The organism is Acidobacteriota bacterium, from assembly GCA_019347945.1.
Lineage (GTDB): Bacteria > Acidobacteriota > Thermoanaerobaculia > Gp7-AA8 > JAHWKK01 > JAHWKK01.
Map to the genome: position 1 here is coordinate 1 of JAHWKK010000017.1, position 57,671 is coordinate 57,671.

Here is a 57,671-nt window from a genome sequence, read left to right on the forward strand (position 1 = left end):
GCGCGGTGGTGCCCCTGCCGCACGGGGGCGGTGGTGGGTCTTCTGGGGGAGTGGGCGTGGGGGGTGTGTTTTATACTTTGAAAAACACTTCAAATCACGGGGGTTTTTGGCCAATTTTTGTTTTTTATTTACATTGTCCCCCCCCGACCCCGGTCTTTCAACTCGAGCGGGTGGCGAGCTTGCGGATCGTTTCGATCCAGCGTATCTGCGGGCGGGCGGGCGAGGGACCTCCAGAGCAAGTACAGTGAATCCAAGCGCAGCGCCCCTGCAATCTTCCCAGACTCGGCGCTCCGCTTGGTCTCCCTGTACTTTCATGAGAGATCCCTCGCCCCCCGCCCGACCGCACGCTCGGGATGACCGGGGAGTGCGGGGGCGGCGCGTGGGCTGATCACGGCGTCTGGAATCATCCGAGGCCTCCTCCAGCCTCCAACCTCCAACCTCCAACCCTCAGCTGCTCGAGGGATGGATGCCGAGTCGTTTCATCATCTCGTTGAGCGTGGACGGCTTGACCTGGAGGAGCTCGGCCGCGCGTTTCTGGACGCCACCGCTCATCTCGAGCGACTGCAGAATCATCGTTCTCTCGTAGCTCGAGACGGCGTCCTTGAGCGAGATCCCCTCGTTCGGAACGTGTGTCAGCGGACGGTCGGTCGCGTTGGGGTAGCGGAGGCTCTCGGGGAGGAGCTCGGCGGTGATGGTGCTGTTGGTTACGAGCACGACGGCGCGCTCGATCGTATTCTCGAGCTCGCGGACGTTGCCGGGCCACCAGTAGTCCATGAGGAGCTTCATCGCGTCCGGCGCGATCTCCGGCTGATCCTTCCTGTTCTCCTCGGAGTACTTGTTGAGGAAATGCGTCGTGAGGAGAGGGATGTCCTCCCGGCGCTGCCGCAGAGGAGGAAGCTGGATCGCAATGACGTTGAGTCGGAAGAAGAGATCCTGACGGAACTTGCCGTCGCTGATGAGCTGCTGAAGATCGGCGTTGCTGGCGGCGATGATCCGGACGTCGACCTTGATCGTCTCGACCGCTCCGAGTCTCATGAACTCCCGTTCCTGGATGACGCGGAGCAGTTTCGCCTGTGTCTCGAGGTTGATGTTGCCGATCTCGTCGAGAAAGATCGAGCCGCCGTCGGCGACCTCGAACAATCCGCGCTTCATCGCGACCGCGCCGGTGAACGAGCCTTTTTCGTGACCGAAGAGGTTCGATTCGAGCAGCTCCGGCGGCAGCGATCCGGAGTTGACCGTCACGAAGGCGTTCTTGGCTCGCGGGCTTCCGTGGTGAATGGCGCGCGCGACGAGCTCCTTTCCGGTTCCCGATTCGCCGGTGATCAGAATGTTCGATCGGGACGGAGCGGCCTGTCTGATGAGATCGAACAGGCGGCGCATCACGTCGCTTTTTCCGATGATGTTGTCGAACGAGTACTTTTCGGAGAGCTCGGCCTTCAGACGTTCATTCTCCGTTGCAAGGCGCCGCTGCTCGAGTGCCTTGTTGACGGTCAGCACCACCTCTTCGTTCTTGAACGGCTTCGGGATGTAGTGGTAGGCGCCGAGCTTCATCGCATCGATCGCGGTGTCGATCGAGGAGTAGGCAGTCACGATGATCACCGGTAGGGAGGGATGGGTGTCCTTGACCGAGCGGAGCGTTTCCATCCCCGACATGCCAGGAAGCATCATGTCGAGGATGATCAGATCGACCGGCTCGTCCTCGAGGTAGACGAGGCCTTCTTCACCGCTGGCGGCTGTGGAGACCTCGAAGCCCTCGCGGACGAGCACCGCCTCGAGGACATCTCTCATGACTTCTTCGTCGTCGATTACGAGAATCTTCATGCGATCCCGTTCAGGATATCTCCGCGGCCGTTTCGAGTGGGAGACGGACTTCGAACGTGGCTCCCTCTCCCTCACGGGATACGAGGCGGATCTCGCCTCCGCTCGCCTGAATGATCCGCTCGGTGATTGCCAGGCCGAGTCCGGTGCCTCCCTGACCGTGCTTGGTAGTGACGAGCGGTTTGAAGATCTCTCCACGAAGCTCAGGGGGAACTCCTGGCCCCTCGTCCCGGACCGTCAACAGGGCCTGGTCGCCGTCCCGGCGAAGGTCGATCTCGATCCTCCCCTTCCCCTTGAGTGCGTCGCGTGCGTTCAGTAGGAGGTTGGTGACGACCTGCTGCAGCTCGTACGGATTTGCACGAACCCGCAGCCCCGCCGGCATCGAAACGTCGAGCTCGATCTCGCCGGCGTTCGTGACCGATTCGTTCAGCTCGAGCGCCGAGCTGATGACCGTCGCGAGATCGACCGACTCCTGCTCGAGGCGGCGATTCGCGGCGAAATCGAGAAGGTTGTTGACCAGTCGAGACGCCCGGAAAGTCTGCTTCTCCATCTTCTTGAGCGTGCCGAAGCGCGGATCGTCCTCGTTGGTCTCGGCCAGGAGAAGCTGGGCGTACGAGGAGATGCCGGCGAGCGGTGTATTCACTTCGTGAGCGATGCCGGCCGCGAGAAGACCGAGCGATGCGAGCCGGTCCTTCTCCTGGAGCTCGCGCTCGAGGCGGGTGATCTCGGAGACATCGCCCATGACGAGGACGGATGCCCCGAGAGGGGCGTCGGAGGCTTCGAACGGGCTGCGCGAGATCGTGACGTTGCGCTCTTCGCCGCGCCGGTTCCGGAAGCTGATCTCGGTCATCCCGGGACTGCCGTCGAGGGTTTCCGGCGGAAGGATCTCGCCGATCCGGTCCACCGAGGATGGATCGGTCCCGGTCAGGTTCCAGAAAGCGCTGTTGGCGGTGAGGATCAACCCTTCGCGATCGATGACGGCGATCGCGGAGGGGGAGGACTCGATGATGTTCTCGCTGTACTCCTTGAGCGAGCGGATCTGATCGAGCTGGGCGCGAAGCCGTCCGTAGAGTCGGGCGTTCTCGATGGCGAGGGCGAGCGGCGGAATCAGCGAGTGGATCAGCCGGAGATCGTCGGTGGAAAGCCGTTCGTCGAGCCCCTTGGTTCCGCAGATGAGAAGGCCCTGGAGCTGCTGTCGATGACGGATCGCGAAGAGATAGCGGTATCCGGCGGCGACCATCCTCTTCGAGATCTCGCCGTCATCCGCGCTGCGAGGCCGTTCGAGGTGAATGACACGGCCGGCCGGCAGATCGGCCATCCGGTCGGCATTGATCCATTCCGGCAGCCGGTCGTCGTGATCGTAGAGGGTCAGATGGGAGCCTTCACGGATGTAGACGTTGACGCGCCGGATCTCGATCGCCGCAATCAGACGGTCGCGGATGATCTCGATCAGCTCGTTGAGGTCATGGAACGTCGCCAGCTCCTGCGTCAGCGACGACATCGCCCGCCGGTGCCGCCAGGTCCCGCGATAGACGAGCATTTCGATCAGCCCCTCGACGCGGTTCTTCATCGGTACGAGAACACCGGCGATCAGCAATCCGGAAGTGAACGCGATCAGATTTCTCTCGACCGAGTGCGACTCCTCAATGAGACTCGTGAGCAGGACATTCACGGTCGAAAATGCGATCACGCCGAAACCGAAGGTGATCGTATATGCGAGCGCCTCCTTGATCACGACCTCGACGTCCCAGAGCTTGTAGCGAAGGATCGAGACCGCGAATGCGAGTGGAATCAACGCCAGTGGAAGCGTCGCGATCGTCGAGTAGACCGAGTTCGTCCCCGTTCTGATGAAGGGAATCAGATAGAGGACGAGGAACGGGAGAAAGCCCGCGGCCATGCCGAACCAGATCCACTTGATCTGCTTTTTCTCTCCGACTCCGGGGGCGTTCCGATACGTCCAGGTAATCGCGATGAATGCGAGCGTGAAATAGACCGCGAAATGCAACATCTCCCAGCGATCGATCATGCGGAACGACGTTTCGGGATCGAGAACCGGAACGAGGTTCCCGAGAACGAGAAGATTCACGACCCAGAGCGCGAGGACGGCTGGTACTGCGTAGAGCGCTGCGATCAGCCGCTTGTCGGTGACGAGCGGTCGCGGGAAAAGAAGGAAGAAGTGAAGCATGACGGGAGGGAGAAAGATCCGTGCGAGCTCTTCCACCATCCACATCGCCTCGAACGTCAGGTTGGTCTTTCCCGCGGGAGAGTAGGTGAAGACGATGAATGAGAGGATCGTGACGATGTAGAAGAGCGTCGTCTCCTCTCCGCGGCCCTTCGTGTAGGTGAAAAGGCCGATGACGAGATAGAGGAAACCGATGAAGGTCAGGAAGAGGAACTGATAGTCGATCTTCAGCGGCGGCGGGCTGTAGGAGATGACGAATGTCTCGTCTCCGCGCGCCACGAGCAGCGAGGCCTCCTCGGAGCGTCGCATGGTTCGCCGGAGACCGTCGATGTCGCCGGGGGGAGTGCTGTTGATCAGCCAGATCTCGTCGCCCGGGAGGAGGCCCGCCCGCTCGGCCCGGCTTCCCGGGTCGACCGATCCGACCAGCAGTGTCTCCTTCTGCCAGGTGTAATCGAAGTCGAGACGCTCGAATGCATCGCGGTTCCGCTGGAACGACTGGAACGCACCGATGACCGCGATGATCGTCAGCATCACCAGCAGCGTTTTCGAAAGGACCGATCTGGCGTTCACGACGTATCGCGAGGCAGCAACCGGGGTGCCGCGCGCATTTACATTATAAGTCTATTGTTTTCAGGATGTCGTCCTCCCTGAGGCGCTGTTAGTGACCCATCCGATTCCATCGGATTGAACTTTGGCGACAGATTTCCGGATGGGGCGAGGCGAAAATACGGATTCATGGAGCGGCAATCCAACAGAGCTCCGAATGCGTCGTCGAGCTCGATTCGGTTTTTTGAGAGAATGCGCCGTCATGGAGAGAGAACCGAGAATCGGAGTGATCGGGGGGTCCGGGCTGTATGCAATGGAAGGTCTGGAGATCGTGGAGGAGCGGAACGTATCGACGCCTTTCGGCGCGCCCTCCGATCCGGTCACGATCGGGCGGATCGAGGGAACGGAGGTGGCGTTTCTGGCGCGGCACGGGAAGGGCCACCGGCGGTTGCCGGGGGAGATCAATTTCCGGGCGAACATCTTCGCGCTGAAAAAGTGCGGAGTCGAGACGATCCTCTCGGCTTCGGCGGTCGGGTCGATGAAGCTCGCCTACCGTCCCACCGACATCGTCTTTCCGCTCCAGTTCATCGACAGGACGCGGCACCGCGAGGATACGTTCTTCGGAGACGGAATCGTGGCGCACGTGAGCTTCGCCGATCCGATCTGTCACGACGTTGCGAGAGCTGCGTTCGAGGTGTCGCGCGAGCTCGGAGTGAGCTCGCACTTCGGCGGAACCTACCTCTGCATGGAAGGGCCGCAGTTCTCGACCCGGGCCGAGAGCAATCTCTACCGCAGCTGGGGCGTCGACGTGATCGGAATGACGAATCTCCAGGAAGCGAAGCTCGCCCGCGAAGCCGAGATCTGTTACGCGACGATGGCGTTGGTCACCGATTACGACTGCTGGCACGAGACGGAAGAGTCGGTCAACGTCGAGCAGGTGATCGAGTATCTCCACAAGAACGCGAAGACCGCCTGCGAGATCGTGAAAGCTGCGGTGAGGCGGATGGCGGAAAGAAAACGCGACTGCGAGTGCGCGGCCGCGCTGCGCTACGCGATCCTCACCCCGCCCGACGCGATGCCACCGGAGCGGGCGAAGGAGCTGGAGCCGATTCTGGGCCGATACCTGAAAAAATAGTTGCCGGTTGCCGGTTGCCGGTTGCCAGTTGCCAGTTGCTGGTTGCTGGTTGCTGGTTGCCAGTTGTCAGTGAACCAGTGGCCAGTTGCGAGTGACCAGTTGTTTGACCAGTGGCCAGTTGCCGGTTGCCGGTTACCGGAAAGGCAGTTCACTTGTGGCCAGGTTGATGTTGCCACTCTTGTCCAGGTTGATTGTTACCACCCTGGAGTGGCGGCAGGATCTGAGGAAAGCGAAAGAGAGGACCGAGGAAGAGCTCCTGTTTCCACTCAGCCCGCGCATGCGGGCGTCAGGTCTTAGCCCCCGGCTTCAGCCGGGGGACAGGCTGCGTTCAAAATAGGTGTCGAGCCCGCTTCAGCGGGCGACAGGTGCGTCCGAGAACCGTTCTGCGAGGTTTGAGGGACCATGTGGACGTCGTGGACGTCGTGGACGATGTGGACGTCGTGGACTGCGAAACGAAACTGAACGTCACGACGTCGGTCTTGGCAACTGGCAACTGGCAACTGGCAACTCGCAACCTCCAACCCACCTACCGGCAACCGACAACCGGCAACTCACTCGGGTAGCCAGGTCACCTTGCGAAACATGGCGAGCCGCGAGTCGAGGTCGTCGCGGGTGATCTCGCGGAGACGGTCGAGTCCGAACTTCTCGACGGTGTAGGAGGCCATGATCGAGCCGTAGACGATGGCCTGGCGCAGCTGGTCGTCGTTCACTTCCTTCGCCGCCGCCAGCCATCCCATCAACCCTCCGGCGAAGGAGTCGCCGGCGCCGGTCGGATCGAACACCTGCTCGAGCGGATACGCCGGAGCCGCGAAGATGTCGTCCCCGGTGGCCATGAGCGCGCCGTACTCCCCGCGCTTGATCACGATCCAGCGGGGCCCGCGCGAGAGGAGTTTGCGCGAAGCCTTCACCAGGTTCGGCTCGTCGGTCAGCTGGCGCGCTTCTCCCTCGTTGATCACCAGCAGGTCGACCTTCGCGATCACTTCCTCGAGACCGTCGCGCGCCGAGTCGATCCAGTAATTCATCGTGTCGAGCGCCACCAGCTTCGGGTCGCGGACCTGTTCGAGCACCTCGAGCTGGAGCTCGGGAGCGATATTGGCGAGGAAGACCATCTCGGAATCGCGGAAGCTTTCGGGTAGGTCCGGTCGGAAGTCGGCAAAGACGTTGAGCTGCGTTTCGCGGGTCTGGGCGACGTTGAGATCGAAGCCGTACTCTCCGCTCCAGAAGAATGTCCGTCCCCCGTCGATCCGGACGATTCCGGAGGTATCGATGTTGCGCCCCTCGAAGACCTTCATCTCCTCATTGCCGAAATCGTCGCCGATGACGGCCACGACCCGGACGGGGGCGAAGATCGATGCGGCGACCGAAAAATAGGTTGCTGCGCCTCCGATCGTCTTCTCCGACTTTCCGAAAGGCGATTCGATCGCATCGAACGCCACACTCCCAATGACGACTATCGACATCTGGATTCTCCCGGGCGCAGAGGTTTTCGCGCCGCGCGTTTCATACAGGATCGGGAAGCGGTGAATTCCGAACGCTAAACCGGTCGCACGCGCCCCTGTCGTCGAACCGAATCGCGAAGCCGCTCGACGAGAAGCTCGCTGAGAGCGATCGCGAATTTCGCGAGAAGGTCCGGCTTCGAGCGGAGATGCTCGACCAGCTCGGCTCGATCCCACACACGCACCTCGGAATCGTTGACGGCGCGAACCGACACGGTTCTCGGTGATTTGTCGATGAACGAGACCTCTCCGAGGACATCGCCCGGGCCGATCGTGGCGACGACATTCTCTTCGCCGTCGCGGACAGTGACGACTTCGAGGCGCCCGCTCTCGACCGAGAAGAGAGCGGAGTCCTTCTGCCCCTCGCGAATCAGAAAGCCATCCGACGCGATCGGGAGGACCGATCCCAGATCCTCGATCTGCGCTCTTTCGGCGGCATTCAGATACTTGAAAAGGGGGTGGTCCGATTCGTCCGGAAACATTCCGTCCATCGCGATTTCTCCGTTACCCGAGCCTCGGGCGAACGCTATCATACCGATCCGATGGACGGGCTCAGGAACCTTTTTCTCGTGGGAGCCGGCGGAGCCCTGGGGAGCATGCTTCGGTATCTGATCTCCACGCTGTTGGTGAAGGGAGCATATGGCGGGTTTCCGTGGAGGACTCTGGTCGTGAATCTGGCAGGGTCGATCGCGCTCGCCTGGCTGCTCCGAGGCGGTCTTCTTTCGGTGTCCGAACAGACGAGACTCTTCCTCGGAGTAGGGCTGCTCGGCGGATTCACGACTTACTCGACGTTCAACTACGAGGTCGTCGAGCTGGTCCGGCATGGTCACATGGGTCAGGCCGCAGCCTATGTCGCGACGACGGTCATCGTCGCGTTTGCCGCCGCGATGATCATCATCGAGTCGCCGGCCTGAGCGCGGCGGGCATGAATCGCGAAAAAGGATCTGCCGGAGGAAGAAGAGATGGCTGGAAGAACCACGGTCCTCGTTTCGGATGCCACCGGTTTCGTCGGTGGTCATCTGTACCATGCCCTCATTGCGACGGGGCGCGAGGTGCGCTGCGGCACGCGGGATCCCGAATCGGCGCGCGAGCACGATCCGGTTCCCGACTGGGTCGCATTCGACATACAGGACCCCGACTCGATGCGGCTCGCGATGAATGGTTGTGATGCCGCGTATCTTCTGCTTCCCGACGTCGGAAACGACGACGACGACCGTGCAATCGTGGCCGCCACGAACTTTCGCTCCGCCGCCGAGCAGGCGGGGATCACCCGGATTGTCTATCTCGGAGGCGTCGAGCCGAAGGGAGAGCCACCGAGACGCCTTCGGGCGCGGATCGAAATAGGCGAGCTGCTCCGCGCCGGCAATGTTCCCGTGGTCGAGCTCCGCGCGGCGCTGATCATCGGTGAGGGGAGCATCGGCTGGAAGGTCGTTCGAGACGTCGCGGCGCGTTTGCCGGCGCTGTCGCTGCCGAGCTGGATGGAGAACCGGTCGGCTCCGGTCTTCATCGACGACGTCGTGACGGCCCTGCTCGCTTCGATACTCGATGCGAGGATCGAAGCGAAGTGGTACGACCTGACGGGACCGCGGCTGGTGTCGCACCGGGAGCTCATCGAGAAGACGGCTGCGCAGATGGATCTCGATCCCGTGGTCGTCGAGTCCGCCGAGGGCGATCCGGAATCGGCCGCGTTCTGGGTCGCGCTGATCTCCGATGCGGATCCCGAGCTCACGCGGGAACTGGTCGAAAGCCTCCAGGCGGATCTCACTCCGAGCGGTGAAACGGTCTGGCACCGGCTCGATGACGTCGAACGTGTGCACATTGACGCCGCCATCGCGATGGCGCTTGCCGACGGTCGGGATCCGGGAAACCCGTGTGAGGAGCGGCGGAAGGCGCTGGTCGCGATCGGGAAGCGCTACGCGCAATGAAGAGCGGCACGCGAGGAGCGCACTAGAATCAGGAACCGATGAAAGAGAAACTCATCGTTGCGGTGGATCTGGCCGAGCGGGATGCGATTCTGGCGCTCTGCGACCAGCTCGCCGCTGAAGTCGGTCTGATCAAGGTGGGACTCCAGGCGTTCGTAGCGAATGGTCCGGAGCTCGTTACGGAGATCCGGTCGCGGGGAATCGAAGTCTTCCTCGATCTCAAGCTCCACGATATCCCCACGACGGTCGAGAAGGCGACGAGGGCTGCCAGGGAGCTCGATGTCAGAATGCTCACGATTCATTCATCGGGGGGCCGTGCGATGCTCGAAGCCGCCCGGCGCTCAGCGGGCGAGTCGACGCTGCTGCTCGGTGTGACGGTTCTGACGAGTCTCGACGACGCCGAGCTCGAGCGGATCGGATTTCGACACGATCCTGGCGACGCCGTGATCCGCCTTGCCGGCCTCTGCTTCGAGACCGGAGTGGACGGAGTGGTGGCGTCACCACACGAGATCGAGCCGATCCGCGCCCGCTACGGGGGGCTGACGATCGTGACTCCCGGCATCCGGATGAGCTCCGATGCTCCCGACGATCAGAAGCGCACGATGACCCCGGAAGAGGCGATTGCGCGGGGAGCGGATTACATCGTGGTCGGGCGCCCGATCACACGGAGCGATGATCCCGTCGCTGCGGCGCGACGAGTGATTGACTCGATGGAGCGTGGTGCATGACCCGGCAGGAAGTCGCGAAGGTCCTCGATCTGATCGCGCGCTACAAGAAGCTGCGCGGCGAGAACAAGTTCAAGGTTGGCGCCTATGAGCGGGCAGCGGACGCACTCGCACGCGCGGAAGGCGATCTCGAGGATCTCGTGCGCAGCGGAAAGCTGACGTCGATCGAAGGGATCGGGAAGGGGACTGGCTCGGTCATCGAGGAGATCGTCCGCGAGGGGCGGAGCCGGCTGCTCGAGGAGCTCCAGGCCGAGATTCCGGAGGGGGTCCTCGACCTGGCCGAGCTGCGGGGGGTCGGGTCGAAGAAAGCTCGGGAGTTGTGGCAGCGATACGGGATCAGTTCGATCGACGAGCTCGAGCAGGCGATTGCAGCGGGCACGGCGGAAGATCTGTCGGGTTTCGGAACGAAAACGGTCGGGAGAGTCGAGCAGAGCATTCGGCTGAGAAAAGAGGACGGATCGAAGGTGCTCCTCCCGATGGCGCTGGAGACCGCGGCGAGCCTCTCCGAGCGTCTGGAATCGATTGCGGGAGTGAAGGAGACGATCGTTTCGGGACAGGTCCGCCGGAGACACGAAACACCCGATTCGATCGACATCGTCGTCATCGGATCGCCGGTGAAGAGCGTCGCTTCGAGGATCGTCGAAGCGGACCTCCCCGTGGAGATCATCGGACGGAAGGGCGCGCTGATCGAAGGGCGCGCGCGTCCGGATCTCGAAGTGCGGCTTCACCTGGCCACGCCGTCGGCACGGGGCCGTACGCTTCTCACCTCGACCGGCCCGGAGGATCTCGTCGCCGGCATCGCGAAGCTGGCTCGCGAGCGGGGTGTCGTTCTGACGAAGGTCCGGGCGGCCGGCGAGGACGAGGTCTTCGAGCGGATCGGACTTCCCTGGATCCCTCCGGAGAGGAGGGACGCCGGCGTGGAAGCGGCTGCGGACGTACCTCTTGTGGATCGGGGAGACATTCGCGGCACCTTTCACGTCCATTCGACGTGGTCGGACGGGAAGAATTCGCTCGAGGAGATGGTGGGTGCCGCGCGGGACGCCGGGCTCGAGTACGTCGGGATCTCGGATCACTCGAAGACGGCCGCCTATGCCGGAGGGCTCGACGAGACCCGCGTGAAGATGCAGGCGGCCGAGCTTCGCAGAGTGCGAAAAGCGTTTCCGGACATCCGGGTGTTTCACGGAACGGAGTGCGACATACTGCCCGACGGGAGTCTCGATTTCGACGACGATACGCTGGCGGGATTCGACTTCGTGATCGGCTCGGTCCATTCGCAGTTCTCGATGAACCGGGCCGAGATGACGGACCGTATTCTGCGGGCGATGGACAATCCGTTCCTGACGATTCTCGGACACGTCAGCGGGAGGAAGCTGCTCATCCGCCCGGGCTACGAGGTCGAGTACGAGCGGATATTCGACAAGGCCGTGGAGCGGGACGTGATCATCGAGATCAACGGGCATCCGAGAAGGCTCGATCTCGACTGGCATCTGATGGCGCGGGCGATGGAGCTCGGCGTGCGGTTTTCGATCAATCCCGATGCGCATTCGGTTGGTGCGATCGATCACGTCGAGACCGGTGTCTGGAACGCACGGCGTGGCGGCGTTCCTCCCGAGCGGGTTTTCAACACCCTCGGTGTCGACGAGGTCGCACGACATCTCGAGGAGCGTCGGAAGCAGGCGATGAAAAAAACAAAATAAATTCCAGGACCGCGAACCGGAATTCGCGTTTTTCGTGACGCGTTCGGGCGAAAGAATGCCGGGAAAAGAGCTCGCAGTGGACGGAGAGATCGTGGCGTCGTTCGAACGCCGCCGCCGATCACGGAAGTATCGGATGATCGTCGAGCTGACGGAGGGAATCATCGCCAGCCATCCGCGTCTCTCCTACCGTCAGGCCCGATGCCTGATCGCGTGTGCGCGGCGCTCGATCCGAGAGCTCTCGCCGGCTTTCGCCGCCGAGTTCGAGCTCACGGTCGTCCCCGATCTCGAAGCGTGCATCCGGGAGCGGTGGCCGGACGAATGTTCGACACGTGCATCGAGCAGAATGCTGGTCAACTAGCGGGCGAATCGAGACGTCTGCAGACCGCGCTATCCAATCCTGGCCGTGTGAGCTGAGAGTATGATCGCGCGGGATGTTTTTGGTGGCCCCGATTCTGTTCCTGTGCCTTGCATGGGCGATCCATTGGATTTGGGGTCGCATCGGAGATGGGGTCCCCCGGAGAGTTACGATTTTCTTCCTGGCTCTGGTCTTTCTCTACGAGGGGGATGCGCTTCTAACGGACCGTCATGAGATCCCGGCTGGACTGGCATTCAAGGCATATCCATGGCGCGCCACCGGCCATGAGCCGGTGGAAGCCAACACAGGGATCGTGTTCACGCAGCTGGTTCCCTGGACGACGAGCGCCCGAAGCCAGATTCTCGATGGTGAGCTTCCGCTGTGGAATCGGACGGCTGGCGCAGGCACGCCGCTGGCTCACAATCAGCAGACGGCAATTTTCCACCCTTTCACGCTCGCTGGATTACTGCTCCCCGTCGGCGACGCATGGACCCTGACGGCTTCTCTGCGGCTGTTCTGGCTGTTGTTTTTCGTTTTCGTGCTGCTGCGACGCTGGTCGGTCAGTGCGCCGGCCGCGACCTTCGGAGCCGTGGCCTATGCGTTTTGCACCTTCAACGTAGTATGGCTGCTGTTTCCTCTGGGGCTTGCTGCAATGATGCTTCCCAGCGCGCTTGCCGCCACGGAAGAGCTAATACTGCACCGGACACCGGCAACCTTTCTCACTTTGACCTTTATGTTGAGCCTGCTGGGGCTGGCAGGTCACCCGGAAGTGGCACTGATGGCCGCGATCGTCGCGTCGCTCTACGCGCTGTATCGCGTTGGTCGCCATTGGACACGCCGCTCTGGTTCAGACCTCTTTTGTTTTGCCCTAGCTGGCGTGGCGGCAATGATGCTCACCTCTCCTGTATGGCTGCCTACCTTGACGTTGCTTCCGGAGACGCCGCGATACGCCGCATTCGAAGGCCTTCGAGAGCGGAGCCTTCAGGACAGGATCAGCGCTGATTGGCTGTTGCCCCTCGTTGCGCCCAACGTCCTCGGGACGGTTCCGTCGGCCACTTATCGCGCGCCGGTTCCTTCCGATGGCTCGATCCTGTCGGACTATGGTGAAGTGGCTTCAGGTTACGCCGGCGCGGGGACGTTGGCCTTCGCGCTCGTGTCGATTGTTTTTTCACGCCGTCCCTGCCGTCTGTTTCTCATCCTCTTGATGGCTGGTGCTTTCCTTACCCTTTACGAGGCTCCGGGATGGCACTGGATTTTGATGAAGATCCCGCTCGTCGGAATCGCCTTGCATCAGAGAGTCCGCTTCCTATGGGCGGCGGGGGTAGCGTTGCTCGCGGCACTGGCTCTGGACGACTATCTGAAGGGGCGGCTGAGCGCAGCGCAGCTGAGGTGGGGATTGATTGTGGCTACGTCGATGGTCGCGGGCATTCTGTTTTTTCGTCTGAAAGAATTCATGATCAGGAACGTCCTCCTGGAGCAGGTGGGATGGTTCGGGATGTCGCTGCTCTCCCTGACTCTGCTCATCGCGATGGCCGGCAGGTTGAAACCCATGGCATTCGTGCGCGCCGCCGTAATCGTGACATTCATCGAGATCGTCGTGCTCACATGGGGCTATAACCCAGCCGGGACCCCCATCTATCCTCGTACGCCTTCGGTGATGCGCATGAAACAACACGAGGGTCCGTCGCGGATCGCCGCCATGGAATGGTCATTCATACCGGACACGCCCGGCTACTACGGACTCGAAGATCTCAAGACCACCGATCCAATTCAGTTGACGCCCTACATGAAAGTTTTCCGTCACGCTCTGGATATCGCACCCGACAGCTATGACCAGATCATTGGAAGTCTGGATCATCCGCTTGTCGACTTTCTGAACGTGCGATACGTCTACAAGCCCCCGGGCGAACCCCTGGAAGTTGAGGGTTTTCGCCTGGTGTACCGCGGTGCCGACGGGGACGTATACGAAAACCGTCACGTTCAGGAACGCTATCAACTCCGGAGCAGCTTCATCATTCAGCCGGACTTCGCCGCGACGCTTAGTGCGCTGGATCGGATCGACACGAGGTCGGTGGCAGTCATCGATCACATACCGGAGAAGATCCTGTCGCAGGCCGGCCACGCGGGCGCTCAGCTCGATCCCGGGACTGAACTATCGCTGAAACCCGGAGGATCAGCGCGTCTGAAGGAGTATCGGAGCAATTCGTCCGCCATCGAGATCGACGCTCCCGACTGGAGCCTGCTCGTGACGAGCGACTCGGACTGGCCTGGTTGGAGAGCGCACTGGAATGGAGAGCGCATTCCGACGGTCCGAGTGAACGGCGCTTTCGTCGGGGTTCTGGTGCCTCCCGGGAAAGGGACGCTGAATCTCCGTTATCGGCCGAAATCCTTTGACCGCGCTCTGAATGTGTCCGGCCTCGCGGTCGTGCTTCTGACGATCGGTCTGCCCGCGTGGCAGATCTCAAGGGTCATCCGCCGGCGGTAGTCGATGCCCGGGAACTAGGGATGCGACGGCGGAGCGGGCTCCGCCGCCGGATATCTTCCGGATCGAAGAATCAGGCGCGGTATTCGTACGCGCGCCGGATGTAGCGCCGGTCGCGGTCGTAGTCGGCGCCGTAATCGGTGCGCAGACGGCGATCGAGGTCGTCGTTCCACGACGGGTAATCCTTGCGGTAGTTCTGTTGAGCCGCGTACCCGAACCGGAACGCCTGCTCGTGATTCTCGAAGGCGTCGTCGGTTCCGGCGGCCTGTTTCACCGTATCATCCGCATCCTGATCGAGATCCCGCGCCGAGTCGGAGCCGAAGTCGTGCTTGGTCTGCTCCCAGTCGTTTTTGAACGCCGCCTTGGTCCGGTCCCAGGCGCTGTCGTGCTCATCTCTGTACCATTCAGGTCTGTTCTTCATTTGCTTCTCCTTTCGTGATTGCCATTAGCGATCAATGGAGTGAGCAAATTACGATCCACTATTTCCGTCCGGTTGAGTCATCTGCGCGAATTGCGACGGGTTCGAGCCGCGGAAGGCGTCGGGTGGGCGGCCGGGAACGACCGGAAAGTCGGGTCGAATGATCGAAATCAGAACCGGTCGTCGCGCTCGTCGCGCTCGATCTCGGTCGCAACCGCCTCTTCAGTCACCACGATCTCCTCGGTGTTCTGGTCGGGCACCACCGGAGCAACTCGGGTCGAGGTGTTGGAGTCGCGGAAGGTGGTTCTCGTGCGGGAGACTGTGATTCCGCCATTCACGGTGGACGCGCTCAGCACGACCGCCTCCCGATCGGAGGATCCGACCGTCACCGGGATCTCGGAGTTGAACGAGCCGTTGACCTGATGAATGTCGGCGGCGAGCCGGGTCGTCTCGGGTACTTCGATCTTGATCGATCCGTTCACGCTGCTGAACTCGCCCCCGGGGAAGCTGCTGGTGTATACGGCGGTGATCCCGCCATTGACGGAATCGGCGTGCACGCGGGAGCTCGGAGTCTCGATCTCGATCCTTCCGTTGACGGTGCTGACGTCCTGAGCTGCCTCGATCCCCGTGGTGAGGATCTTCCCGTTGGTTGTCGACAGATCGAGCTCCATCGAAGACGGGATCGTGAACGTGTAGGTTCCGCCTCCGTTCTTGTGCCTCCAGGAGCGGCGTCCCCATTCCTCCCGGACGTTCAGAACGTCGCCGGCGATCTCCGTCAGAAGGAATTCGGCGGGGTCGATGTCCTCAGGAAGCTCGAGGCGTGCGCTGAGCGTCACGAGGGGAGTCGAATCCGCGACGACCTCGACTCGACCGTTGACTGTTCGGACGTCGATTTTGCGAAGCTCGGTCGCGTCGAACGTTCTCTCGAGGGTGACCGTCGTGGTGGGCTCGGGCTCCCAGCAGCCTGCAGCCGCCAGGCTGGAGGTGATAAGGAGGATGGCTGTGGCTCGGTGTTTCATCTCGTGAGTTGATACGGGACCGGTGGTCCGATGTTTCAGTTCGTTTCAGGTTATTTGGAATGAAGCCTTTCGGCGGGGGCGTTACCCGGCACATGACGGGATGGAAGGTTTTTTCGGTCGTCGCGTTCGCTGCGGGTGCCGCAGCATCGCTCATCGCCGCGCCCCAGCGCGGCACCCTCCTGGACGAGGTTCTCGCAAAGGTCGACGCGAAGCAGAAAAATGTGCGAGCGATCGAGGCTGATTTCGTCCAGACGAAGGAGTTGGACCTGCTCGCCGAGGCAGGCGTCTCGAGAGGGAGATTCGCTTACCAGGAGCCCAACCGGGTGGTCTGGGAGTACGAGTCTCCGGCGCGCGTCACGATGGTGATCGCGGACGGGAAGATGACGACCTACTACCCGGATCTGGGGAGAGCGGAGCGGATGGAGATCAAGCGGTTCGAGCAGCAGATCTTCCGCTACATGGCCGCCGGAACCGGAGCGCTCGACGAGCTGAAGGAGTACTTCAACCTCCGGTTCGTCGACGATGCCGCCAAGGGCTCGTATCTGCTCGAGCTGAGCCCCAAAACGAAGCTGATCGCGCGACGCGTTCAGGGAATCCGGATCTGGATCGACAAGGAGAGCTATTTCACGACGGCCTTCGAGTGGACCGAGGGGGATGGCGACACGACCCGGATGGAGTTCAGTGACGTGAAGATCAATCCTCGGTTTGATTCCGATCGCTTCGAGCTGGACATCCCCGGAAATGTGAAGATCGAAGAGGTGAGTTTCGACCGCTGAAAAGTGGCGCTGATCGATTTTCGCATTGATGCGCGGGACGGCGAAGCCCGCGCGGGAGCTCTCCGTACGAAACGGGGAGACATTCCGTTCCCCTTCTTCATGCCGGTGGGGACCGTTGGCGCGGTCAAGGCGCTGACGATCGACCAGCTCAGGGCCCTCGACCCCGGCATCATCCTCTGCAACACCTACCACCTGATGCTCCGCCCCGGCGTGGAGCTCGTCGAGACGATGGGCGGGCTGCACCGGTTCATGTCGTGGGACGGGCCGATTCTGACCGACTCGGGGGGGTACCAGGTCTTTTCGCTCGGCGCGATCCGGAAGATTCGTGAAGAGGGGGTGGAGTTCCGCAGCCACCTCGACGGAAGCGCGCACTTTCTCACACCGGAGCGCTCGATCGAGATCCAGGAGCGGCTGGGGGTCGAGATCGCGATGGCGTTCGACGAGTGCCCGGCGCCCGATCAGACGAAGGGGGAGATCGAGCGCTCGATGGAGATGACGCACCGCTGGGCGCGGCGATCGCTCGACGCGAGCCGGGGAGTCTCGGCGATTTTCGGGATCGTGCAGGGTGGAACCCACCCGGATCTACGGAAGCGGAGCGTCGAGGCGATCGCGGCGATGGGATTCGAGGGGCTGGCGATCGGGGGGCTTTCGGTCGGCGAGCCGAAGGAGCTGATGCACGAGGTTGTCTCCCGGACGGCACCGCTTCTGCCGGACGACAAGCCGAGGTATCTGATGGGCGTCGGGACGCCGGAGGACATTCTGGTGGCGGTCGAGGCGGGTGTGACGATGTTCGATTGCGTGATGCCGACCCGGAATGCGAGAAACGGAACTCTCTTCACGAGACGAGGGAAGATATCGATCCGGAACGCACGTTATCGGGCTGACGCGGACCCGATCGATCTCGACTGCGGTTGTCTGGCTTGCAGATCGGTGTCACGAGCCTACCTTAGACATCTTCACGTCAGTGGTGAGATCGCGGCCTCCGTATACGGAACCATTCACAATCTGCAGTTCTATCTCGATCTGATGGGGGGAATCCGGCAGTCGATCATGGAAGGACGATTTCGAGCCTTCCGCGAAACGGTCATGTCGGAAATGTCTGAACAATGCTGACCATCGCCGCCGCAACCGGGGGAGCAGCCGCGCTGATCGCCAACCTCTTTCCGGTCTTCGCCGTGATCCTGATCTTCTACTTCATGGTGATCCGTCCGGGAAACCAGCAGAGGAAGAGGCTGCGGGAGATGCTGGCCGCGCTGAAGAAGGGCGACCGCGTGATCACCAATGGTGGCATTCACGGAGTCATCCAGAGCGTCGATGACGATACCGTCCAGTTGAAGATCGCAGACAACGTCAAGATCAAACTCTCACGCTCCGCCATCGCATCACTGATCGATGCGAAGGCGAGCTGAGCGGAGGAAGTCGTGAAAAAATACACATGGAAGATCGTTCTGATCATCGCGATCATCGCGATCTTCATCTCGGTGCTGATTCCCCGGGAGAACAAGCCCGATCCGATCAACCTCGGACTCGACCTCAAGGGGGGCACCTACCTCGTGATGGAGGTCAACACCGACGACGCGCTGAAGGTCGAGGTGGATCAGGCGATGGAGCGCTTCCGGCTCAGAGCGGAAGAGGAGGGGCTCGCGGCGCCTCGGCTCAGCCGGACCGAAGGGCACAGCTTCCTGATCGAATCGCCCGAGGGATCGAGCCTGGACGCGTACGAGTCGTTCGCCGAGGACCTTCTGACCGAGTACGAAGTATCCCGTTCCGGCGAAGCCGTCGAGGTCGCACTTCGCTCGGCGACCGTGAGCGAGATGGAGTCGCAGACGGTACGGCAGGCGATCGAGACGATCCGCAACCGGATCGACGAGCTCGGAGTGACCGAGCCGATCATTGCCAGGCAGGGAGGGCTCGAGGGGAGGCGCATCGTCATCCAGCTTCCGGGCGTCGATGATCCCGCCCGGGTAAAAGACATCATCAAGACGACCGCTCAGCTTCAGTTCCGGATCGTCGAAGGTGGTCCCGCGCCGACCGAAGAAGACGCACTCGCGAGTCTTCCGCCGACGCTGAGCCGCAACGAAGTAGTGGTGCTTCCCGGCGACAGGGTGAACGTCTTCGGCGAGGTTCAGGGGCGGGAGTACTGGCTGCTCCAGAGACAGGTCACCGTCACGGGTGCCGATCTGAAGACCGCCCGCGTGCAGCGGGGTCAGCTCGGCGAGCCGATCGTCGCGTTCTCGATGACGGCCGAGGGTTCCGGAAAATTCGGTGATCTGACGGGCGCCAACATCAACCGGCGGATGGCGATCGTCCTCGACGACAAGGTGCAGTCGGCTCCGACGATCAATTCCCAGATCACATCGGACGGAATCATCGAAGGAAGATTCTCGGAGCAGGAGGCGCTCGACCTGGCATTGGTTCTCCGCAGCGGCGCCCTTCCCGCTTCGCTGACGACGCTCGAGGAGCGGACCGTCGGTCCGACGCTCGGGCTCGATTCGATCCGCGCTGGTGTGACGGCAGCGATGATCGGATTCGTTGTGGTCGTCCTGCTGATGCTGGTCTATTACAAGCTGGCGGGCGTAAATGCCGCGGTGGCTCTGACGTTGAACCTCGTGATCCTGCTGGGCCTGATGGCCTACTTCGGCGCGACGCTCACGCTTCCCGGAATCGCCGGGATCATTCTGACGATCGCCATGGCGGTCGATTCGAACGTTCTCGTTTTCGAGCGGATCAGGGAGGAGCTCGACGCGGGCAAGTCGATCCGCGCTGCGATCGATGAGGGCTTTCGTCTCGCTTTCGGCACGATCATCGACACCAACCTGACGACGATGATCGCGGCGCTGTTCCTCTTCCAGTTCGGAAGCGGCCCTGTCCGCGGCTTCGCCGTGACGCTGATGATCGGTCTCGGCGCATCGATCTTCACGGCATTCTTCGTTTCACGCGTCATCTTCGATCTGATCTACAACCGGCCGGGAACGCGGCCGACGGCGATCAGCATCTGATTGGGGCTTTGACATGTACATACTGAAAAACACGAACATCGACTTCGTTCGCTGGCGCTGGGTGATCACGATCATCTCGCTCCTGATCGTTCTTTCGGGACTCGTGGTCATCATGACGCGGGGGCTGAATCTCGGGATCGATTTTGCCGGCGGTGCCAACGTGATCGTTCGTTTCCAGGAAGCCCCGGAGACGGCGCGTCTGCGGTCGATCGTGCCCGACGCGGTCATCCAGCGGTTCGGTCCCGAGGAAGACAACTCGATCCTGTTCCGCCTTCCGCAGCAGGACATCGAGGGAGACTACGCAGGTGAGGTGGTCGCGCTTCTTCACACGAGTCTCAACGAGGAAGGCGACACGAAGCTGGACCTGAATTATCAGGGGAGTGCTGCAATCGCCGAGCTCCTGTCGACCAGAGCCGGGCTGTCCGAGGTCGGAGCAGCAGAGATGGCCCAGGAGATCATCGACGCACGATCATCGGTCGAGCTTTTCAGCGACTGGTCCCAGGTCGAGGCCATCGAAGGAATGACGCCTGCGATTCTGGAGGTGCTTCGAACCGAAGCCTACCTCGGTTCCTTCAACGTCCTGAGCCAGGAAACCGTCGGTCCGCAGATCGGACGGGAACTTCAACGAAAAGCCTTTCTCGCCATCGTCCTCGCCATTCTCGCAATGGGGGTTTACATCGCGATTCGCTTTGCCGACATCAATTTCGGTATTGCCGCGATCATCTGTCTCATTCACGACGTCGGAGCCGCGCTCACGCTGCTCGCATTCATGCGTGCCGAGTTCGAGATCATTACCGTGTCCGCGATGCTTCTCATAGTCGGTTATTCGATCAACGACACGGTCGTCATCTACGATCGCGTACGGGAAAATCTCCGGAAGATGCGAGGCAAGGGCGACTACGCCCGGATCCTGAACCTCTCCATGAATCAGACTTTGAGCCGTACGGTTCTGACCACGGGGACGACGCTTCTCGCGATCAGCTCGCTCATCATTTTCGGAGGAGAGGTCATCCGGGAGTTTTCCTGGGTCCTTTTCGTCGGAACCATCGCCGGTACCTATTCGACGATCTCGATCGTTCCAGCGATCGTTCTGGCGCTCAGGAAGATGCGGGGAATCGGCGAGTCGAGGCGCGTCGATCGCACGCGAGCCGAGGCGAATCGGCCGGCTGCGAGCGTCGAATCCGAGAACCGCGCCTGAGCCGCCGGGAGTGTCGTACGGCGTTAGCTGTCACTGATCTCGCTTCGGTTCGGTCCGGGACTGAGCTCATCGGAGGTGCTCCGAGAACGAACGCTGATCGGGCCCGATAGCCGAAAGGCATATCATTCGTCGTATGAGAGTCGCGAAGACGGCACGCTACACGATCGCTGAGAGGGCGCGCGAGGAGCTCGAAGCGGCGATCACGGAGTTTCTCGGAGCGATTCGACGGAACGAGCCGGATACCGAATATCGCGCCTTTCGAGAGTCGAATGGTCGCGGATACGTCCACGTGATGTCGTTTCCCGACCAGGCAGGGGAGGAACGGCACCGGAGCAGCCCCTGGACCGAGAGGTTCGTCGAGAAGCTCTATCCCCGTTGCGACGCCGAGCCGGTTTTCACCGAGATCGAGGAAATCGAGTCTTCCGAAGGGAGTTGAGGAAACGACATGGGAGAAGCGTCGGGAGAGAGCAAGGATGTGACGAGAGACGCCCGCCAGGTGCTGAGGGAGAGGAAAGAAGCGAGTGAGCTCGGGGGCGGCCAGCATCGGATCGACCGCCAGCACGACGCCGGCAAGCTGACGGCGAGAGAGCGAATCGCTCTTCTTTTCGACAGTGGCTCTTTCCAGGAGATCGATCAGCTCGTGGTCCACCGTTCGAGAGACTTCGGACTCGAATCGCAGCGGGTGCCGGGGGATGGTGTCGTCACGGGATTCGGTCTGGTCGACGGGCGGGCAGTCTACGCATTCGCCCAGGATTTCACGGTTTTCGGCGGGTCGCTCAGCGAGACGCATGCGGCGAAGATCGTCAAACTGATGGATCTGGCGATGAAAAACGGCGTTCCGATCGTCGGCCTCAACGACTCCGGCGGTGCGAGGATTCAGGAGGGAGTCGTCTCGCTCGGGGGCTATGCCGACATCTTTCTGCGCAACACGCTCGCATCCGGAGTGGTTCCCCAGATTTCGGCAATCATGGGGCCGTGCGCCGGAGGCGCGGTCTACTCCCCCGCGATCACAGATTTCATTCTGATGGTCCGGAACACGAGCTACATGTTCGTGACCGGACCCGAGGTGATTCGCACGGTCACGCACGAGGACGTTACGAAAGAGAAACTGGGAGGCGCGACGACGCACAGCGAGGTTTCGGGAGTCGCACATTTCGCGGCAGCATCCGACGAGGACTGCATCGCGCTGATCCGGGAGCTGCTCTCGTTCCTTCCTTCGAACAATCTCGAAGATCCGCCGAGCCGGCCATCCGACGACGACATCAACCGGGTCGACGAAAGTCTCGACGAAGTCGTTCCGGCAAGCTCGAATCAGCCGTACGACATTCGCGAGATCATCCGGATCGTCGGCGACGAGCGGCATTTTTTCGAAGTGCACGAGTCCTTCGCGCGCAACCTGGTCGTGGGTTTCATCCGGCTGAACGGTCATCCGATCGGCGTGGTCGCCAATCAGCCGGCGTATCTGGCCGGGGTGCTCGACATCGACGCATCGAGAAAAGGGGCGCGCTTCGTGCGACTCTGTGACGCGTTCAATGTTCCGCTGCTCGTGCTCGAGGACGTTCCGGGGTTTCTTCCGGGAGTCCAGCAGGAGCACGGCGGAATCATCATTCACGGTGCAAAGCTCCTCTATGCTCTCGCCGAGGCGACGGTCCCGAAGGTTACGGTCATCACGAGGAAAGCATACGGCGGTGCGTACTGTGTGATGAACTCCAAGCACATCCGTGCGGACATGAACTTCGCGTATCCGAACGCGGAGATCGCGGTGATGGGTGCGGAAGGGGCAGTCAACATCCTCTATCGGCGTGAGGTCGAGTCCGCGGCGGAACCGGATGCGATGCGGAAGCAGAAGATCGAAGAGTACAGGGAGAAGTTCGCCAATCCGTTCGTCGCGGCCGAGCGAGGTTTCATTGACGAGATCATCGAGCCTCGTGAGACGCGGCGCAAACTGATTGCCGCCTTCTCGATGGCGCGAAACAAGCGGGACGTCAACCCTCCGAAGAAGCACGGAAACATTCCCTTGTGAGGCGTGCCGTGGCGGACACCGATCCTCGTGTCATCCGTTGCGTGGAGGAGAAGCTCGATCCGCTGAAACCGTGGTCAATGCCCGAAAGCGCCGAGGGTTCACGGCTGGTCCTGTCATCGGATGGAAGCGCGCCGAGGAGGGCTACGGCCTTCCAGATCGCGCGCGACGATCGCATTCTGCGCATCGTGTTCGACGCGGACGATGAACGGGATGTCGTGGCGACGATGGGGAACGACGATCCGCTCTGGAAGGAGGACGTGTTCGAAGTCTTCATCGCACCAGAGCGGCGACGGGAGTACTTCGAGCTCGAGCTCAGCCCGCGCGGAGCGCGCTTCGATGCGAGGATCAGCTCCCCCGGCGGGACTCGTTCGACGATGGAGACGGACCTCTCGTGGAGTTGCCGGTGGAGAGGGTTCGTACGCCGCGATGGTTCGGGAGAGCGGTGGCGAACACGAGCATCACTCCAGGTACCGTTGGATGGGCTCGATGCCGGGCGACCCCATTCGGGAGCGGTATGGTGGGTGAATTTCTACCGGATCGACCGTTCGCCCGACGGCGACGAGTTCTCGTCCTGGGCGCCCACGTTCGCGGACCCACCGGATTTTCATCTTCCAGATCGCTTCGGCGAGCTTCATTTCGTCTGAGTCGGTTGATCGGGGCCCGATGCTCGGGCGGCACGAGCGATGCAGACTCCCCGGCGGGGCGTGGGACCCCGGCGATGGATTTCGAATTCGAAGAGCTGAAGAAAGAGTTCCTCAACGAGGCGAAGGAGAAAATCGTCGAGATGAGGGCGATCGTCGAGGCCGGTTTCGACGAGGGCGACTCGCTGGAGCGACTGACGAATCTCGCACACCAGTTGAAGGGTTCGGGAGGGAGCTACGGGTACGCGCGGATCTCGAGCGACGGGGCGCGACTCGAGGAGATCCTGGAAGGCGATGGATCTGCCGATCGAGAGGGAGTCGAAAGGGGACTCAGCGATCTCGAGGACGAGGTGGCCCGGCAGCTGGCCGCATTCGACTCGTGACGCGCGATCTCCTCAGCTGACAGGGTGAGTCGTCCGTCTGGGCTCGGCCCGGCGTTCCCACTGAACCTGGTTGCGGCCGTTCTCCTTTGCCCGATAGAGCGCCTTGTCTGCTGAATCCACCAGCTCGAGGGTCGAATCGAAATCGGTCAACGAGTTCGACGCCACTCCGATACTGACTGTCACCCGTATTTCGGCTTCGTCAGTCTGAATCGGCGCTTCCTCCACCACATTTCGAATTTTCTCGGCGAACTGGATTGCGTCGTCAAGCGTAGTCTGCGGCATCAGAACCGCGAACTCCTCTCCGCCGTATCTGGCGACGAGGTCGGAAGTCCGGACCGAGTCGGAAAAACGCGCTGCGACTTCTTTCAGCACTTCGTCTCCGGCCGCATGACCAAAGGTGTCGTTGACCTTCTTGAAGTAATCGAGATCGATGAGAGCGAACGAGAGAGGGCGCTCGTAACGGCGGGCCTCTTCGAACTCGCGAGCGAGCGACTCCTGAAGGTGGCGGTGGTTGTACAGCTGAGTGAGGCCGTCGGTGATGGACAGCCGGGCGAGCTTTTCGTTCTTTTCGAGCAATTCCTTCTGAAGGTCGACGATGCGGCGTGCAGCGCGAATCCGCGCGACCAGCTCGGCTGGCTGGAACGGTTTCGTGACGTAGTCGTCCGCGCCGAGCTCGAAGCCTTCGAGCTTGTCCTCATGGTCGTCTTCTCCGGTGAGAACGATCACGTAACGGTTCCGGAATTCGTATTCTCCCTTGATTTCCCTGCAGAGCTGGAGCCCGTCGATGTCGGGAAGGCGGCGGTCGAGAATCGCGAGATCCCACCGGCGATGCCAAAGCTCCTCCCGCGCCTCGGCACCATTTGCGCACTCGGCGGTCTCGTAACCCTGCCTCTGAAGGAACAGCTTGACGAGCTTCCGGATGGCACGATCGTCGTCGACGACCACCACTCTGAATAGCTGTTCTTCGGATTCGGTCATTTTCAGCTCCTGATCAGACTCTTCTGCAGATGATATCGGTTCGACCTCACTGGTCGGAGATTTCACGTGGGTAGGCCGGGCGGCTGCCCTCGGCGGCGAGCTCAAAACAGAATGTCCATCGAGATGTCGAGCGCAGTGACGGAATGGGTCAGCGCGCCTGACGAGATCCGGTCGACCCCGGTTTCGGCCACGGCGCGGATCGTTTCGAGTGTGATGCCTCCGGACGCTTCGAGGATGACCGTTCTCCCCGTCGATCGATTATGGTCGCTGGTCACGGCGACTGCGGTGCGGATGGAATCGATGTCCATGTTGTCGAGCAGGACATATTCGGGTCGGGTGCCGAGTGCTTCGCCGAGCTCGTCGAGGGTTCGCACTTCGATCATCAGGGGACGGCGTAAGCCGGTCGCGCGGACGAGCTCGACCGCTCTCGCAATGCCACCGGCACGGTCGATGTGGTTGTCCTTGATCAGGAACATGTCGTGAAGTCCCATCCGGTGGTTTCGCCCGCCCCCGGCCGCGACGGCGTATTTGTCGAGGAGTCGCAGCCCGGGCGCCGTCTTGCGCGTGTCGTAGATTTCGGCACCGGTGCCTTTGATGGCGGCTGCGTAGCGGGACGTCAGGGTGGCGATCCCGGATGCGCGCTGGATCACGTTCAGAATCGACCGCTCCATCGTCAGGAGTGCGCGGACGGAGCCGCGGACCGTAGCGATGGCGGTCCCGGGGGATACCGGGTCGCCGTCGGCGAGATGGAGCTCGGCTCGGGCATCCGGATCGAGGAGCTGGAAGCCGTGCTCGATGAACGGAGCGCCCGCAAAGACTCCTTCGACTTTGGCGAGGAACCGGGCAATGCCCTTTTCGGCGGCTCCGAAGATCGCATCCGTCGTGATGTCGGGGAGGTCCTCCTCGAGCGCGAGCTCGAGAATCGTACGTACCGTGTTGCTCGTCAGGGTCATCGCGCTCGGGCCTGGTGCGAAGATTCCGCCAGAGCGGAGGCGGCATCGGGAGGCCGGGAGCGAGATTTCTGAAATCGAGCGGTCAGGATTGCTGTTGGAAGCTATTGAAACATGGGGGCGATCGGCTTCGACGGGAGTTGATCGGCGCCAGGTTGCATGCCGAGCTGGACGAACCTCGTAAATCAGTCCACCAATCGCAAGTGCGAACAACGATCTTGCACTGGCAGCCTAAATAGCTGTCACGCTCCCTGTCGGGCTGCTCACGCCGGACAGATCGAGTGTCATTAATGTGAGCTGGGCGTCAACGGGTGCCGTGACGTTGACGCCGAGATCCAAGCGCGGCTGGCTCGTCGCCGGTCCTCGTTCTGCTGGCAGGTGACGGGCGAGATCAAAAGCAGGACTACGCATGTAGATGCCCGGCCTACGAAGCTCTCGGACGTGGGTTCAATTCCCACCGCCTCCACCAGTTTCTCTCCCCTGGCGATTCTCGGAACGGAACACCGGAAAGAGTGCTCCCGGATTGTCGTCCGACGGTCCGGAAAATCCCGTGATCAGGGGTCGACAAACCCCCAACAGGTCGGTTAGTGTATGCGCCGCGCAGGTGCCTGCCTTCGGGCGGATCTGAGTCTGCACATCCTGTAGAGAACAACGCATCCATTTCCTATGCAGATCTTTCACCGAAGTGCGAATACGCTCGCCAAGGTAAGTATCGTCGGCACTCTGCTGGTCGTCACCCTCGTTGGTGGGGCCGCGATCGCCCTCAACCGCGCGTCGTGGATTCGCGAGACCGGGGACGCTCTCGAGCAGCCCGTCCCGTTCAGCCACCAGCATCACGTGCAGGCGCTCGGAATCGACTGCCGTTACTGCCACACGACGGTCGAGAAGTCGAGCTTTGCCGGAATCCCGCCGACGCAGACCTGCATGAACTGTCACTCCCAGATCTGGACGAACGCGGAGATGCTGGAGCCGGTGCGCGCGAGCTTCAGAGAGGAAGTGCCGCTCGAGTGGGCGCGGGTGCACCGGCTCGCGGACTTCGTCAAGTTCGATCATTCAATTCACGTCAACAAGGGAATCGGCTGCGTATCGTGTCACGGGCAGGTCGACGAGATGAGGCTGACCGCACAGGAGAAGCCGCTTTCGATGTCCTGGTGCCTCGACTGTCACCGTCATCCCGAGAAGAATCTGCGGCCGCTGGACCGGATCACGGACATGAACTGGGAGGCGGAGGATCAAGAGGCGCTCGGGGCCGAGCTGGCCGAGGAGTACGGTACGCGCAGGCTGGACAGCTGCTCGTCGTGCCACTATTGATCGATGCCGGAAGATGAGGAAATGACGACGAACACGAAACAGAACGGGCTCGACCTGATCGACTTTCGGCAGAGGCTCGAAGGCCAGGAGGGGGAACGTTTCTGGAAGAGCCTCGACGAGATCGCCGAAGAGGATGGTTTCGGTCAGCTGCTCGACCGCGAGTTTCCCAACTATGGTGCGGAATGGGCCTCGCGGACGGACCGCAGAAGCTTTCTGAAACTGATGGGCGCATCGCTCGCGCTCGGCGGTCTGACGGCATGCGACCGTCCACCGCCGGAGAAGATCATCCCTTATGTCAGCGCCCCGGAAGAGATCATCTACGGCCGGCCGCTGTTCTACGCCACGACGATGAGCCTGGGTCGCGACTCGGTGGGCCTTCTGGTCGAGACTCACGAAGGCCGCCCGACGAAGGTCGAGGGTAACCCGGATCATCCGTCGAGTCTCGGCGCTGCGGACGCGATCTACCAGGCGTCGATCCTCGGGTTGTATGACCCGGATCGATCGCAGACCCTGCGCAGGCTCGGGCGCATCTCGACCTGGAGCGATTTCGTTTCGACGCTCGGACAGGCGATGGAAGCACGGGCGGCGAATCAGGGGGCGGGCGTGCGGATTCTGACCGAGACCGTGATGTCGCCGACCGTCGGAGCGCAGCTCGAGGAGATTCTGCAGACCTACCCGGCCGCGAAATGGGTTCAGTACGATCCCGCGGTTCCCGATCGTCCGGCAACGATGCGAAATCAGGTTCCTCGCTATCATTTCGATCAGGCGGACGTGATTCTCGTGCTCGATTCGGACGTCATGGGATCGGAAGCGGGACATCATCACTATGCGCGAGCGATCGCGGACCGGCGTCGGGTCCGAACCGAATCCCCCCGAATGAGCCGCCTCTACGTGGCCGAGTCGATGCCGTCTCCCACCGGGGCGATCGCCGATCATCGATTTCCTGTCCGGACCTCGGATATGGAAGCCGTTGCCGACATGCTCGCCAACGCGATGGGTGTCGGCGGAGGATACAGCGATGCGCCGCGGGGATCGGAAACGGAGTGGGTTGCGGCGGTCGCGCGCGATCTTCGAGGCGCGAGAGGAAGGGCGGTCGTCGTCGGAGGCGACCATCTTTCGCCCCGCACCCATGAGTTGATTCGCTCGATGAATCAGGCGATCGGCGCGGTGGGAACCACGATCGAGTACATCGCTCCTCCCGAGATTCGTGTGCAGAACCAGACGAGAGCGCTCGCCGAGCTCGTCGACGAGATGCGGGCGGGAGCGGTCGAGGTTCTTCTGATTCTCGGGGGGAATCCGGTCTATACGGCGCCGGGTGATCTGAGGTTTGCCGAGGCGATGGATCGAGTCGGTGGTCTTCGCGCGCATCTCAGCTCGCATTACGACGAGACGTCGCGACACTGCCACTGGCACATCAACGCGGCGCACTACCTCGAGTCGTGGGGCGACGCGGTCTCGTTCGACGGGACCCCGTCGATCATCCAGCCGATGATCGAGCCGCTCTATGGCGGCAAAACGGTGATCGACGTGCTGAACATTCTGACGGGCCGGATCAGCTCGACGACCTACGAGACGGTTCGAGAACACTGGATGGGCCGCGCCACCGGGGGAGGCGACTTCGAGAGATGGTGGCAGACGATGCTGCACGCCGGTGTGATCCCGAAGGGACAGTTCGCCGAGCGCAGGTTCGTCTTCCCTCCGGAGCCGTTCGCTCCGCGGCCTGTTGACGACGTGGAAGTCTCCGGGGGCATCGAGGTGAACTTCCGTCCCGATCCGGCAATCTGGGACGGGCAGTTCGCGAACAACGGCTGGCTGATGGAGATGCCGAGACCGCTGACCAAAGTCACCTGGGACAACGCCGCCTACATGAGTCACGGCACCGCGCAGCGTCTGGGGCTTCGGAGCGAGCAGGTGATCGAGATCGTTCATCAGGGACGGATGGTGAAGGCTCCGGTCTGGATTGCGATCGGGCATGCTCCCGACTCGATCACGCTGCACACGGGGTTCGGGCGGACGCACGCGGGCAGCGTCGGAAGCGGCCGGGGGTTTGATGCGTACGTGATCCGGACGGCCGGGAATCCATGGTTCGTAAGTGCTCAGATCCGCGCGACGGACGAGAAGATCGAGATCGCCTGTACCCAGAAGCACTTCTCGATGTACGGACGCAATCTCATCCGCGCGGCTTCTCTCGGTAGTTTCGTTCACGATCCCTCGATGAAGGGGGATCCGATGGAAGACGACGAATCGCGGATCACGCCGGGACACGAGGAAGAGATCGCCGGTGTCCCGCACGAGGCGGAGCCTGGAGCCCACGCTGCGGATCCGGACATCTACGAGGATTGGAACTATCCGGGTTATGCGTGGGGGATGTCGATCGACACGTCAGTCTGCACGGGTTGCGACGGTTGCATCATCGCCTGCGTTGCTGAGAACAACATCCCGGTGGTCGGAAAGCGGGAAGTCCTTCGCGAGCGGGAGATGCACTGGCTGCGGATCGATCGTTACTACAAGGGAAGCAGCGTCGATCGCCCGCAGACGTTTCATCAGCCGATTCCGTGTCAGCAGTGCGAGAAAGCCCCCTGCGAGCCGGTGTGCCCGGTCGGCGCGACGACGCACAGTCATGAAGGCCTCAACGACATGACCTACAACCGTTGTGTCGGAACTCGATACTGCTCGAACAACTGTCCCTACAAGGTGCGGCGGTTCAACTTCTTCGAGTACGCCGATTACGAGACCGAGTCGCTGAAGCTCGGGAGGAATCCCGACGTGACGGTTCGGACCCGTGGCGTGATGGAGAAGTGCACGTATTGTGTCCAGAGGATCAATGAGGGTCGGATCGCGGCGGAGCGGGAAGGCCGGAGGGTCAGAGACGGTGAGATCCGCACCGCGTGCCAGCAGAGTTGTCCGACCAACGCGATCGTTTTCGGAGACATCAATGATCCGACGAGCCAGGTCACGAAACTGAAGGCGCAGGCGCATAACTACCGTCTGCTCGAGGAACTGAATACTCAGCCGAGAACGACATATCTGGGTACAGTGAGAAACCTCAATCCGGAGATCCCCGCGTGACGACCGAACCTCTCGACAGAGAAGCACGAGCGCGGAAGGATCCGTACGATGCCGGCCCGATCCTGATCGGAGAGCACGATTTCTCGTCGATCAACGACAAGATCTCATCTCTGGCCGAGGCACCGCTGAAGTCGACCGGGAAGGGATGGATTCTCGGTTTCGCGATCGGATTCCTTCTGCTCAACGTGCTGATGGTGTCGATCGTCGCGCTGATCGCGTTGGGCACCGGAATCTGGGGAATCAACATTCCCGTGGGATGGGGATTCGCGATCATCAACTTCGTCTGGTGGATCGGAATCGGGCATGCCGGTACGCTGATCTCGGCGATTCTCCTGCTCTTTCACCAGCAGTGGAGAAACTCCATCAACCGCTTTGCCGAGGCGATGACGCTCTTCGCCGTCGCCTGCGCCGGCATGTTCCCGCTTCTTCACACGGGACGTCCCTGGTTCGCCTACTGGCTGATGCCATATCCGAACTCGATGGGATTGTGGCCGCAGTTCCGGAGCCCGCTCGTCTGGGACGTCTTCGCGGTCACGACCTACGGTTCGGTCTCGCTGATCTTCTGGTACATCGGGATGATTCCGGATCTGGCGACGCTGCGGGACCGAGCAACGACGAGAGTCCGGCAGGTGATCTTCGGATTTGCGTCGATGGGGTGGAGGGGCTCGGCGCGGCACTGGGAACGGTACGAGACGGCGTACCTGCTGCTGGCGGGGCTGTCCACGCCTCTGGTGCTCTCGGTTCACACGATCGTCAGCTTCGACTTTGCGACATCGATCATTCCCGGCTGGCATGCGACGTTTTTCCCGCCCTATTTCGTCGCCGGCGCGATCTACGCCGGGTTCGCAATGGTACTGAACCTCGCGATTCCGATCCGGAAAGCCTACAAGATGGAAGACGTGATCACGATGAGACATCTCGACAATATGGCGAAGATCCTCCTCGCCACCGGGCTCATCGTGGCGTACGCGTACGTGATGGAGCTCTTCTACGGTTGGTACAGCGCCAGCGAGTTCGAGATCTTCATGCTGAAGAACCGGACCGGGATGGGCGCAGAGATTCACGCTCCGTACTGGTGGACGTACTGGATGCTGATTTTCTGTAACCTGATCACACCGCAGCTGCTCTGGTTCAAGAACGTGAGGAGATCGCCCGTAGCGCTGTTCATCATTTCCCTGATCGTAGGCGTCGGAATGTGGCTGGAGCGTTTCGTCATCGTCGTCGTTTCGATGCATCGGGATTATCTCCCTTCATCGTGGGGGATGTACTCCGGAACGGCGTGGGACTGGGCGATGTACATCGGCACGATCGGCCTCTTCCTGACGCTGTTCTATCTCTTCGTTCGGTTCCTCCCCATCATCCCGATGTTCGAGGTCAAACATCTTTTGCCTGAATCGCACGCTCACGGGCACGAGGACTGATGATGCAGACTCACATCACCCCATCGAGCTTTGGACTGATCGCGAGATTCGATTCGGTCGAAGCGCTCATGCACGCGGCCGAGCGGGTGCGCGATGCCGGGTACACGCGAGTCGACGCATACACGCCGTTTCCGATCGAAGGGCTCACGGCGAGTCTCGGCCTGCCGAAAACGAAGCTGCCCGCCCTGGTGCTGGCGGCGGGAATCATCGGAGGATTGACGGGATTCGGCATGCAGTACTTCGCTCAGGTGATCCACTATCCCTACAACATCGGAGGAAAGCCGCTCTACAGCTGGCCCGCGTGGATTCCGATCACGTTCGAGGTGACGATTCTGTTTGCGGCATTTACGGCGGCGATTGCGATGATCGTCCTGAACGGTCTGCCCGAGCCCTACCATCCTGTGTTCAATGTCAAGGGATTCGAGAGAGCGACCGAGGACCGTTTCTTCATCTCGATCGAATCGACCGATCCGAAGTTCGAGGAGGGTGCGGTTCGCGATCTCTTCAGGGCGGCCGGAGCCGCGGAGGTTTCCGATGTTCCGCTCTGAGATGCGAGCCTCCGGCCTTCTGGTCGTGATGGTGATGTTATTGACGGCGGCGACCGGGTGCCGCCAGGAGATGGCCGAGGCTCCCTACTACGATCCGCTCGAGGCGACGACGTTCTTCGAGGACGGACAGTCGGCGAGAAAGCCTCCGATGGGCACGGTTGCGCGCGGTCACCTCCGGCTCGACGACCATTTCTACACTGGTCGGGTCAATGGTGAGCTCGCGACGACGTACCCGTTCGAGATAACGCGGGCGGTCCTCGATCGAGGTGAGGAGCGGTTCAACATCTACTGCACGCCGTGTCACGGGCGGACAGGCGATGGGAACGGGATGATCGTGCAGCGCGGATTCCGCCAGCCGACGTCGTTTCATTCGCCGACGATCCTCGCTCATCCGCCCGGCCATTACGTCGATGTGATGACCAACGGCTTCGGAGCGATGCCGAGCTACGCGGCGCAGGTTCCGCACGAGGATCGATGGGCGATCGCAGCGTACATCCAGGCGCTGCAGCTCAGCCGCACGGTTCCGGTCTCCGCCCTGAGCGCCGAGCAGCGCGCCAGGCTCGAATCGGATCTCGCGGGTGGAGCCGCCAGCGAGCAGGTGCCCCATGGCACGGCGGTTCAGACGGAAGGGGAAGGACACTGATGGAAGTCAATCCTCAGCATCATCCTCTCGGCCGTCTCATGAAGCCGGTGCTGATCGTGGGGGTGATCGGCGTCGCGATTCTGATTGCGGGCGCCCTGTTACTCTCCATCGAGCTCGCCCTTCGGGCGTGGCTGCTCGGTTTTGCGTTCGTGTCGACGATTGCGATCGGGTGTCTCGTGCTTCTGATGATTCACACGCTCACCGGAGGCGTCTGGGGACTCATCATCCGCCGAATCGTCGAAGCCGGCGCCTCGACGCTTCCGTGGCTCATCGCGTTCTCGATACCCGTGCTGCTCGGGATTCACTCGATTTACGAATGGTCGCATGCGGATGTCGTCGCGAGCGATCCGATCCTGCAGCACAAAGCGGCCTACCTGACTCAGGGAGCGTTTTCGCTCCGTACGATCGGATACTTCGTCATCTGGTCGGTGATGGCCTATCTGCTCATCGGTTGGGGGCGGAGCTTCGAGAAGGACCGGGGCGCGCTGACGCTGACGAAAATGCGCCGCCTGAGCGCTGGTGGTCTGATTGTGATGGCGCTGACCATCAGCCTCGCTTCGGTCGACTGGATGATGTCGCTCGAGCCCCACTGGTTCTCCACGATGTACGGCCTTTCGTTCATCGTCGGCTGCCTCCTCTCGGCGATGGCGTTTTCGATCATCGTTGCCTCCAGGACATGGGTCGAGGGGCATTACGGCTCGATTTTCCCGGCGAAGAAGTTCCGCGATCTCGGCAACCTTCAGCTCGCTTTCGTGATGCTGTGGGCGTACACGGCCTTTTCGCAGTTCATGCTGATCTGGTACGGCAACCTGCAGGAAGAGGTTCCCTACTACCTGCGGAGGACTCACGGGGTGTGGGGATGGATCGCCGTGACTCTGATCGTCTTTCACTTCTTCCTGCCGTTTTTCATGCTGCTGATGCGGTCGATCAAGGATCGGCCGCAGGTACTGCGACTCGTTGCCGCCTGGATTCTTTTCATGCACGCGGTCGACTTCTACTGGCTGATCGGCCCGGCATTCGGTGAGAGCGGTGCGGCCTTCTGGGTTTACGGAGCTGCTTTAGTCGCGGCATTCGGACTCTGGGCCGCAATCTTCTTCTGGTACCTCGGCAGAGCTTCCCTTCTGATGGAGGGAGATCCATGGATTCGGGAGAGGGTCGAGGCAGGAAAATTCAACAGGGAGGTCGTCGGTCATGGATGAACATCTCCAGGCTCACGACCAGCACGGTCCTACGCCCGTGCACGTGGACGTCCACCACGAGGAAACCGACATCAACGTTCGCGCCGTCCTCATCGGATCGGCGATCTTCATCGTATTCTCGATTCTGATGCTGCTGTTGTTGTGGGGTACCTACGAGCTCTTTCTACGAGTGGATCGGAAGTTCGATCCGGAAGCGGTGAGCGCGATCCCTGCGGCGGCCGACCGGCAGGACTTCGTCTATGGGAATGTTCCGGCGGACAAACCGGACTTCACGAACCACTGGACGGTTCCGATCGAGGAGCTGGACCAGTTTCGAAAATCGGAGCTGGAGATCCTCGAGAGGTACGGGGAGAGCGGCACCGCGGGCGTGGTCCGGGTTCCGATCGAAGCGGCCAAGGATCTCGCGCTTCGTCGCGGCTACCCGGTGAGGACCGATGCGGCCGAGGCGATGTCCGAGGTGAGAGCCCTCGGCGCGGAACTGCCAGAGTGGGCGAGTAGCGGCGTCGGCGCCGCTCCGCAGACCTCACCCGAACCGGACACGCTCATGGGCGAAGCGATCGAGCGGGCGGAGGAGCAACCGTGAGGCGCGCGCTGCCGGTTCTGCTGCTCCTGATGTCTGCGGCACCGATTTCTGCGCAGATCTTTCCGCGGTCGGCCGTGGACGGAGTGCAGCTGGTTCAACGGATCGACTCGGAGATCCCACTCGACCTGGAGCTCGTGGACGAGAGCGGAAAAACGGTCCGCCTGCAGGACTACTTCGACAAGGGAAAACCGGTCGTGCTGACGCCGGTGTATTACAGCTGCCCGATGCTCTGCAATCTCGTTCTCGACGGAATGGTGAATGTCGCGAGGGAGCTCCGGTTCGACATCGGTGAAGAGTACGAGGTCGTCACCGTGAGCTTCGACGATCGAGAAACAGCCGATATGGCCGCAGCCAAAAAGGAGATTTACGCGAGACGGTACGGACGCGCGGAAGTCGAGAACGGCTGGCACTTCCTCACGGGCGACAAGGTGACGATCCGTCAGTTGATGGACTCGATCGGCTTCGGGTTCGCCTATGACGATGCGCTCGATCAGTATGCGCACTCGGCGGTCGTGGTCGTGTTGACTCCCGAAGGAAAGATCGCCAGATATTTCTATGGCTTCGAGTTCAAGGCTCGCGATCTCCGGCTCGCCATCGTGGAAGCATCGGAGGGGCGTGTCGGGACAATCGTCGATCAGGCGATGCTCGTCTGCTTTTCATACGACGCATCCGTCGGAAGATACACACCCGCCGTGATGAGAGGGCTCCAGGTCGCGGGATCGGCGACGGTGCTGATCCTGGGCGGCTTCGTTTTCAGTCTCATTCGAAAAGAGAGAAAGAACAGGGACTCGAATCTTGCTGGATAACGTACCCATACTGCCGGAAGCGGCTTCGAGCGTCGCGGGGCAGATCGACATCTTCTACTGGTTCCTCGTGCTGGTCACGGCGGTCATGTCGGTTCTCATTGCCGCGCTGATCGTCGTGTTCGCCGTGAAATACCGGCGACGGTCGGATACCGAGATTCCCCCGGAGCTTCACGAGAACAAGTGGGTCGAGGCTTCGTGGATCGTGATCCCGTTCCTCGTCTTCATGGTGATTTTCTTCTGGGGAGCATGGCTGTACTTCGACATCAACCGGATGCCGCGAAATGCGACCGACGTTTACGTGGTCGCCAAGCAGTGGATGTGGAAGTTCCACCATCCGGGCGGACAGACCGAGATCAACGATCTTCACGTGCCGGTCGGTCAGCCCATCCGGCTCATCATGATCTCGCAGGACGTGATCCACGATTTCTACGTTCCCGAGTTTCGTGTCCACACGGACGTGCTGCCGAACCGGTACCGCTACGCCTGGTTCGAGGCAACCAAACCGGGCGTCTACAATCTTTTCTGTTCGGAATACTGCGGAACGGAGCACTCCCGCATGATCGGGAAGGTGTACGTGGTGGAGGCAGCGGAGTATCAGCAGTGGATCTCCGGTGGGGTCTCCGGGTCCGCAGCGGAAAAGGGAGAGGAGCTCTTCAGCAAGTACGCGTGCAACACCTGCCATACGGACGACTCGAGCGCTCGAGGCCCGACGCTGACGGGACTTTTCGGCACCGATGTCATCCTGGATACCGGTGAGCGGGTCGTGGCCGACGAAGGCTATCTGCGCGAATCGATTCTGGATCCTCGCGAGAAGATCGTGATGGGTTTCGACGCGATCATGCCGAGCTTCACGGGCCAGCTCAACGAAGAACAGGTCCTGCAACTCATCGCGTATCTGAAGTCACTCGCTTCTCCCGAGGACTCGGCGCCGGTGATGTCGACTCCCACCGGAGGAGAAGCGGTGCCTCCCGCGGCCCAGCGTGCTGTGCAGAATGAAACGGACGGGGGAAGCGATGACGAGTGACGCCCTGGACATGAGACCACCAGCCGAGAGGTCGAGACCGGCGAAGCCGAACTACCTTCACGACGGCTATTCCGTGAAGTCCTGGCTTCTGACGCTCGACCACAAGCGGATCGGGATTCTCTACCTCGTCGCGATCACGCTGATGTTCTTCCTCGGAGGGTTCTTCGCCTTCCTGATGAGAGTTGAACTGATGACGCCGGCAGGCGACCTGGTGACGTCCGACACCTACAACAGGATGTTCACGCTGCACGGGATCATCATGATCTTCTTCTTCCTGATCCCGTCGATACCGGCCGTGATGGGCAACTTCGTTCTTCCGTTGCAGCTCGGAGCGAAGGACCTGGCGTTTCCCAGGCTGAACCTCCTCAGCTGGTACCTCTACATGATCGGCGCGATCGGAACGATCGCGATCATTCTGCTGGGCGGCGTCGATACGGGCTGGACGTTCTATACGCCTTTCAGCACGGCGTATTCGAACAGCCACGTCTTCCTGATGACGATGGGCGCGTTCATCGTCGGATTCTCGTCGATCCTGACCGGGCTCAACTTCATCGTGACCATCCACAAGATGCGCGCTCCGGGACTGACCTGGTTCCGGCTCCCGCTGTTCGTCTGGGCAATTTACGGAACGAGCCTGATTCAGGTGCTGGCGACGCCGGTGCTTGCGATCACGCTGCTCCTGATCGGTCTCGAGCGCGTCCTCGGGGTCGGGATCTTCGATCCGGCACTCGGGGGCGATCCGGTCCTGTTCCAGCATCTCTTCTGGTTTTATTCACACCCGGCCGTCTACATCATGATCCTGCCGGGGATGGGCGTCATCAGCGAGGTGATCGCGACGTTCTCCAGAAAGCGCGTGTTCGGCTACAAATTCATCGCGTTCTCGAGCCTCGGAATCGCGTTCCTCGGCTTTCTCGTGTGGGGACATCACATGTTTGTGGCCGGGATCAGCATGTACTCGGCGATGATCTTCTCTTTTCTGAGTATGTTCGTCGCGGTTCCCTCGGCGATCAAGGTGTTCAACTGGACCGCGACGCTCTACAAGGGGTCGGTTTCTCTCGACACACCGATGTTGTATGCGCTCGGTTTCATCGGTCTCTTCACGATCGGCGGGCTCACGGGACTGTTTCTCGCCGCAATGGGTATGGATCTCCATTTCCACGATACGTACTTCGTCGTGGCGCACTTCCACTACATCATGGTCGGCGGTGCGGTCATGGCCTACTTCGCCGCGATTCATTACTGGTGGCCGAAAATTTCGGGCCGGATGTTTCCGGAATGGTGGGGGCGCGTTTCGGCCGTCATCGTGTTCGTCGGATTCAATCTGACCTTCTTCCCGCAGTTTCTGCTCGGCTACCTCGGGATGCCGCGGCGTTACCACGCCTATGTTCCGGAGTTCCAGCTGCTGAACATCCTGTCGAGCGCGGGCGCAACCATTCTGGCGATCGGGTATCTCCTGCCGCTGGCGTATCTGATGTGGTCGCTGAAATACGGGAAGATCGCGGGGCCGAATCCGTGGGGAGCGACGGGCCTCGAATGGAAGATCGCATCGCCCCCGATTTCGCACAACTTCGAAGAAACGCCGGTGGTGACGAGTCCGGCGTACACGTTCACCGAGGCAGATTTCCCCGATCATGTTCAGGAGGCGAAAGTTGTCTGATACGACGACAGCCGAGGCGCAGGAGCACCGCTTTCTCCAGCACCACTTCGAGGACCTGTTCCAGCAGCACGAGTCCTCCACGCTCGGGATGTGGTTCTTCATGGCGCAGGAGATTCTCTTCTTCGGAGGTCTGTTGGCCGCGTACGTCGTCTACCGGCTGAACTACTACGACGCCTTCATCGCAGCGAGCCAGCATCAGGATCTCGTTCTGGGCACCACGAATACTGCCGTGCTGATCCTCAGCAGTCTGACGATGGCTCTGGCGGTCCGCTCTGCCCAGCTTGCCAGGCGGAAGGCGATCATCGGCTTCCTGATCCTCACGATGCTTCTGGGAGGCGTGTTCGTCGGGATCAAAGCGGTCGAGTACTACGACCACTGGGAGCATCATCTGGTTCCCGGCCCTGCGTTCGAGTTTCACGATCCTCTTCCTTCCGATGTCCTGCCGCAGACCGTGGAGATGTTCTATGTTCTCTACTTCGGGCTGACGGGACTGCACGCTCTGCACATGGTCATCGGCATGGGGCTGGTCGCCTGGATCGCCTGGAGGGCGCACCGGAATCACTTCACCCCGGATTACTTCGGACCCGTCGAGGTCGTCGGGCTCTACTGGCACTTCGTCGACATCGTCTGGATCTTTCTCTTCCCTCTCCTCTACCTCATCGGAAGGCACCCGCAATGATGGATGAGAAAACACAAGAAGAGCATCACGCCGACGCGATGCACCACATCACCCCGGTGCCGACCTACGTCGGGATCTTCGCGCTTCTCATGGTACTGACTGCCGTCACGGTTGCCGTCGCTTTCGTCGACCTCGGCATGCTGAGCACCCCCATCGCGATTCTGATCGCCGTCGGCAAGGCGACCGCCGTCGTCCTGATCTTCATGCATGTGAAATACAGCCCTCGCATCATCGGGATGATCGTCATAGGCTCGGTCGTCTTCCTCGTGGTCCTTTTTCTGATCACCCTCTCGGACTACCTGACCCGGGACTGGCCGCTCACCTGAAATATATACATCTATATGGATGTATATACAGGCTAAATGGCGCTCAGCATCAAGGACCGAGAGACCGACCGTCTCGTCAGAGAGCTCGCGGCGAAAACCGGAGAAACGCTGACTGAAGCAATCACGACTTCGATCCGCGAGCGCCTGGAGCGTCTGGAAACTCGCAGGAACGGCGGTCTGGCGGAGGCGCTGCTCGAAATCGGCCGGCGGTGCGCCCGGCTTCCCGTCCTGGACGACCGCTCGCCCGAGGAGATCCTGGGCTACGACGAAAAGGGCCTTCCCGGCTGATGGTGCTGGATACGTCGGCAATCCTCGCGATTCTCCTGGCGGAACCCGAGGCGGCGGCAATCGCAGCCGCGATCGAGGCCGCGGAATCGAGGGTGATGTCGGCCGCCAATCTGGTCGAGAGCTCGATCGTCATCGAAACCCGGTTCGGCGATGCCGGACAGCGCGAGCTCGACTACCTGGTTTATCGAGCGGCAATCGAGATCGTTCCCGTTGACAGGGAGCAGGCCGACATCGCGCGAGCTGCGTGGCGACGCTTCGGAAAAGGCCGGCATCAGGCCGGCCTGAATTTCGGCGACTGCTTTTCCTATGCTCTCAGCCGGATTCGGAGCGAGCCGCTCTGTTTCAGGGGCGACGACTTCTCGCGCACCGATGTCGAGTCCGCCCTCTAATGAATTTTCCGCGCCCGTTGTACCCGCCTTCGAGCCGACGCCCTCGACCGTGTATTTCGTGACCGGAGGCTCCGGCGAGCTTCGAGCTTTATCCCACGACCGCTTTGCTTTGGAATCACGGATCGCCAGGAATTGTAGGTTCAGGTATGAGAAATCGATTGACGATCCGGTGGTCCGCAGTCGCACTCGCGATGTTCGTCGTCGCCTGGCCGGCAGATGCGCAACGCTCGACGTATGAAGAGGCGCGAGCCAGGCTCGTCCGTCAGATCGAGACTGACGTTCGGATGACGAGCCGGCACATCGGAAAACGAGAGCTGGATGCCGGAGTCATGAAGGCGATCGCGGAGGTCGAGCGACATCATTTCGTTCCACCGCGGCTTCGGAAGGATGCGTACGATAATCGTCCGCTGCCGATCGGCCACGGCCAGACGATCTCCCAGCCTTACATCGTTGCGCTGATGACGGATCTTCTGGATGTCGAGAAGGATGACGTCGTGCTCGAGGTCGGCACCGGCTCCGGATACCAGGCGGCGGTTCTCGCCGAGCTGGTCGATCACGTTCACACTGTCGAGATCATCGAGCCACTCGCAAAACAGGCTAAAGATCGCCTGAAGCGGCTCGGTTTCGACAACGTGTCGGTCAGCCACGCCGACGGTTATCATGGGCTTCCCGACGAGGCGCCATTCGATGCGATCATCGTGACCGCGGCGGCGGGAAGGATTCCACCGCCGCTGATCCGCCAGCTCGCTCCGGGGGGGCGGATGGTCATCCCCGTGGGACCGGCCTTTTCGATTCAGCAGCTCATGCTCATCGAGAAGGATGCGGAGGGCGCCATCACGACGCGTCAGATTCTTCCGGTCCGCTTCGTCCCGCTCACGGGCGAGCATTGATCCCGGAAGCATCCGCTGGTTCCCGAGTGCCGGGAGCGATCGCGGCGGCGGTCGGTGTCGTATCCGCGTGTGGACTCGCCTCGGAGATTCTCCTGATGAGAATCTTCTCCATCGCGGAGTGGGATCTGTTCGCCTGGATGATCATCAGCCTGGCGCTTCTCGGGTTCGGTGCGAGCGGTACGGCGCTCGCCATCTTCCGGAAGCCGGCGCGGCGCTTCTACCCCGTGGTTGCCGTCATCATTCCTTCGATTCTCGCGGTCGTGCTCCCGCTGACACTCGCGCTGGCGTTGCGGGTCGAGTGGCGGTCGCTCGAGCTTCTCTGGAACCCCGTGCAGGCGTTCCGGCTGCTGGTCATCTACCTCCTTCTTGCGGTGCCCTTTTTCTGTGTCGGTACCTTCATCGGTCTCAATCTGATGGAGTGGTCCGGCTCGATCCGGCGCGTTTACGGAGCGGATCTGGCAGGCGCGGCCGCGGGAGCGGTGATCGCTGCCGGTCTTCTGCAACTCGTCCGACCTGAAGCGGCGTGGCAGATGCTGACCGCGCTGTCGATCGTTTCGGCTGGGCTGATCGCTTTCGGCATCGCACGCAGGCTGATCTGGGTGCCCGCCGCGGGGCTTCTCCTGACCGCTGCGATCGCCGTATTCCTTCCCTTTCGGCTCGAGCCAGGCGAGTACAAGGCGCTCTCACAGGCTCTTCGCGTACCGGGCGCAGAAATTATTGCCCGGGGAAGCAGCGCGCAATCCGATCTGCGTATGCTCGCAAACTCGAATGTGCCGCTGCGACTCGCACCCGGCCTCAGTCTCCAGCACTTCGAGGATCTGCCGTTGCAGCGAGGAATCTACGTAGATGGCGAAGGGCCGATCATTCTCAACCGTTCCGACCAGGCGCTGCGACATGTCGACGACACGGTGTTCGGCGCGGTGTTCGCGCTCGATGTTGCGGCTTCTTCGCGACGAGCGCTGGTCGTAGGGCTGACGGCTCTTCCGGAGATCGTGAGGCTTCATCAGGTCGGTTTCGAATCGATCATCGTGCTCGAGCCCGATACGCGGCTCTCGGCAATGGCGCTCGACGCGAAGGGATGGGGAGGAGAGATTCTCGAGTCCGAGCGCGTCGAGCTCCGGGGAGAGACGCTTCGGTCAGGGCTCGCGAACGTCGATGGTGAGCTCGATCTGATTCTGATTCCGCTCGACGCTGGCCGCGGCTCGCTCGAGCCGGAAAGGGCGGTGACCGAGGAGTCTTTCGGGCGGATGCTGGATCATCTGAGTGACGAGGGGCTGATCGCGATCACGGCGCCGGTCGAGACGCCTCCCCGTTCGATTCCGCGGCTCCTCGTCGCGATCGCCAACGCCGTCGAGCGCCGCAATGACGGGTCGGAAAGGCACGTCGCTGCGTTGCGGGGATGGGATCGCGGTGTCGTTCTTCTCTCGAATTCACCCTTCACCTTATCGGATACGGCCTCGCTTCGCCGCTTTGCGGAATCTCATTCATTCGATCTCGTCTGGCTTGCAGGGGAATCATTCGAGTCGAACCGGTTCAACCAGCTGGCCGAGCCATGGTTTGGGGACAGCGCAGCGGCGATATTGGGAAGCCGGAGCTCGCGCCAGGAGCTCATCGATCAATACAAGTTCGATCTCACAGCGCCGACCGACGATCGCCCGTGGTTCGGGGTTCGGATGAAGACCGGAACTGTTCGTGAGCTGCTCGCTCTCCGCGAGGAAGGCGGGCTCGCGCTGCTCGAATCGGGTTATCCGGTACTCGTTCTGACGCTGGTCATTGCAATCCTTTCAGGGATGGTGCTGATTCTGCTTCCTCTGCGGATGGTCCGGCGTGAACGACATCCGGCCCTTCCGGCGGGGTGGAGGATCGTAACGACCTTCGGCGCGCTCGGTCTGGCGTTCCTTTTCGTCGAGATTGTCGCCATTCATCGGATCGCCGCCATTCTCGGCCGGCCTCTGGAAGCGGTGACGATCGTCATCGCCTCGTTCCTCCTGTTTGCGGGAGCAGGAAGTCTGTGGGGACGACGGCTGCCGGGACTCGACGAATCGCGCGCCGCCGATACGGTCCTCCTTCGCGCAGCCGTGGCGATCGCCGTCGTCATTCTCCTCGGTCTTCTGATTTTCATGCTTGCCTCGGACTGGATTGCCGCGCTTCCTCATGCAGCAAAGGTGGCGATGTCGGTGATGGCGATTGCACCTCTCGCTTTTCTGATGGGCATTCCATTTCCCGCGGCGCTCGAGCGGATCCGCTCCGGAGGCGATTCCTGGATTGCATGGGCATGGGGGATCAACGGGTGCGCTTCGGTCGTCAGCGCGATCCTCGCGGTTCTGCTGTCAATCCATTTCGGCTTGGATGCAGTGAGCGTCACCGCCGCGGCGCTCTACGTCGTCGCCGGCGTCGCGATGAAGCAGGTTGTCTGAACAGACCCGCTCGACAATTGTGAAACTCCGAGGGACAATCCGAGGCCCTCATGACCGAGGGGTTCACACCGCGAGCGCTCGACGAGCAGCTGCGGCACGAGCTTAATAATGCGATGATGGCCGTTCTCAGCCTGGTTCAGGTCATCGATCGTCACGCGGGCGATGATCCTGTCGTTCATGAAGCGGTCCTCAGGATCATCTCCGCCATTGAGCGCTCGAGGGTCACCGTCGAGGAGGTGAGCGGTGAGCTCGCCTTGATCGCCTCGCGGTTGTCGTCGTCCTGATGTACATTCCATAGGTAAAAAAGCGCTATTCATCCTATAAAACACACTGTTTGTCCGACAAAATGTAGCTTCGCGCCAACCTCGTGGTTCTGTCGCCCGCTGAAGCGGGCTCACACTGTTTCGAAGCGAGGTCTCTGTCCCCCGGCTGAAGCCGGGGGCTGAGAACTGTCGCCGCCGTTCGGCGGCTTCGGGGATTACGTTCATTTTGAGCGACCCTGCGACGATCAGCGGATGGGCGTTGGTTCTGTCGCCCGCTTTTGCGGGCTCCAAAATCCTCACTCACAGCCCGCTCCGCGGGCTCTAAAATCCTCACTCACAGCCCGCTCCGCGGGCTCTAAAATCCTCACTCGCAGCCCGCGCCAGGGAGCTGGTTCTCTTCGAGGCTGAATATCCGCGAGAGCATTCATCCTCGATTAGCCCGTGCCAGCGGGCGAGAGAACGCCGAACCTTCGGGAGCATTGGAAAATTCGCGAGACGATGATTCTCGTTCAGCCCGCGCCAGCGGGCGAAAGATTTTAGCCCCCGGCTTCAGCCGGGGGACAGTAGATCGTCCCAAAACAGTGTGAGCCCGCTTCAGCGGGCGACAGGACCTCGACCACGCTCGCGCTGAAAGGCGTCAGTAGCCGAGCTGGGCGAGACGGCCGGCGTCGGTGAGTCTGTGGATCAGCACTCCGATGCGCGCGGCGAGGATTCCGAGCGTATCGAGCCGCACGGTCTCGTCGATCGTGTGGGAATGGCTCCCGTGAGATCCGAGGCCGTCGATTGCATCGACGTAATCGGCGACGAAGGAGACGTCGCCCGCACCGCGCCGGCCGGGATCGCCGGGAACGATCGGCTCGAGCCCGAGATCACGGTTCACGCCATCGAGGACTTTCGCGAGGAACCGGTTTCCTTCCGTGGGTGCCATCGCGGGATAACCCTCGTTCCAGAAGACTCTGGCCGAGGTTCGTGGAAGGTTTCCGGTGGAGACGATTTCCTCGACGAGAGACATCAGATGCTGTTTCTGCTCGGGGGTGAGAAAGCGCATGTCACCTTCGATGATGGCCTTGTCGGCGACGATGTTGGTGACGCCGCCGGTCGATCCGTGATGCGCCGAGGCGTCGAAGCTGGTCTGGCTTCCGGAGAGAACCACGGAGGGGTTGAGCGCAGCGTTCGGCATTCCATCGATCGACTTCCTGATTGTGTCGAGAATTCTCGCCGCCTCGTACGAGGCGCCATACCCGATACCCGGACGAAAGATCCCGGAAGAGTGCCCGGTGCGCGCTTCGACCTCGATGCGCCACTGCTCGACACCACGTCTTCCGATCGTGACTGAACCTGGAGACGAGCTCTCGAATGCGAGGGCGACGTCGCTTCGCATCGCCGCCTCGACGAGCGGTGCGCGCGCGACGGAGAGCGGGCGGCCGCCTTCTTCTTCGTCACCCGTGAGAAAGACGATAATCTGGTGACCATCGAGCGTTCCAGCGCTCTGCATCGCGCGAAGAGCTTCGATCATGACGACGTTTCCACCCTTCATGTCATCGCCGCCGCTCGCGCGGGCGATGTCGCCATCGCGCTCGAACCAGTCTCCGTCGATCACGGTGTCGAGATGCCCGATGAGAAGCAGCCGCTTTCCTTCCGACCCGCTTCGCTCGGCGATGAGGTGTCCTGCCCGATCGAGCTCGGGCGGGAGGTCGATCCATCGCGTCTCGAACCCGAGCGATTCGAGCTCCCGGGCGAAGACCGTCCCGACGCGGCGGACGCCCTCGTGATTCGAGGTCGCGCTCGGAATTCGGACGGCTTCCTCGAGAAGCGCGATGGTGGCATCGTGGCGCGCGGTCGCGGCGTCGACGATTGCCTGCTCAGTCGTGTCCAGCGTGAATGTGAGGGGCGGCTGAACCTGTGTGGTCGTGCAGGTAGAGACTGCGATCAGGATGACGATGAGTATCGGATACGGAAGAGGCTGTGGCTTCATTGGTGCGTATTCAATCACAGGCGAAGACCGCGAGGAACGGGAGGAAGTCCGCGCGCTCGGGGCTGATTCTTTCTCGTAAGGACGACGGGTCCAGGCCACGTCACACCGGTTTCTTTTGATTGGCGGGGCGGTCCAGCAGGCGGGCGACTTCGTCTGCGAGCTCGACCGGATGGGCGGGTTTCCGGATGTAGGAGTCGAACCCTGCGTCGAGAGCCCGCTGACGATCCTCGTCGCGCCCGTATGCGGTAAGCGCGATCGCGGCAATCGAACGGAGCGGCTCATCCGGAGCATTCCGAACGGCGCGGATCAGTTCGTATCCGTCGCGATGAGGCATTCCGATGTCGCTCACGATCAGGTCGGGGATCTGGTCGCGGAGCCGCGACAGAGCTTCGTCGACGGATTCGGCGGTCGCGACGGTCGCGCCGCACTGCTGAAGGATCGTCGAGACGAGCCGGCGTGCATCACGCTCGTCGTCGACGACGAGAATGCTGCAGTGTCGCAGTCGTGGAAGACGCCGTTCGGTCTCCTGATGATCGACTGTGTAATCGTGTGGCAGCTCGTCCTTTTCGAAATGAAGAGCGGCAGTCGGGAGTACCACGCGGAAGGTCGAGCCCTTCCCGAGACCTTCGCTTTGAACCTCGACCTCTCCGCCGTGGAGCTCCGTGAGATGGCGGACGATCGCGAGGCCGAGGCCAAGACCTCCGTGCTCGCGTGAGGTGGAGCTCTCGGCCTGCTGAAATCGTTCGAAAACTCTCGGCAGAAACTCGTGAGCGATTCCGATGCCGTCGTCCTCGACCTCGAGAATGATCGACGAGCGATCCGAACGGAGGCGCACCTCGACACGGCCGCCCTTCGGAGTGAACTTGACGGCGTTGGAGAGGAGGTTCCAGACGATCTGGCGGATGCGGCCCTCGTCTCCTGTAGCGAGCGGGACCTCCTCGACCGACTCTCGGATCGTGATCTGGCGCGCGGCTGCCGCGGGAGAGATCCCCTGGACGGCGTCGTGCGTAATCCCCCGAAGGTCGACGGGTCCGATTTCGAGCTTCAGCTTGCCGGTGACGATTCGCGACACGTCGAGCACGTCGTCGATGAGCTCCGCCTGTGCGTCGGCGCTGGTCGCGATGGTACCGATGGCTTCCCTCTGGAGCTCCGGGTCGAGATCCTCGAGCAGGAGCAGCCGGGCCCAGCCGAGAATGGCGGTCATCGGCGTGCGGAGCTCGTGCGAGAGGGTAGCGAGAAACTCGTCTTTGGCGCGGCTCGCTGCGGCAGCGCCCTGATAGAGCTCTGCGTTCCGGATCGCCTGGCCAGCCCGTCTGCCGAGCTCGAGCGCGAACTCCAGGTCCTCCTCGTCGTAGCGGAGGCCGGACTCGGTCGAAGTCACCAGGCTGATCGCACCGAGTATGCGGCCAGGGGTGGCGATCGGAACGACAATGTAGGAGCGAAGCCCGAGCGCCTGGAGAATCCGGAAATGTTCCTCGTCACGGACCGCTTCGCGAACGAGGCCTTCGGAAATTTCGGAGATCAGCTCGGGCTCCCCCGTTCGGATCACGTTGACGACGCCGCGGGGAGAATCGGGATCGGTCGGATACTCCTTTTCGAGCCTTTGTGCGAGCTCGACCTTTTCCGGGTCGACGTGCTTGACCTTGAGGCGGGCGAGCTTGCCATCGGCGTCCAGGAGATCGATCACGCACCAGTCGGCGAGCGCCGGGACGAAGAGGTCGGCGACCTGGGCGAGCGTCTCTTCGTACTCGAGCGACTCGGTGAGAATCTTTCCCGCGGCGGCAAGTATCCGGATCCTCTCCTCGCCGCGTACCCGTTCGCTCACGTCCAGCGTCACGCCCCGCATGCCGACGGGTTTTCCGTCCCGGATAACGGGAACGGAGTGGGATTCGACCCAGATCGTGCGACCGTCCTTTGTGATCCAGCGGAACTCGTTCGGCGCCGTTCGCTTCCCCTCGAGAGTCTCTCGGGCGGTCCTCGCCGCCCGGTCGCGGTCTTCGGGATGGACAATCCCGAGCCAGAAGTTCGGCGTCGACAGCCATTCCTTTCGCGAGTAACCGAGGATGCTCTCGACCTGTTCGCTGACGAAGCTGATCGTCTGGGCCGGGTTATCGGGGTCGCCCCACGCCTCCCAGACGACTCCCGGGATCGAGGCGATGAGCTCGTCCATCCGATACCGGAGGCTGGCGGCTTCCCGCTCGGCCTCGCGTCTGGAGGTGATGTCGTGAATCGATCCGGTGAAGAAAGTGCTTCCGGCCTGCCGGAGCTCACCGAAGGTCACCGAAACGATGATTTCAGTTCCGTCCTTCCGAATGGCGGGCAACTCGGTTCCGTCCCATGCGATGTGGCGGCGTCCGGTCTCGAGATAGCGACGGATCCCCATTTCGTGAAGGGGACGCATGTGTGGCGGCATCAAATCCGTGAGCTGGCGTCCCAGGAGCTCGCCCCTGTTGTAGCCGAACATCGATTCGAGCGCGGGGTTGGTGGCGACGATTCTGCTCGAGGTGTCGATCGTGACGACCCCGATCGCGATGCTCTCGAGCACTGCCCGGTATCCTCCCTCGGAGTCGGAGAGAGCGCCTTCGAGACGGAGCTTTGCGATGAACTGACCGAGCTGGCGACCGATCGACCCGAGCGTAGCGAGCAGCTCGCTCTCGATCGATCGGGGGGAGCGGCTGTAGAAGTCGAGCGCCCCGATCGCGTGACCTCCCGCGATGATCGGGATCGCGAGACCCGAAACGATGCCCGCCAGGCGCGCATCGTGGCTTCGAACGAAGAGCTCGTCGCGTGCGAGATCGGGAACGAAGACGCTTTCCTTCTGCTCCACGGCGCGTCCGGGAAGGCCCGCTCCCTTCTCGAGTACCGCTTCACCGGTTGCTGCGCGGAGCGATTCCGCGCTTCGAGAATCCTTCTCGTGAATCCGTGCCGCACGAAGGGGTCCATCCCGGGTGGACAGCCATAAAGCTGCGATGTCCCAGCCGAGAAACTCGGTCAGCAGGCGAAGCAGGTCGTCGGCGACCTCGAGCAGGGTTCCGCCCGACGCGAGGAGCGACGAAACGGCGTTCTGAAGCTTCAGCCGTTCCGCCGCGGGGTTGTTCGAGTCGGTCGTCATCGTCGATCACCAGGGCGAGCGCTCGCGCAACTCGGATCGTCCCCGATTGCCGACCGATTGCAGAAAGCACGCCGCTGGGCGGATGACGAACCGGGCCCGCGCCTCAAGCGAAGCGTTCGCCCGAGTTCTCGGAACGAACGAAAAACGCGAGCGAACAGAGGAGTGTGAAGACGACCAGTCCGAGCTCGAGTGATTCCTCGATCGCGCGAGCCGGAAAGCTCGAGAGCTCGATTCCGAGGGCCCGAATCGGCCAGCTCAGTTTGTCCGCGATGAGAGCCGCTACGGCGAGCACCACCCAGTAGGCGGCGAATCTCGACCAGGCCGCGCCCGAGCGCCATGCGTCGGTGAACCGGGGAGCCCAGCGAATCAGCAGGATTGAAACAGCGAGAAGAATCGGGATGAAGATCAGGAGAATTGCGCCGGTTCTCTCGATCAGCGGCAGCTCCGGCTTGACGAGGTTGACCATTTTGGAAAGGTTCCATTCAAAGATCCGCTTGTTCGCGTCCAGCTCGCGAAGACCCGAGATCGCAGCGAGGTACCCGAGCGAGAAGCGGTCGAGCGGAGAACGTCCTCGGGGAATGAGGAAAACGGCGGCTGAGAGGAACCACAGCAGAGCGCTGGCCTGCTCGACGAGCCCGGACTCCTGGACGAGAGGAGCGTGCGGATATCCGCGGGCTTCCAGAAAAAGGATGACCGCCGTCACGACAATGAACAGACCGAGTGCGATGAGCAGAGATCGCGTTGCCGGAGTGGCTGAACGCATGCGGAAGATCTATCCGACCCGGATGGCTTCGATCTCGTTGCGGCGATTGGAGATGAACTCGAAGATCTCGTTTTTCCGTTCGGCAGGAAGGTGCTGGGAGACCTCGAACAGCTGCATGGACAACAGGTTGTTGAGTCCCTCGTCGAGCACGACTTTCCTTTCGCTGCCGGGCAGCTCGGAAATATTCGCCACGAGCATGTTCTCGTCGAAGCGTCCGGATTCGCCAAACCGGACTCCTTCCCAGACGGCATCGCGCTCGGTCTCGCTCAGGGCGGCTGCAAAGACGGTTCTCGCACGAGCATCACCGACCGCGTCGAGCAGCGCACTGTAGAGATGCTCGAACATGTCGTTGTACACGGATATGACTCGGAGCAGGTCGGGGGAGTCCTCGACGTCGAGAAACACGGGCTGGAACTGTTTCTGCTCGACTTCGTCGATCAGATGGGCAGTGAGCATCTGGTAGAGAAGCTGCCGGACCTCGAACTCGGTCATCTTCGACGCGATCCTGACGAGATCCCGGACGGATTTCTCGCCGTCGATCTGATCCCAGAGCTTCTGCTCCTTCTCGCCGAGATCGAGATCCTCGAGATTGATCTCGGCGCCCTGAACCTTGTCGAAAACCATTTTGTCGCTGGTGATGCGCTCGTCGATTCGTCCCGATTCGTCCAGTCGCCGGATCCCTTCCATGATGAGCATCGAGGTGTTGATCTGGAGCGTGATCTTCTCCTGAAGCTCCTGCTCGCTCTGGAGAAAGCGAAAACGCCCTCTGTCCCACGTGAAGAGCGAGAAGATGATCTCGAGCACCTGCGCCTTGACCCCCCACCAGAGATCCTTGGGAGAGAGGTAGCCGAGCTGGACGAGCACTCTCCCGTGTTTGACGCCCGGTTCCATCATCTCGCAGGACTTCTCGTACTGCTCCTGGGTGATTTTTCCGTTCCTGAGCAGAAACTCTCCGAGCGAATGGTCCGAGCTGTTGGAGTTGGCGAAGACGACCTCGCCGTCCTTCCAGAAGAGGGTGCGGTGCTCTGCATCGCGCTCCACGTGCAGGTCCCCCGACTTCCTGGTCATCGAGATGAAAGTGAGGACGTCCGGAAAATCGATACCCGAAAGATCGCCTTCGAAGATCGTAGCCGTCTCGCTCATCCGGTCACGTCCCTATTCTCGACTCCCGTGTGGAATCGGCGAGCCGGACAGCTGCCTCGACGAAGCTGGAAATTTCTTCCCGCGTCGTGAACTGGCAGAGAGAAATTCGGATCGTGCTCTTCGCATCCCTCTCTGATAGTCCCATGGCTGTCAAGACGTGACTCGCCTCGACCTTTCCCGACGAGCATGCGGAGCCGGCCGACACGGCGAAGCCTTCGATGTCGAGCCCGATGATCAGAGACTCGGAGTCGCAGCCGCCGAACGTCACGGAGCTGGTATTCGGCAGACGCTGCGCGGCGGCACCGCGGATGACGACGTCCTCGACACGATCGACAAGACCGTGCTCCATCTCATCGCGGATGGCGGCGACCTCGTTCATTCGCGCGAGCCCCTCTCTCGCGAGCTCCGCCGCGACTCCGAGGGCGCTGGCGAGCGGCGGGTTTTCGGTCCCGGCCCGTCGGCGGCGCTCCTGCGAGCCTCCGAGAATGTGCGGATGGAGCGTGACGCCCTTCCGGAGCCAGAGAGCCCCGATTCCCTTCGGTCCATGAAACTTGTGCCCGGACAGCGAGACGGAATCGACACCGAGAGCCCTGACGTTGACCGGAATTTTGCCGATCGCCTGGACGGCGTCGCAGTGGATATGGACGTTCCTTTCGCGGCAGGCTTCGGCGACTGCCGCGACCGGCTGGATTACACCGGTCTCGTTGTTGGCGAGCATCATTGCCAGGAGCCGGGTCTCGGGCCGGATGGCGGCCACGACGTCTTCCGCTCTGACGACGCCATCGGGTTGCGGGTCCACCCTGGTGACGGGCCAGCCTCGCCGTTCGAGATCCTGAATGACCGAGCGGACCGAGGGATGCTCGATGCTGGTGGTTACGATGTGGAAACGATCACTTTCGTCTAGTAGGGTCCGACCGAAAATAGCAGCATTGTTGGATTCGGTGCCGCCGCTGGTGAAGATGATCTCGGACGGTTCCCCTTCCAGCAGCTCGGCGACCCCGGCACGGGCTTCCTCGAGGCACTGCCGGGCTTTGCGTCCGGTGTAGTGAACGCTCGACGGATTGCCCCACGTCGACTCGAGCGCGGAGGTCAGCGTTTCGAGGACACGGGGATGAATTCGGGTCGTCGCATTATTATCGAGAAAGATGGTCATCGGTATCAGACGCTCGGCAGTAACCGGTTTGCAGAATTGCGCACTCGTGGCTGCCCTCTGTCTGGGCGTTGTTTCCAGTGCGACGATCGCTCCCCGGAGCTTTGGCGACGAGTCTAATTTAAAGCAAAAGACCGGTCCGCAGAAATCCCCCCCTCCTCTGCTTTCCCGCTCCGAGCGCCGCGAAAAACTGCGCCTCCTTCCGGAAAAGTACCACCAGTGGCTCGAGGAGGTGGAACCGATCATCACGCCCGCCGAAACCGATTCCTTTCTGCGGCTCGAATCGGATGCTCAGCGCGACTTTTTCATCGAGCAGTTCTGGATCGTCAGGGATACTGATCCGCGCACGGCTCGAAACGAGTACGAAGAGGAGTACCGGGAGCTTCTGCAGGAGGCCCGCAACAAGTTTCGCTATCTGAGCTCCGACAGGGCGAAGATTCTTCTCATTCACGGCCGGCCGGCGGAGACGTGGGACATCCGGACCTGTGATCAGTACTTTCAGCCGCTCGACATCTGGTACTACCCCTATCTGGAGGGAATCGGATCGGACGTTCTGTTTCTCTTCTACCTTCCCCGTATTGGTGCCGACTACCGGCTCTGGATTCCGATGTTCGGCCGCGACGGTATCGAGGATCTCAGGTCGCTGGACGCGGAGCACAGGGGAGGGGGAGGGATGGGCTTCCAGCGGGAGTGCACGAAGGGAGAGATCATCGGTGCCGCGATTGGCTGGGGGCTGTCGAACCGCGACAGATTCACGCGAATCTACGAACGTCCGGAGGTTGATGTCGAGTTCGCCGCCCGAACGATGCGGACGACGGTCATTCTCAATCCGGATGCCCCGGTCATCGATTCGAAGCTCGAGGTCGAGTATCCGGCACGCCGCGGTACGCGGACCGTCGTGAGGCTGAACACCGACATCGACCCGGCAGAGGTGAACGTCAAGGATCTCGGCGGGAATCTCTTCTACAACATCGATCTGATCGGTGAAGTGATCCGGAACGGGAGTCTCTTCGAGAACTTCCGGTACCGCTTCGACTATCCGGGGGAGGGAGTCACCTCGCGGATTCCACTTTCCGTCGAGCGTTTCCTCCGCCCGGGAACGTATACGGTGCGGCTGAAGATCATCGACATCAACGGCGCCGGGGAGGGGATTCTCGAGAGCGTACTCGAAGTCCCGGAAGTCAAAGAGGAAGTGGAGCTGACGGCCGATCAGCGGACGTCGGCGCGGAAGCTGGACGAGTTGCAGCAACAGCTGTTCTCCGGAGATGTCTCCCTTCGGATCCTTCCGCCGGCCGAAGGGATTCTGACGGGGCTGCTGCAGATCGATACGGTGGTGTCGGGAGAGGGGGTCGATCACGTCGAGTTCTGGCTCGATGACCGGAAGATCATGACCAAGCGTGAGCCCCCCTATACGCTCGAGCTCGACCTCGGTCCCGTCCCGCTGACACGCCGGCTGAAGGTCGTCGGGTACGACGCGAACGACGATCTTCTCGCCGGGGACGAGATCGTGCTCAATACTGGTATCGACCCGTATCGCGTGCATATCGAGTCGCCGCGGATCACCGCCAGAGCCTCGGGGCCGATGCGGATGGCGGTCGACGTCGAGACGCCGCGGGGACGGTCGGTCGCCTCGGTCGAGCTCTATGTGAACGAGGACCGGGTGGCGACGCTCTACGACCGCCCTTTCGTGCACATAGTCGACGTTCCCGAAGGTCTCGACTTCGGCTATCTCCGCGCAGTCGCCACGCTCGACGGCGAGAATGGAGAGAAAGCCGAGGATGTGGTCTTTCTCAATCGCCCGCCGAACCTGACCGAGATCGAAGTCCATCTGGTCGAGCTCCCGGCGACGGTTCTCCGAAACGGCCGGCCGGTCCACGATCTGCCGAAGGAGGCGTTCACGATCTACGACGAGGGTTCTCCCGTCGAGATCGCGAAGTTCGAGTACGTCCGTGACGTTCCCCTCTCGATCGGACTCGCAGTCGACTCCTCCGCCTCGATGGAGGCTCGAATGAACGAGACGCAGACCGCGGCCGCCGGGTTCCTCCGGAGCGTGCTCCGCCCCCGGGACCGAGCATTCCTCATCGGGTTCTCCAGCGTTCCCGTCATAGCCACCAACTTCACCTCCGATCAGCAGGAGCTCGCGCGGAGTCTCGCCTCGCTGAGGGCGGAAGGCCCGACCGCGCTGCACGACGCGATCGTCTACGCGCTCTACTCGTTCCAGGGAGTCGGCGGTCAGAAGGCGCTGGTCGTGCTGTCGGATGGCGCCGACACTTCCTCGAAGTTCGAGTACTCGCAGATGCTCGAGTACGCACGTCGCTCGGCGCTCCCGGTTTACGTGATCGGGATCGGGATTCCGATTGTCGAACGGGATTCGAGGGGGAAGCTCGCGGGTCTGGCTTCGGCCACCGGCGGTCGTGCATGGTTCATCGAGGGAATCGAGGAGATCGAATCGATCTACCGCGACATCGAGCGCGAGCTCCGATCGCAGTACATTCTCGGATTCTATCCACCTGACGAGGTCGAGTCGGGGGGTCCGTGGCGTCACGTGAGGGTTGCGGTCGAGGGAGGCGAGGTCAGGTCGATCCAGGGATACTACCCATGATGAAGGGCCTCACGGCCATGATCGTCGTCGCGGCTTTGTCGGTCCCGCTGGCTGCCAACCAGAAGGACCCGCAAAGCGAGAAGATCTCTTCGATCGACTCAGCGGGTGTAAAGAAGTTGACCAGCAGCGAACGAGCCGCGGCGATCGCGTCCCTCTCTCCGGCGCGTGTCGAAGAGTGGAAGACGCTGATGCCCATTCTCACGCCGGCCGAACAGGATGAGTTTCTCGGACTCGACGAGTCGGAGCGCGATGGATGGATTCTGCGGCTTCACACCCGGTGGGGCGTTTCGGCGAAGGAGCTCTCGAGCCGGCATCGTCGGGCGGAGTCGGTTCTCGGGAATCTCTCCGAAGCCGGTGACGCGGCAACACTCGCGCTTCTCGTAGGGCTTCCCGACCGGCGAACGACTCTGAACTGTCCTCCGTGGACGATCCCGATGGAGGTGTGGGAGTGGACCGACCGGAAAACGGCTGTGCTCCTCTACCTCACACCGGAGGGGCCGACCGCCTATCTGCCGGCCGAAGAAAAGCGGGGACGGTACGGAGCGGATGACCCGCGCGCCGTCCTGCTGACGGAGAAGGGAAAGAGTCTCGGAGCTCTCCCCGTTTTCGACGGGATTCCGGGAGAGCCCGCCGTCATCGAAAAGTGCGGAGGGGCGGCCGCCGTCACGCGAGCGCTCGCTGCCGACCTCGAGCTCGTCGAAGATCTTCTCGAACGTCGCACTGTCGAACGGAAAAGTGCCGCGAGCCGGGTCTCGGCCGAAGAGGCCGCGGGAACACCGATCCCCGCCTCGGTCACATTTCCCGGAAAGGTCGGATCGCGAACCAGCGTCGAGTGGACACTCGAGATTCCGACCGATCTCCTCGCGCATGATGACGAAGATGCCGCCGAAGGATACGGCATCGAAGTCGCCGGAACGGTTGCGCGGCGCGGCGAACCGGTCGACCGGTTTCGCTACGTCTACAGCTTCGACTCGGGGGATTCGATCCGGGCGAGCTTCGAGCGGATTCTCGCGCCCGACGACTACACGTACCAGATCGTGGCGAAAGAAAAGCGAGGGACGACGTTCGTCAGCCGGGGGGAAATTGAAGTGCCTTACATCCCCGCGGCGGAGTCTCCGGAGTCCGGGTGGGATGGCCAGCGGAACGAGCGGATCGCGCTGTACGAGCAGGAGTATCGCGCCGGCGAGACGCGTGTGCGACTGATACCACCGGGTCCGGGCTTTCTCTACGGACCGCAGAGATTCGATACCGTCGTCACGGGAGACGACGTCGCCGCCGTCGAGTTCGAGCTCGATGGAAAGAAGGTCATGACCCGTCGCCAGCCCCCGTACACGCTCGAGCTCAACCTCGGTGAGCTGCCGACGATGCGCAAGGTTCGCGTCACGGCCCGGGACGACTCCGGCCGGATCATCGCGGGTGACGAGATCGTGCTGAATGCCGGGATGGTTCCGTTCCGTGTGCACATCGTTTCGCCGCGTATTTCCGAGGGTGTCACTGGCGAGGTGCGCGCGGAAGTCGAGGTGGACGTTCCGCAGGGAAAGCGGCTCGACCGGGTCGAGCTCTACCTGAACGACCGGCACATCGCCTCCGGTTTCGAGCCGACTTTCGTTCAGAAGGTCGACCTGGGACCGGTACCGAAGATCGGGTATCTCCGGGCGAAAGCCGTCCTCGCTGACGACTTCGGGACCGCGGCCGAGGACGTCGTTTTCCTGAACGCGCCCCATCTGATCGAGCAGGTCGACGTCCGGCTCGTCCAGCTTCCCGTCACGGTCGTCCGATCGGGACGTCTCGTGCGCGACCTCACGGTCGACGATTTTTCGCTTCGGGAGGAAGGCTCTCCGCGATCGATCGAGAAATTCGAATACGTTCGTGACCTTCCTCTCTCCATCGGTCTCGCCGTCGACATCTCGGGATCGATGACTACCCGGATGAATGACGTGCTGAGAGTGGCGGCCTCATTTCTCGACCGGGTGCTCGAGCGCGGAGACAAGGCCTTCGTCGTTGCGTTCAACGATCGGGTGGAAGTGACTCAGCCGTGGACCGAGAACCTCGCCGGTCTGAACGCCGGCCTGTCGACGCTGAAAGCCGAGGACATGACTGCGCTCTACGACGCGCTGGTCGCCTCGCTCTACAACTTCCAGGGACTCGAAGGACAGAAGGCTCTCATCCTCCTGACCGATGGAGCGGATACCGCCTCCTACTTTTCGCTCGAACAGACCCTCGAGTTCGCACGCCGTATCCGGGTTCCCGTATACGTGATCGCGGTCGGGTTCGACCCGCGGGACCACAAGGTACGATCAGTCGTCAAGCGGATCTCACGAGAGACCGGAGGGGATTCGTGGTTCATCAAGGAGGTCGGCGACCTCTCCGACATCTACGACAAGATCGAAGAGGAGCTTCGCAGCCAGTACGTCCTCGGGTTTTATCCGAGCGAGGAAGCGATCAATGACGGCGGATTCCGGCGAGTCGAAGTGAAAGCGAGCGAGGGGAAGGCGCGGACGGTCGCCGGATACTATCCGTGAGCAGCGCGCGCGATGAAGCTCGACAGTTCCCGCTCCGGAAGTTTGAAGCGCCGGGCGGACGTTGGGATCGGCAGTGAGGTCGAATCGATTTTCACGATCCGCTCCTGCAGCGATGGCGCTCGCGCTGGCGGTCTTGCTCGTCGCGACTGCACTGCCGGCGTCGGCCGCGACCCCGGACGAGCTTCCCGAGCTCAGCCGGAAAGAGCGTCGCGAGAGACTCGACGCTCTCTCCGAGGAGTACCGACAGTTTCTCGAGGACGTCAACCCCATCATCACGAGGAGAGAGCGGGACCTCTTTCTGCTGCTCGAATCCGACGGCCAGCGGGATCTTTTCATCGACGAGTTCTGGCGGCGTCGGGATATAGAAGGGCTCACTCCCGGAACCTATAGGGACCGGTACTACGCGCGTCTGGCGGTGGTCGAGCAGCGTTTCCGGCACGTCGACACCGACCGGGCTCGGATTTATCTGATCCGTGGCGAGCCGGCGGCGATTCACGAGATCGAGACCTGTAGATATCTGCGCCCGATCCACGTCTGGGAGTATCACGACTCGCTCACGGACGACCTGCTCGTCTTTCTCGGATGGCCCGGGGACTTCCGGCTCTGGCACGCCATGGGGCAGGAGGACGAGGCACTCCTGCAGTTACTCAGCCCCGAAGGGGAGAGGGAAGGTGTCCGAAAAGTTTTCTACGCTCACCAGAACGGGTTGTTCACCGATCCGCCTCTGGTGACCCGATGCATTGGCGGCGACGTTCTCCTCTCGGCGATCGGGCAGACTCGAATGAGCGGCCACACGATCTTCAGGAACTTTCAGCCGGACCCGATCGACGAGGACTCGATCGATCGCCTGCTGAAGGGAATGGTGATCGAGCCGAAGGGAGGGTCGGCGTTCGAGGTCGATGTCGATGTCGACTTTCCGGGTCGTCGCGGAACGCGGACGATCGTGCGAATCGAGACGACGGTCCCGGCGAGCGCCTTTTCTCCTCTCCGGGTCGGAGAGCGTGATTTCAGACGGGCGAACGTGACAGGGGAGATCATGAAGGATGGGGATCTCTTCGACCGGTACGAGGCGCGTTTCGAGATCGAGGGGGAGTCCGATGAGCCGATGCGACTCGTGGTCGAGCGTCATCTCAGGCCGGGATTCTACG

At 61.7% G+C, this 57,671-nt stretch carries 49 protein-coding genes and 1 other RNA gene (1 of these 50 running past the window's edge); 37 read left to right on the top strand and 13 right to left on the bottom strand.

All coding sequences use genetic code 11. From position 1 onward, the window contains the following. Positions 1-447: 447 nt before the first annotated feature. Positions 448-1,821, bottom strand: a complete 1,374-nt coding sequence (locus KY459_11420) for a sigma-54 dependent transcriptional regulator (protein ID MBW3565325.1) — start codon at positions 1,819-1,821, stop codon at positions 448-450. 10 nt (positions 1,822-1,831) lie between these two features. Next, positions 1,832-4,570, bottom strand: a complete 2,739-nt coding sequence (locus KY459_11425) for a PAS domain-containing protein (GenBank protein ID MBW3565326.1) — start codon at positions 4,568-4,570, stop codon at positions 1,832-1,834. Positions 4,571-4,808: 238 nt separating this feature from the next. Between KY459_11425 and mtnP the strand changes: the two genes are divergently transcribed. After that, on the top strand, positions 4,809-5,681 hold the full coding sequence (gene mtnP / locus KY459_11430; GenBank protein MBW3565327.1) for an S-methyl-5'-thioadenosine phosphorylase: 873 nt from the start codon (positions 4,809-4,811) through the stop codon (positions 5,679-5,681). A 551-nt stretch (positions 5,682-6,232) separates the two neighbouring features. On the opposite strand, the gene KY459_11435 is transcribed toward mtnP, so the two are convergent. Together KY459_11435 and KY459_11440 are read right to left on the bottom strand one after the other, a co-directional pair. Beyond that, positions 6,233-7,141, bottom strand: a complete 909-nt coding sequence (locus tag KY459_11435; protein ID MBW3565328.1) for a sugar kinase — start codon at positions 7,139-7,141, stop codon at positions 6,233-6,235. A gap of 74 nt (positions 7,142-7,215) precedes the next feature. Continuing rightward, positions 7,216-7,668 (bottom strand): cyclic nucleotide-binding domain-containing protein, encoded by a 453-nt coding sequence (locus KY459_11440; protein ID MBW3565329.1) that lies wholly within the window; start codon positions 7,666-7,668, stop codon positions 7,216-7,218. A gap of 51 nt (positions 7,669-7,719) precedes the next feature. Here KY459_11440 and crcB point away from each other — a divergent pair, with 51 nt between their 5' ends. The 6 genes from crcB to KY459_11470 all read left to right on the top strand — a co-directional run bounded on the left by crcB (position 7,720) and on the right by KY459_11470 (position 14,361). Continuing rightward, positions 7,720-8,091 carry a fluoride efflux transporter CrcB gene (gene crcB / locus KY459_11445; GenBank protein ID MBW3565330.1) on the top strand — a complete coding sequence of 124 codons (372 nt, stop codon included), beginning with the start codon at positions 7,720-7,722 and terminating at the stop codon, positions 8,089-8,091. 48 nt (positions 8,092-8,139) lie between these two features. Further along, entirely contained in the window at positions 8,140-9,102 is a 963-nt protein-coding gene (locus KY459_11450) for an NAD(P)H-binding protein (protein MBW3565331.1), read from the top strand. A 38-nt stretch (positions 9,103-9,140) separates the two neighbouring features. Beyond that, positions 9,141-9,827, top strand: coding sequence for an orotidine-5'-phosphate decarboxylase (gene pyrF / locus KY459_11455; GenBank protein ID MBW3565332.1), 687 nt, complete (start codon positions 9,141-9,143; stop codon positions 9,825-9,827). Continuing rightward, positions 9,824-11,521 carry a DNA polymerase/3'-5' exonuclease PolX gene (gene polX / locus KY459_11460; GenBank protein ID MBW3565333.1) on the top strand — a complete coding sequence of 566 codons (1,698 nt, stop codon included), beginning with the start codon at positions 9,824-9,826 and terminating at the stop codon, positions 11,519-11,521. The genes pyrF and polX overlap by 4 nt, the downstream gene beginning before the upstream one ends. 55 nt (positions 11,522-11,576) lie before the next feature. Beyond that, on the top strand, positions 11,577-11,879 hold the full coding sequence (locus tag KY459_11465; GenBank protein MBW3565334.1) for a hypothetical protein: 303 nt from the start codon (positions 11,577-11,579) through the stop codon (positions 11,877-11,879). Between the two features lie 73 nt (positions 11,880-11,952). Beyond that, positions 11,953-14,361 (top strand): YfhO family protein, encoded by a 2,409-nt coding sequence (locus tag KY459_11470; protein ID MBW3565335.1) that lies wholly within the window; start codon positions 11,953-11,955, stop codon positions 14,359-14,361. A gap of 70 nt (positions 14,362-14,431) precedes the next feature. On the opposite strand, the gene KY459_11475 is transcribed toward KY459_11470, so the two are convergent. Together KY459_11475 and KY459_11480 are read right to left on the bottom strand one after the other, a co-directional pair. Then, positions 14,432-14,779 carry a hypothetical protein gene (locus KY459_11475; protein MBW3565336.1) on the bottom strand — a complete coding sequence of 116 codons (348 nt, stop codon included), beginning with the start codon at positions 14,777-14,779 and terminating at the stop codon, positions 14,432-14,434. A gap of 167 nt (positions 14,780-14,946) precedes the next feature. Then, positions 14,947-15,795: a DUF4097 domain-containing protein gene (locus tag KY459_11480; protein ID MBW3565337.1), complete on the bottom strand. Its 849-nt coding sequence runs from the start codon at positions 15,793-15,795 to the stop codon at positions 14,947-14,949. Between the two features lie 59 nt (positions 15,796-15,854). On the opposite strand from KY459_11480, the gene KY459_11485 reads away from it, so the two are divergent. The 9 genes from KY459_11485 (at position 15,855) to KY459_11525 (ending at position 23,815) form a co-directional block, all read left to right on the top strand. After that, entirely contained in the window at positions 15,855-16,571 is a 717-nt protein-coding gene (locus tag KY459_11485) for an outer membrane lipoprotein carrier protein LolA (protein ID MBW3565338.1), read from the top strand. Between the two features lie 3 nt (positions 16,572-16,574). Beyond that, positions 16,575-17,684 (top strand): tRNA guanosine(34) transglycosylase Tgt, encoded by a 1,110-nt coding sequence (gene tgt, locus KY459_11490; GenBank protein MBW3565339.1) that lies wholly within the window; start codon positions 16,575-16,577, stop codon positions 17,682-17,684. Next, positions 17,678-17,980, top strand: a complete 303-nt coding sequence (gene yajC / locus KY459_11495; GenBank protein MBW3565340.1) for a preprotein translocase subunit YajC — start codon at positions 17,678-17,680, stop codon at positions 17,978-17,980. Before tgt ends, yajC begins: the two co-directional genes overlap by 7 nt. A gap of 12 nt (positions 17,981-17,992) precedes the next feature. Continuing rightward, on the top strand, positions 17,993-19,570 hold the full coding sequence (secD, locus tag KY459_11500) for a protein translocase subunit SecD (protein ID MBW3565341.1): 1,578 nt from the start codon (positions 17,993-17,995) through the stop codon (positions 19,568-19,570). Between the two features lie 13 nt (positions 19,571-19,583). Next, a complete protein-coding gene (secF, locus tag KY459_11505; GenBank protein ID MBW3565342.1) occupies positions 19,584-20,768 on the top strand; it encodes a protein translocase subunit SecF in 1,185 nt (394 codons plus the stop codon). A 133-nt stretch (positions 20,769-20,901) separates the two neighbouring features. Further along, positions 20,902-21,204 carry a hypothetical protein gene (locus tag KY459_11510; protein MBW3565343.1) on the top strand — a complete coding sequence of 101 codons (303 nt, stop codon included), beginning with the start codon at positions 20,902-20,904 and terminating at the stop codon, positions 21,202-21,204. A 9-nt stretch (positions 21,205-21,213) separates the two neighbouring features. Next, the gene (locus KY459_11515; protein MBW3565344.1) at positions 21,214-22,791 is read left to right on the top strand and encodes an acyl-CoA carboxylase subunit beta; all 1,578 of its coding nucleotides are present in this window, start codon (positions 21,214-21,216) and stop codon (positions 22,789-22,791) included. An 8-nt stretch (positions 22,792-22,799) separates the two neighbouring features. Further along, complete coding sequence (locus KY459_11520) at positions 22,800-23,435, top strand: carbohydrate-binding family 9-like protein (GenBank protein MBW3565345.1); 636 nt, start codon at positions 22,800-22,802, stop codon at positions 23,433-23,435. 74 nt (positions 23,436-23,509) lie between these two features. After that, positions 23,510-23,815, top strand: a complete 306-nt coding sequence (locus KY459_11525) for an Hpt domain-containing protein (protein ID MBW3565346.1) — start codon at positions 23,510-23,512, stop codon at positions 23,813-23,815. Positions 23,816-23,827: 12 nt separating this feature from the next. On the opposite strand, the gene KY459_11530 is transcribed toward KY459_11525, so the two are convergent. Next, on the bottom strand, positions 23,828-24,793 hold the full coding sequence (locus tag KY459_11530) for a diguanylate cyclase (GenBank protein ID MBW3565347.1): 966 nt from the start codon (positions 24,791-24,793) through the stop codon (positions 23,828-23,830). 101 nt (positions 24,794-24,894) lie between these two features. Further along, entirely contained in the window at positions 24,895-25,746 is an 852-nt protein-coding gene (gene nadC / locus KY459_11535; GenBank protein MBW3565348.1) for a carboxylating nicotinate-nucleotide diphosphorylase, read from the bottom strand. Positions 25,747-25,859: 113 nt separating this feature from the next. On the opposite strand from nadC, the gene ssrA reads away from it, so the two are divergent. The 18 genes from ssrA (at position 25,860) to KY459_11625 (ending at position 43,277) form a co-directional block, all read left to right on the top strand. Then, positions 25,860-26,212, top strand: a transfer-messenger RNA (tmRNA) gene (gene ssrA / locus KY459_11540). 197 nt (positions 26,213-26,409) lie between these two features. After that, positions 26,410-27,054, top strand: coding sequence for a cytochrome c family protein (locus KY459_11545; protein MBW3565349.1), 645 nt, complete (start codon positions 26,410-26,412; stop codon positions 27,052-27,054). Between the two features lie 21 nt (positions 27,055-27,075). After that, a complete protein-coding gene (locus KY459_11550) occupies positions 27,076-30,123 on the top strand; it encodes a TAT-variant-translocated molybdopterin oxidoreductase (protein MBW3565350.1) in 3,048 nt (1,015 codons plus the stop codon). Then, on the top strand, positions 30,120-31,544 hold the full coding sequence (gene nrfD, locus KY459_11555) for a polysulfide reductase NrfD (protein ID MBW3565351.1): 1,425 nt from the start codon (positions 30,120-30,122) through the stop codon (positions 31,542-31,544). The genes KY459_11550 and nrfD overlap by 4 nt, the downstream gene beginning before the upstream one ends. Positions 31,545-31,546: 2 nt before the next feature. After that, positions 31,547-32,092 (top strand): DUF3341 domain-containing protein, encoded by a 546-nt coding sequence (locus KY459_11560; GenBank protein MBW3565352.1) that lies wholly within the window; start codon positions 31,547-31,549, stop codon positions 32,090-32,092. Further along, complete coding sequence (locus tag KY459_11565; protein ID MBW3565353.1) at positions 32,079-32,735, top strand: cytochrome c; 657 nt, start codon at positions 32,079-32,081, stop codon at positions 32,733-32,735. The genes KY459_11560 and KY459_11565 overlap by 14 nt, the downstream gene beginning before the upstream one ends. Continuing rightward, positions 32,735-33,934 (top strand): hypothetical protein, encoded by a 1,200-nt coding sequence (locus KY459_11570; protein ID MBW3565354.1) that lies wholly within the window; start codon positions 32,735-32,737, stop codon positions 33,932-33,934. The genes KY459_11565 and KY459_11570 overlap by 1 nt, the downstream gene beginning before the upstream one ends. Then, on the top strand, positions 33,927-34,517 hold the full coding sequence (locus tag KY459_11575; protein MBW3565355.1) for a hypothetical protein: 591 nt from the start codon (positions 33,927-33,929) through the stop codon (positions 34,515-34,517). Before KY459_11570 ends, KY459_11575 begins: the two co-directional genes overlap by 8 nt. After that, positions 34,514-35,323, top strand: a complete 810-nt coding sequence (locus tag KY459_11580) for an SCO family protein (protein MBW3565356.1) — start codon at positions 34,514-34,516, stop codon at positions 35,321-35,323. The genes KY459_11575 and KY459_11580 overlap by 4 nt, the downstream gene beginning before the upstream one ends. Next, entirely contained in the window at positions 35,313-36,347 is a 1,035-nt protein-coding gene (gene coxB, locus KY459_11585; protein MBW3565357.1) for a cytochrome c oxidase subunit II, read from the top strand. Before KY459_11580 ends, coxB begins: the two co-directional genes overlap by 11 nt. A 10-nt stretch (positions 36,348-36,357) precedes the next feature. Further along, on the top strand, positions 36,358-38,004 hold the full coding sequence (ctaD, locus tag KY459_11590) for a cytochrome c oxidase subunit I (GenBank protein MBW3565358.1): 1,647 nt from the start codon (positions 36,358-36,360) through the stop codon (positions 38,002-38,004). Then, on the top strand, positions 37,979-38,683 hold the full coding sequence (locus tag KY459_11595; GenBank protein ID MBW3565359.1) for a cytochrome c oxidase subunit 3 family protein: 705 nt from the start codon (positions 37,979-37,981) through the stop codon (positions 38,681-38,683). The genes ctaD and KY459_11595 overlap by 26 nt, the downstream gene beginning before the upstream one ends. After that, positions 38,683-39,009: a cytochrome C oxidase subunit IV family protein gene (locus tag KY459_11600; protein ID MBW3565360.1), complete on the top strand. Its 327-nt coding sequence runs from the start codon at positions 38,683-38,685 to the stop codon at positions 39,007-39,009. The genes KY459_11595 and KY459_11600 overlap by 1 nt, the downstream gene beginning before the upstream one ends. 36 nt (positions 39,010-39,045) lie before the next feature. Continuing rightward, the gene (locus KY459_11605; GenBank protein MBW3565361.1) at positions 39,046-39,297 is read left to right on the top strand and encodes a type II toxin-antitoxin system VapB family antitoxin; all 252 of its coding nucleotides are present in this window, start codon (positions 39,046-39,048) and stop codon (positions 39,295-39,297) included. Beyond that, on the top strand, positions 39,297-39,686 hold the full coding sequence (locus tag KY459_11610; protein MBW3565362.1) for a type II toxin-antitoxin system VapC family toxin: 390 nt from the start codon (positions 39,297-39,299) through the stop codon (positions 39,684-39,686). The genes KY459_11605 and KY459_11610 overlap by 1 nt, the downstream gene beginning before the upstream one ends. A gap of 146 nt (positions 39,687-39,832) precedes the next feature. Next, positions 39,833-40,576, top strand: a complete 744-nt coding sequence (locus KY459_11615) for a protein-L-isoaspartate(D-aspartate) O-methyltransferase (protein MBW3565363.1) — start codon at positions 39,833-39,835, stop codon at positions 40,574-40,576. A 26-nt stretch (positions 40,577-40,602) separates the two neighbouring features. Continuing rightward, positions 40,603-42,993: a hypothetical protein gene (locus KY459_11620; protein ID MBW3565364.1), complete on the top strand. Its 2,391-nt coding sequence runs from the start codon at positions 40,603-40,605 to the stop codon at positions 42,991-42,993. 50 nt (positions 42,994-43,043) lie between these two features. Further along, the gene (locus tag KY459_11625) at positions 43,044-43,277 is read left to right on the top strand and encodes a hypothetical protein (protein MBW3565365.1); all 234 of its coding nucleotides are present in this window, start codon (positions 43,044-43,046) and stop codon (positions 43,275-43,277) included. Between the two features lie 616 nt (positions 43,278-43,893). Here KY459_11625 and KY459_11630 read toward each other — a convergent pair. The 5 genes from KY459_11630 to KY459_11650 all read right to left on the bottom strand — a co-directional run bounded on the left by KY459_11630 (position 43,894) and on the right by KY459_11650 (position 51,408). Then, entirely contained in the window at positions 43,894-45,231 is a 1,338-nt protein-coding gene (locus KY459_11630) for a M20/M25/M40 family metallo-hydrolase (GenBank protein ID MBW3565366.1), read from the bottom strand. 100 nt (positions 45,232-45,331) lie between these two features. Beyond that, positions 45,332-48,343, bottom strand: coding sequence for a PAS domain S-box protein (locus tag KY459_11635; protein MBW3565367.1), 3,012 nt, complete (start codon positions 48,341-48,343; stop codon positions 45,332-45,334). A gap of 103 nt (positions 48,344-48,446) precedes the next feature. Continuing rightward, positions 48,447-49,106, bottom strand: coding sequence for a hypothetical protein (locus KY459_11640; protein ID MBW3565368.1), 660 nt, complete (start codon positions 49,104-49,106; stop codon positions 48,447-48,449). Between the two features lie 9 nt (positions 49,107-49,115). Further along, positions 49,116-50,249, bottom strand: a complete 1,134-nt coding sequence (locus KY459_11645) for a DUF4388 domain-containing protein (protein MBW3565369.1) — start codon at positions 50,247-50,249, stop codon at positions 49,116-49,118. Positions 50,250-50,253: 4 nt separating this feature from the next. Further along, entirely contained in the window at positions 50,254-51,408 is a 1,155-nt protein-coding gene (locus tag KY459_11650) for a cysteine desulfurase (protein MBW3565370.1), read from the bottom strand. A 223-nt stretch (positions 51,409-51,631) separates the two neighbouring features. On the opposite strand from KY459_11650, the gene KY459_11655 reads away from it, so the two are divergent. The 3 genes from KY459_11655 to KY459_11665 all read left to right on the top strand — a co-directional run. Next, positions 51,632-54,001 (top strand): VWA domain-containing protein, encoded by a 2,370-nt coding sequence (locus tag KY459_11655; protein MBW3565371.1) that lies wholly within the window; start codon positions 51,632-51,634, stop codon positions 53,999-54,001. Further along, positions 54,001-56,523 (top strand): VWA domain-containing protein, encoded by a 2,523-nt coding sequence (locus KY459_11660; protein MBW3565372.1) that lies wholly within the window; start codon positions 54,001-54,003, stop codon positions 56,521-56,523. Before KY459_11655 ends, KY459_11660 begins: the two co-directional genes overlap by 1 nt. 112 nt (positions 56,524-56,635) lie before the next feature. Beyond that, positions 56,636-57,671, top strand: the 5' portion of a protein-coding gene (locus KY459_11665) for a VWA domain-containing protein (GenBank protein ID MBW3565373.1). The gene runs 1,448 nt beyond the window's last position; the window shows 1,036 of its 2,484 coding nt (coding positions 1-1,036); the start codon lies at positions 56,636-56,638; the stop codon falls past the right edge of the window.

Bases quoted from the DNA above. Each gene is read 5' to 3' on its own strand.
- KY459_11420 (MBW3565325.1), bottom strand. From the start codon at position 1,821: ATGAAGATTCTCGTAATCGACGACGAAGAAGTCATGAGAGATGTCCTC.
- mtnP (MBW3565327.1), top strand. From the start codon at position 4,809: ATGGAGAGAGAACCGAGAATCGGAGTGATCGGGGGGTCCGGGCTGTAT.
- KY459_11435 (MBW3565328.1), bottom strand. From the start codon at position 7,141: ATGTCGATAGTCGTCATTGGGAGTGTGGCGTTCGATGCGATCGAATCG.
- KY459_11440 (MBW3565329.1), bottom strand. From the start codon at position 7,668: ATGGACGGAATGTTTCCGGACGAATCGGACCACCCCCTTTTCAAGTAT.
- crcB (MBW3565330.1), top strand. From the start codon at position 7,720: ATGGACGGGCTCAGGAACCTTTTTCTCGTGGGAGCCGGCGGAGCCCTG.
- KY459_11450 (MBW3565331.1), top strand. From the start codon at position 8,140: ATGGCTGGAAGAACCACGGTCCTCGTTTCGGATGCCACCGGTTTCGTC.
- pyrF (MBW3565332.1), top strand. From the start codon at position 9,141: ATGAAAGAGAAACTCATCGTTGCGGTGGATCTGGCCGAGCGGGATGCG.
- polX (MBW3565333.1), top strand. From the start codon at position 9,824: ATGACCCGGCAGGAAGTCGCGAAGGTCCTCGATCTGATCGCGCGCTAC.
- KY459_11465 (MBW3565334.1), top strand. From the start codon at position 11,577: ATGCCGGGAAAAGAGCTCGCAGTGGACGGAGAGATCGTGGCGTCGTTC.
- KY459_11470 (MBW3565335.1), top strand. From the start codon at position 11,953: ATGTTTTTGGTGGCCCCGATTCTGTTCCTGTGCCTTGCATGGGCGATC.
- KY459_11475 (MBW3565336.1), bottom strand. From the start codon at position 14,779: ATGAAGAACAGACCTGAATGGTACAGAGATGAGCACGACAGCGCCTGG.
- KY459_11480 (MBW3565337.1), bottom strand. From the start codon at position 15,795: ATGAAACACCGAGCCACAGCCATCCTCCTTATCACCTCCAGCCTGGCG.
- KY459_11485 (MBW3565338.1), top strand. From the start codon at position 15,855: ATGAAGCCTTTCGGCGGGGGCGTTACCCGGCACATGACGGGATGGAAG.
- yajC (MBW3565340.1), top strand. From the start codon at position 17,678: ATGCTGACCATCGCCGCCGCAACCGGGGGAGCAGCCGCGCTGATCGCC.
- secF (MBW3565342.1), top strand. From the start codon at position 19,584: ATGTACATACTGAAAAACACGAACATCGACTTCGTTCGCTGGCGCTGG.
- KY459_11510 (MBW3565343.1), top strand. From the start codon at position 20,902: ATGAGAGTCGCGAAGACGGCACGCTACACGATCGCTGAGAGGGCGCGC.
- KY459_11515 (MBW3565344.1), top strand. From the start codon at position 21,214: ATGGGAGAAGCGTCGGGAGAGAGCAAGGATGTGACGAGAGACGCCCGC.
- KY459_11525 (MBW3565346.1), top strand. From the start codon at position 23,510: ATGGATTTCGAATTCGAAGAGCTGAAGAAAGAGTTCCTCAACGAGGCG.
- KY459_11530 (MBW3565347.1), bottom strand. From the start codon at position 24,793: ATGACCGAATCCGAAGAACAGCTATTCAGAGTGGTGGTCGTCGACGAC.
- nadC (MBW3565348.1), bottom strand. From the start codon at position 25,746: ATGACCCTGACGAGCAACACGGTACGTACGATTCTCGAGCTCGCGCTC.
- KY459_11545 (MBW3565349.1), top strand. From the start codon at position 26,410: ATGCAGATCTTTCACCGAAGTGCGAATACGCTCGCCAAGGTAAGTATC.
- KY459_11550 (MBW3565350.1), top strand. From the start codon at position 27,076: ATGACGACGAACACGAAACAGAACGGGCTCGACCTGATCGACTTTCGG.
- KY459_11560 (MBW3565352.1), top strand. From the start codon at position 31,547: ATGCAGACTCACATCACCCCATCGAGCTTTGGACTGATCGCGAGATTC.
- KY459_11565 (MBW3565353.1), top strand. From the start codon at position 32,079: ATGTTCCGCTCTGAGATGCGAGCCTCCGGCCTTCTGGTCGTGATGGTG.
- KY459_11570 (MBW3565354.1), top strand. From the start codon at position 32,735: ATGGAAGTCAATCCTCAGCATCATCCTCTCGGCCGTCTCATGAAGCCG.
- KY459_11575 (MBW3565355.1), top strand. From the start codon at position 33,927: ATGGATGAACATCTCCAGGCTCACGACCAGCACGGTCCTACGCCCGTG.
- ctaD (MBW3565358.1), top strand. From the start codon at position 36,358: ATGAGACCACCAGCCGAGAGGTCGAGACCGGCGAAGCCGAACTACCTT.
- KY459_11595 (MBW3565359.1), top strand. From the start codon at position 37,979: ATGTTCAGGAGGCGAAAGTTGTCTGATACGACGACAGCCGAGGCGCAG.
- KY459_11600 (MBW3565360.1), top strand. From the start codon at position 38,683: ATGGATGAGAAAACACAAGAAGAGCATCACGCCGACGCGATGCACCAC.
- KY459_11605 (MBW3565361.1), top strand. From the start codon at position 39,046: ATGGCGCTCAGCATCAAGGACCGAGAGACCGACCGTCTCGTCAGAGAG.
- KY459_11610 (MBW3565362.1), top strand. From the start codon at position 39,297: ATGGTGCTGGATACGTCGGCAATCCTCGCGATTCTCCTGGCGGAACCC.
- KY459_11615 (MBW3565363.1), top strand. From the start codon at position 39,833: ATGAGAAATCGATTGACGATCCGGTGGTCCGCAGTCGCACTCGCGATG.
- KY459_11625 (MBW3565365.1), top strand. From the start codon at position 43,044: ATGACCGAGGGGTTCACACCGCGAGCGCTCGACGAGCAGCTGCGGCAC.
- KY459_11630 (MBW3565366.1), bottom strand. From the start codon at position 45,231: ATGAAGCCACAGCCTCTTCCGTATCCGATACTCATCGTCATCCTGATC.
- KY459_11635 (MBW3565367.1), bottom strand. From the start codon at position 48,343: ATGACGACCGACTCGAACAACCCCGCGGCGGAACGGCTGAAGCTTCAG.
- KY459_11640 (MBW3565368.1), bottom strand. From the start codon at position 49,106: ATGCGTTCAGCCACTCCGGCAACGCGATCTCTGCTCATCGCACTCGGT.
- KY459_11645 (MBW3565369.1), bottom strand. From the start codon at position 50,249: ATGAGCGAGACGGCTACGATCTTCGAAGGCGATCTTTCGGGTATCGAT.
- KY459_11660 (MBW3565372.1), top strand. From the start codon at position 54,001: ATGAAGGGCCTCACGGCCATGATCGTCGTCGCGGCTTTGTCGGTCCCG.